Genomic DNA, 56160 nt, shown 5'->3' on the forward strand with positions numbered 1-56160 from the left:
TATCTGTTGTACGGTAATCCGGGCAATCCCGGACGCCGCAAGGCGGATCAGGCCTGGCCGCGCCAGCCCCTGTATGCCGTACGCTGGGCCGATGGGGGCAGCGTGCAAGCCTTGTCCCTGCCGCACGGCGTGGAACGCATCGAGGCGCTGGGCGATGACGCCGTGGTGATCGGCGCGCAGGGCAAGGATCTGCACTTCAGCAGCATCCGCCTGGGTGCGCAGGCGGCGGTTGCCATGCGCTATATCCGCGCCGATGCGGCGCAGGGCGAATCGCGCAGCCACGGCTTTTTCTACAAGCCGCAAGCGGCCAGCGAGGGCATGATCGGCCTGCCCATCCTGGGCGGGGACGAGCGGCCAGGCTTGAACAAGTCATCGGCTTCCGTGCTATACCTGCGCAACAGCGGCTTGCAATTGACGGAACTGGGCGCGCTGGCGGCCCGGCCCGGCCAGCCCCCGGACGACGGTTGCCGCGCATCCTGCGTGGACTGGTACGGCAATGCGCGGCCTCTGTTCCTGCAGGGGCGGGTCTTCGCCCTGCTCGGCTATGAATTGGTGGAAGGAGCGCTCAAGGAAGGACAGATCCGCGAAGTGCGCCGCATCAGCTATGCGCCCATTGCGTCCACTTTACGCTGAAGGAGCAGGGAAATTGCCGCTGCCGCGCAGTTCGGCTACACTGTTTCGCATGCCCGACACCCTCATTACCGCGACGGATGAAGACCTGATGCTGCGCTATAGCGCCGGTGACCTGCCGTCGTTTCGCGAATTGTACCGGCGTCATAGCCAGGGACTGTACCGCTTCGTGGCCTGGCGCGCGCCGCGCCGCGCGTGGGTGGACGAGATCGTGCAGGATGCGTGGGCCAGCCTGCATGCGGCGCGCGCCGGCTACCAGCCGCAGGCCGCGTTTCGCACCTATCTGTACCAGATCGCGCGCAACCGCCTGATCGACCTCCTGCGCCAGCGGGAAGGACAGGAACACGATGACGCGGGCGAACTGGCGGACGAGGGCGCATCGCCGCCGCAATCGCTGGAGCAGAAACAGCAGCACGCGCTGCTGCATGCGGCCATCGCCGCGCTGCCGGCCGAGCAAAAGGAAGCGCTGGTGCTGCAGCAGTTCAGCGGCATGAGCATCCTCGAGATCGCCGTGGTGACGGGGGCGGAAGCGGAAACCGTCAAGAGTCGGCTGCGCTACGCCATGCAGAAATTGCGCGCGGGCTTGGACAGCGCCGCTGGCGCGGGAGGACAGGCATGAATACGTACAATCAAGATAGCGACGAACGGCACGACGAGGAATTGAACGCGCTGCTGGCCAGCCTGCCGCAGCCCGCGCCTTCCAGCGCGCTCGACGCGGCCATTCTGGCGGACGCGGAAAAAGCCTTGCAGCAGCCGGCGGCCGCGAACGACAGCGCCGATGGCGTGCTGCGCACCTTGCCGGCCAAGAAAGCACCGGACTACCTGCAGCGCTGGCGCGTTCCGCTGGGACTGGCCGCGGCCGTGCTGTTGACGGTGAACCTGATCGGCGTGGACTGGTTCGGCTCGAAGCCGGCGCAATTTCCCGTGGTCGGGGAGCCGGTCACGCAGGAGGTGATGTCCGAACCGGCCGCTGCGCCCGCGACGGAGTCTGCGCCACCGCCCCCGGCACCGCGCGCCATGGCCAAGGCGGTACCGAGGCCGCCGGTGCAGGTCGAGCCAGTGCCGGCACCCATGTCGGCGCCGGTTCCTGCGCCAGCGCCACCGGCCCCCCCGCCTCCTGCCACGACAATGCCTCAGGCCATGGAGCAGCAAGCGGCCATGCAGGCCGAGGCCAGCATGCAGCGCCAGGCACCCGTGCAGCGGGCGCTGGCCATGCCCGCGCCCGTCGTGGCCCGCTCTGCGCCGATGCCGCCACCGGCAAAGCTCGACGCTTCCGTCTGGCTGGTGAAGATCGACGCCTTGCTCAAGGCGGGCGAAGGGGCGCTGGCGCACGAGGAGTGGACGGCGTTCCGGCAGGCGTATCCCGATTATCCCGTGGCCGAGGAATTGCAGCGGCGCCTGGAAAAGAAGTAGCGGAAGTTAAACGATCCCCTTCCTGCGTTCCCACACGGCGCTGCCCACGAAAATGGCGGCGCATACCCACATCACGGCCGGCAGGGCATTCACGCCCACCGATTGCATCAGGACGCCCGTCAGCAGCGGTCCGCCGCCGCTGGTCACGCCCCAGGTGGCGTTGACGATGGCGCTGGCGCTGGTCAGCGACAGGCCCGTAAAACGCTCGCCGCACGCCACCAGCGCCAGCATGTAGATGCCGCCCGCCGCCGCTCCCAGCAACAGCAGCAAGGTCCACCACAGCCACGGCGTGCCGACGGCGAACGGCAGCAGCGGCAGCAGCAGGCAGACGGCCACGCCGCAGCCCGCATGGACCCTGGCGCGGCCGAAGCGGTCGGCCATCCATCCGAGTGCGAATTGCAGGCCCGTGTCGCCCACCAGCACCACGGTGGCCGACAGCAGGGCCAGGTCCGTGCCGATGCCGTGCTCCATCGCGTACAGGGGCAGCAAGCTCAATGCCAGCGTGTCGAACAGGGCGAAGAAGGCGGCGCCTAGCACGATCATCGGCATGCGCGGCAGGATCAGGGTCCACTTCACGCCATGTTCTTCCGGTTCGCGTTCCGGGCCGCTGTTCGAGATCAGCATCAGGCCCGGCACGGCCAGCAAAAACAGCAGGCCGCAGGCGGCGAAGCTCCAGCTGATCTTGTCGTTGAACAGTGCTACGAGGGCGGGGCCGATCAGCTGGAAAAAGGTAAAACTGGTGGTGTACATGGCCACCACGCGGCCGCGCGAATTATCGGGCGCCAGGCGGTTCACCCACGCCTCGCCGATGGTAAACAGCACGCCCATGGCGCCGCCGAACAGGAAACGCAGCACGCTCCACGCCAGCAGATGGTCGGTGAACTGCATGGCGATCGTCGCCAGCGACGCCACCCAGACGGCGCCCAGCATGGTGGCGCGCGCGCCGAAGCGTCCCACCCAGCGCGAGACGAACGGCGAGGCGGCCAGGATGCCGAGGGCGCTGACGGCCGTGATCATGCCGATGATGTCCGTGCCCACGCCGCGCTGGTGCAGGGTCAGCGCGGTGAGCGGCATGGTGGCGCCCAGGCCCAGGCCCACCACGCCGATGCTCACCACGAGGGCGAAGAAGTCGCGCCATGGCATGTGCTTCATGGCTGCTCCCGCAGGGTGGAACAGGGACTTGGAAAGGCTGGAAAACGGTGTGGATGCATGGGAAAGTAAGAAGACTTTGCCGGTGGCGCTGGTATTTGGCGCCGGACGGGCATATGATGATTTTAACAAAGGCAATATTGCAAAGCCGTAGTGTAGGCGATGTGTGCCGCCGCTGGCCACGGCCATCGGTGTGGCCGCCCCTGCCGGCTCTGCTGTACAGTGAAGCGAGCGGCAGCGCCGTCATGGGCTGTCATTGGATCGTCACGCCAGCGAGGTAGCACTCTATGCGCCGTCCCATCGTTCTCGTCCCCGCCTGCCAGCGCCAGCTTGGCAGCCACATCTGGCACATGGCGCAGGACAAATACCTGCACGCCGTGCTGCGCGGCGCCGGCTGCATGCCGCTGCTGCTGCCCGCCCTGGGTGCGGATGCGGACCTGGAAGCGGCGCTGCACATCGCCGACGGCGTCATGCTGACCGGTTCCGCGTCGAACGTCGACGCGCGCCTGTATGGCGAAGACATCCTGCATCCCGACCTGCCGCAAGACCCCGCGCGCGACGCCACCACCTTGCCCCTGATCCGCGCCGCGCTGGCGCGCCAGCTACCCTTGCTGGCCATCTGCCGCGGCTTCCAGGAAGTCAATGTGGCCCTTGGCGGCAGCCTGCACCAGGCCGTGCACGCCGTGCCGGGCATGCAGGACCACCGGGAGAACGTGCTCGATCCCCTGGGGCGCCAGTATGCGCCCGCGCACCGCATCAAGCTGATGCCCGACGGCCTGCTGTCGCGCCTTCTGGGCGGCGAGAGCGAGATGATGGTCAATTCCCTGCATGGCCAGGGCGTCGCCCGGCTGGCCGACGGCTTGCTGGTGGAAGCCCTGGCCGATGACGGCCTGGTGGAAGCGTATAGCGTGGCCAGCGCCGCCGGTTTTACCCTGGCCGTGCAATGGCACCCGGAGTGGCAGGTGGAAGACAACCCGCAGTCGATGCGGCTATTCGGCGCCTTTGGCCAGGCGTGCCGCGATTTCCAGGAACAGCAGCACAGGAAGAAAGAATGACAGGCGCGCCGCACCAGCACCATGCGGCGCTTAATCAGGAAAAGCGCAAGACCAACGAGAGGGAAACATGGCAATACGCGAAAATTTCACCTATACGGATATGGATTTGTGGCTCAATGAAAAGCGCGTCACGGAAATCGAATGCCTGGTCCCCGATTTGACGGGCGTGGCGCGGGGGAAGATCCTGCCGCGCGGGAAATTCACCCAGGAGCGCGGCATGCGCATCCCGGAAGCGGTGCTGGGCATGACGGTGACGGGCAATTACCCGGTCGACGATGGCGGCTACGACCGCGCTATTTCCAGCACCGACCGCGACATGATCTTGAAGGCCGATCCCACCACCATCACCATGGTGCCGTGGGCCACGGATCCTACTGCGCAAGTCATCCACGACTGCTATTTCGCCGACGGCATGCTGGTTGATTTCGCCCCTCGCTCCGTGTTGCGGCGCGTGCTGAAACTGTATGCGGACAAGGGCTGGAAACCCGTGGTGGCGCCGGAACTGGAGTTCTACCTGACGGCGAAAAACACGGACCCGGACCTGCCCTTGAAGCCGCCCATCGGCCGCAGCGGCAGGGCCGAGACGAGCCGCCAGGTGTACAGCATCGACGCCGTCAACGAGTTCGATCCCCTGTTCGAGGATATCTACGATTACTGCGAATTGATGAACCTTGACGTCGATACGCTGATCCACGAGATCGGCGCGGGACAAATGGAAATCAACTTTCTGCACGGCGATCCGCTTGGCCTGGCCGACAAGGTGTTTTTCTTCAAGCGCACCCTGCGTGAAGCGGCCCTGAAACACGATATGTACGCCACCTTCATGGCCAAGCCGATGGCGGGTGAACCGGGTTCCGCCATGCACGTGCACCAGAGCGTCGTCGATGCGAAGACGGGCCTGAACATCTTCAGCAACGAGGACGGTTCGGCCGCGCCCATCTTCAAGCATTACATCGCGGGCCTGCAGCGCTACATGCCGTCGGCCATGGCCATCGTCGCGCCCTACGTGAATTCCTACCGCCGCATCGTGCGCCATACGGCCGCGCCGATCAACATCCAGTGGGGCCTGGACAACCGCACGGTGGGCTTCCGCGTGCCCGAGTCGGGCGTGCAGGACCGGCGCGTGGAAAACCGCATCATCGGCGCCGACGCGAATCCCTACCTGGCCCTGGCCGTCACGCTGGCCTGCGGCTATCTCGGCATGACGGAGCAGCTGGAAGCGACGCCGATGATGGTGGGCAGCGCCTATGACATGAAGTTCGAACTGCCGCAAGGCTTGCCCGAAGCCCTGCAGCTGCTGCGCGCGGAAGACAAGCTGCGCACGGTGCTGGGCGAGCGCTTCATCGACGTGTATGCGGCCATCAAGGACCTGGAGCACCAGGAGTTCATGACCGTCATCAGCCCCTGGGAGCGCGAGCATCTTCTGCTCCACGTTTAAGAAAGGATCGCAATGAGTACAACAAACAATCCGCTGGCGCCGAGCTCCGCCCTGGTCGCCTCCGTGGCGCAGAAAAACGCGGCGCCGCAGGTGTATGACACGGCCGCCATCCAGCAGATGGACTCGGCCCACTACCTGCATCCATTCACCGATTTCCAGGACCTGGCAAGCAAGGGCGCCAGGGTGATGGTGCGCGGCGACGGCGTCTACCTGTGGGATAGCCAGGGCAAGAAGATCGTCGACGGCATGTCGGGCCTGTGGTGCGTCAACGTGGGCTACGGCCGCACGTCGATCTCGCAAGCCGTGTACCGGCAGATGGAGACGCTGCCGTTCTATAACAGCTTCTTTGGCACGACCAACGTGCCGGCCGCGCAGCTGGCCGCCAAGCTGGCGCAAATATCGCCGCCGCATTTCCAACACGTGTTCTTCACCAGCTCCGGCTCCGAGGGCAATGACACGAATTTGCGCATGGTGCGCCGCTACTGGGACATTCTTGGCCACAAGGAGCGCCACACCATCATCAGCCGCCATAACGCGTATCACGGCAGCACGGTGGCAGGAGCGTCGCTGGGCGGCATGGATGGCATGCATGCGCAGGGCGGTTTGCCCATCCCTGGTATCGCGCATATCGGCCAGCCGAATTACCTGGAATCGGGTCACGGCTTGAGTCCCGAGGAATTCGGTATCAAGGCGGCCGGCTGGCTGGAGGAAAAAATCCTGGAAATCGGCGCGGACAAGGTGGCCGCCTTCATCGGCGAACCGGTACAGGGCGCCGGCGGCGTCATCATCCCGCCATCGACCTACTGGCCCGAGATCCAGCGCATCTGCGATAAGTACGGCATTTTGCTCATCGCCGATGAAGTCATCTGCGGATTCGGCCGCCTGGGGCGCTGGTTCGGCTCCGAACTGTTCGGCATCAAGCCCGACCTGATCACCTTTGCCAAGGGTGTCACCTCGGGCTATGTGCCGCTGGGCGGCGTGCTGGTGGGGGACAGGGTGGCCAAGGTGCTGATCGAACAGGGCGGCGAATTCACGCACGGTTTCACGTATTCAGGCCACCCCGTGGCCTGCGCGGCCGCGCTGGAAAATATCCGCATCATCGAGGACGAGCAACTGGTGGCCAAGGTAGCTGAGGATACGGGACCGTACCTGAAACAGTGCTTTGCCAGCCTGGGCGAACATCCGCTGGTCGGTTATGCGGACAGCTGCGGCCTGGTCGCGGGCCTGAACCTGGTGCGCAAGAAGGGCGCCAGCGTGCACGAGAATGAACTGTTCGACGAGAACCAGGGCGTGGGCATGATCTGCCGCGGCCACATGTTCGACAACGGCGTCATCATGCGCGCCGTGGGCGAACGCATGATCGTCGCCCCGCCGCTGGTGATGACGCGCGCGCAGATCGATGAAATGGTGGGCTTGATACGCGTGTGCCTGGACAAGACCCATGCGGAGGTGCAGGCGAAGGGCTGGGTGTAGGTTTTTCCCCATTTTGCCGCCATCTGCGCATTTTTTGGACCAGAATCGCGGCAGTTCCGCTAAACTTCCATCCTGGCCGCTCTTTGTAGCGGCCAGTTTTTCATTTTGACACCCTCTTACCCAGAAGCTACCCACAATGACGATAGCAACACCCGCCGCGTCGGCCAGCGACGCCCCAGCGCCTTTCTTGCTGATTGATCAACTGGTCAAGGAATTCGATGGAGTGCGCGCCGTCAATGATATTTCCGTGACGATCAACAAGGGCGAGATATTCGCCCTGCTCGGCAGTTCAGGTTGCGGCAAGTCGACCCTGCTGCGCATGCTGGCCGGTTTCGAGACGCCGACGTCGGGCCGCATCGCTTTGGCGGGCAACAGCATCGTCGATGTGCCGCCGCACCAGCGTCCTATCAACATGATGTTCCAGTCGTACGCGCTGTTCCCCCATTTGTCCGTGTGGGACAACATCGCCTTCGGCCTGCGCCGCGACGGCTTGCCGAAAGCGGAAGTGGCGGCGCGCGTCGAACAGATGCTGGCGCTGGTGCAGCTGGGCCAATATGCGAAGCGTAAGCCGCACCAGCTGTCTGGCGGCCAGCAGCAGCGTGTGGCGCTGGCGCGCAGCCTTGCCAAGCGGCCGCAATTGCTGTTGCTCGACGAGCCGCTGGGCGCGCTGGATAAAAAACTGCGCGAGCGCACGCAGATGGAACTGGTCAACATCATCGAGCAGGTGGGCGTCACCTGCGTGATGGTCACGCATGATCAGGACGAGGCCATGAGCATGGCCACGCGCATCGCCGTCATGAGCGAAGGACGCATCCTGCAGGTGGGCGCGCCAGGTGAAATCTATGAAACGCCGAACTGTCGTTTCGTCGCCGACTTCATCGGCAGCGTGAACCTGTTCGATGGCAGCATCACGCAGGATGAACCCGATCATGTGGTGATCGCCACGCCCGATGGCGAGCACTATGTCTCGCACGGCATTACGGGCACCCTGGGCATGGACGTCTCGGTGGCCGTGCGCCCCGAAAAAATCGGCATCCAGATCGAGCCACCTGCCTTGCACGAGCGCGCGTCGCCGGCGGAACACGGCTACAACTGCGCCCAGGGCGTGATCGTCGCCATGGCGTATTTTGGCAATGAAACCAGCTACCACGTGCGCCTCGACAGCGGCACGGTGGTGAAAGTCTCGCGCACCAACGCGGCCCGCCACGATGTCTCGCGCCTCGAGCGCGAGCAGCGCGTGTGGGTATGGTGGGATGGCGCCGACATCGTCGTGCTGACCAGCTGAGGCCATCATGACGCCTATTCTGCAATTGCTGCGCAATCTCGTCACCCTGCGCTGGATAACGGGGAAAAATGCGGGCCGCAACGCCGTCATCGCCGTGCCATCTCTATTCCTGGCGGCAGCCTTCCTCGTGCCTTTCCTGATCGTGCTGCGTATCAGCCTGTCCGACATGGACACGGCGGGCAGCCCCTTCGGCGGCCTGCTGTCGTATGTCGACGGCATCGTCGTGCTGAAGGTCAAAATCGCCAACTACCTGTTCATCGCCGCCGATGAACTGTATCTGCTCACCTATCTCAGTTCATTGAAATACGCGGCCATCACCACCGCCATCTGCCTCTTCATCGGCTACCCGTTCGCCTACTTCATGGCGCGCGCCAGGCCATCCATCCGCCCCGTGCTGATGATGCTGGTGATGCTGCCGTTCTGGACTTCCTTTTTGCTGCGCGTGTATGCGTGGAAGGGCATCCTGGCCAACCACGGTTTGCTCAACGACTTGCTGATCGCGCTGGGCGTGGTAAGCGAACCGCTGCACATGATGAACACCTCGTTTTCGCTGGTAGTGGGCATGGTGTACGCCTATTTGCCCTTCATGATTTTGCCCCTGTACGCGAACCTGGTGAAAATGGATATGCGCTTCCTGGAAGCGGCGGCCGACCTGGGCGCCACGCCCTTGCAGGCGTTCTGGCGCATCACCGTGCCCCTGTCGAAATCGGGCATCATCGCCGGCGCCATGCTGGTGTTCATCCCGTCCGTGGGCGAATACGTGATTCCCGAGCTGCTGGGCGGTCCGGAAACCCTGATGATCGGCCGCGTGCTGTGGGATGAATATTTCACGAACAACGACTGGGCCATGGCTTCATCGGTGACGGTGCTGGTGGTCCTGCTGATCCTCGTGCCGATGGCGATTTTTAACAAATACAAGACCGACCAGGACGCGGAGGAGCGCACATGAACGGACGTAATTTCCTGCAGCGCTGGTTCGGGCGCGGCTGGCTCTCGCTCGGCTATCTGTTCCTCTACCTGCCCATCATTGTGCTGATCGTCTTTTCGTTCAACAGCTCGCGCCAGGACATGGTGTGGAGCGGCTTTTCGCTGCGCTGGTACAGCGAATTGATGAGCGATACGGAAATCATCTCGGGCTTCGGTTTGTCCCTAAAGATAGCCTTCATGTCGGCCACATCGTCCGTCATCCTCGGCACGTTTGCAGCCTTCGCCTTGACCAGCTACCAGCGTTTCCGTGGCCGCACGGTGTTTTCCGCCATGGTCAGCGCGCCTTTGGTGATGCCGGAAGTGATCATCGGCCTGTCCCTGCTGCTGATGCTGGTGTCCATGCAAAAGGTCTTCGGTTTCCCCGAACGTGGCGTGCTGACCATCTGGCTCGGCCACACCCTGCTGGGCATGGCGTATGCGGCCGTGGTGGTGCAGTCGCGCCTGCAGGAGATGAGTAAATCCCTGGCCGAAGCGGCCATGGACCTGGGCTGCCGCGCGCACCAGGTGTTCTTCCTCGTGACCCTGCCGAACATCACGCAGGCCCTGGCATCGGCCTGGCTGCTGACGTTTACCCTGTCGCTCGATGACGTGGTGCTGTCAGCTTTCCTGTCCGGCCCCGGTTCGACGACGATGCCGCTGGTGATCTTCTCGCGCGCGCGCCTCGGGCTCGATCCGCGCGTGAACGCCATCGCCGCGCTGACCATCCTGGTGGTGACGCTTGCCGTGATCGCGTATGCGGTGATGCTGGCGCGCGCCGACCGCAGACGTCGCAAGCAACTGTCTGCGGCGTATTTGGCGGACTAGGAGTAAGCTGGCGTTTTCATCTTGCAGGAGACGACCATGACGGAAAACACCAGCTGGCACGCACGTGCCGCAGAGATCAAGATCGATGGCCGCGCCGTCATCAATGGCGAGCGGGTTGCGGCCAGGTCCGGCCAGACGTTCGACAATCTGTCGCCCATCGATGGGCGTTTGCTGGGACAGGTGGCGCGCTGCGATGGCGCGGACGTGGATGCGGCCGTGCAGGCCGCTCGTGCTGCTTTTGACGACCGCCGCTGGGCAGGAAAATCGCCTGCGCAGCGCAAGCGTGTGCTGATCAAGTTCGCCGACCTGGTGCAGAAATATGGTCCCGAACTGGCCTTGCTGGAAACCCTGGACATGGGTAAACCGATCAAATACAGCCAGAGCGTGGACGTGGGAGCTACGGCCAACTGCCTGCGTTGGTATGGCGAAGCGATCGACAAGGTCTACGATGAAATCGCCCCCACCCCTGCCAACAGCCTGGCCCTGATCACGCGCGAACCGGTGGGTGTCGTCGCCGCCATCGTGCCGTGGAATTACCCGATGATCATGGCCGCCTGGAAGATCGCGCCCGCGCTCGCCGCCGGCAACAGCGTGATATTGAAACCGTCCGAAAAATCGCCGCTGACGGCCCTGCGCCTGGCCGACATCGCGCTGGAAGCGGGCGTGCCTGTGGGAGTGTTCAACGTGCTGCCCGGCTACGGCCACGAGGCGGGCGCCGCGCTGGCCCTGCACATGGATGTCGATTGCATCGGTTTTACGGGTTCCACGCGCACGGGAAAATTAATCGTGCAGATGGCGGGCCAGTCGAATCTGAAACGGGCGTGGACGGAACTGGGCGGCAAGTCCGCCAACATCGTTTGCGCCGATTGTCCTGACCTGGACAAGGCCGTGGCGGCCGCCGTCGGCTCCATCTTTTTCAACCAGGGCGAAAGCTGCAATGCGCCCTCGCGTTTGTTCGTGGAAGAATCGATCAAGGACGAATTCATGGCCAAGGCATTGGCTATGCTGCCCCGCTTTCAGCCGGGCGACCCGCTCGATGAAGCCACCGTCATGGGGGCCATCGTCGACGCCACGCAGATGAAGACCGTGATGGACTATATCGCTTCCGGCAAGCAGGAAGGCGCGCAGCTGCTGGGCGGCGGCGAGGCCGTGCGCCTTGATACGGGGGGCTACTATGTGCAGCCCACCGTCTTCGGCGTGGACGCCGGCATGACGATCGCGCGCGAAGAGATATTCGGGCCCGTCTTGTCCGTGCTGGGCTTTACGGATATTGCCGAGGCGGTGAAACAGGCCAACGCCACGCCGTACGGCTTGCAGGCGGCCGTGTGGACATCAGACATCACCAAGGCCATTCAGACGGCGCGCGCCCTGCGCGCGGGCACCGTGCACGTCAACCAGTACGATGGCGACGACATCACCGTGCCGTTCGGCGGCTACAAGCAGTCGGGCAATGGGCGCGACAAGTCGCTGCACGCGCTGGACAAGTACACGGAGTTGAAGACGACGTGGATACAGGTGGGGTAAAGCGAAGCGCTGTCGGCTTGGAGCGCAGCGCGCAAGCCGACAGGCGGAATGACATCAGAAGCAGTGTTCCAGCGCCGGGAAGCTGCCATCCTTGACTGCTTTCACGTAACCGATGACGGCGTCGTCGATGCTGGCCGCGCCTTCCATGAAGTTGCGCACGAAGCGTGCCTTGCGGCCTGGGAAGACGCCCAGCATGTCGTGCATGACGAGGACCTGGCCCGAGCAATCGGGACCGGCGCCGATGCCGATCGTGGGGATCGTCAGCATCTCGGTCACTTCCTTGCCCAGTTGCGACGGCATCGCTTCCATCAGCACGATGGCGGCGCCCGCGTTTTGCAGCGTCAGCGCGTCGTTCTTCAGCTCCGTGGCGCTTTCCGTGCTCTTGCCCTGCACTTTATAGCCGCCCAGCTGGTGCACGAATTGCGGCGTCAGGCCGATGTGGGCGCAGATGGGGATGCCGCGCTCGGTGAGGAAACGGACGATCTCGGCCAGCCAGGCGCCGCCCTCGATCTTGATCATGTGCGCGCCAGCCTGCATCAGGATGACGGCGTTGGCATAGGCTGTCTCGGGCGTGCCATAGGCGCCGAACGGCAGGTCGGCGAGGATCATGGCCGACTTGCTGCCGCGCGCCACGGATGCCGTGTGGTAGGCCAGTTCGGCCACGGTGACGGGCAGGGTGGAGCTGTGGCCATTGCAGACCATGCCGAGCGAATCGCCGATCAGCAGGATTTCCACGCCGCAGCGGTCCATCAGGGACGCGAAGCTGGCGTCATAGCAGGTCAGCATGGTGATCTTCTCGCCGGCGGCGCGCAGCGTGGCCAGCGTATGGATGGTCACGGCCTTGTTGGCGACAGGCTTGGATGGCGCCGGTGCCGGTGCGGCGGCCTTGTCTTTGGCTGCCAGATCTGTTCCTTGCAAATAAGCGGACATAGGTATTCTCTAGAGTGAAAGGGGGTGATGCGATTGCGACGCCGCTAGTGTAGTACTTTATGCGGCGCGCTGCAGGAGCGGCATTGTAGAGGATGGGAGCGAGATGGGGCAGAGGCGGGGTCAGAGCTGGCTGATGGCCTGGTCGGCCACGCTTGCCAGGTAGTCCTGCGCCGGCCCCAGGCCGGGCACGGCGATGGCGGGTGCCAGGGCCAGCAGCGGCACCAGCACGAAGGCGCGCTCGGTGAGGCGCGGATGCGGCACCGTCAGGGTGGCGCTGGCGATCTGCTCGTCGCCGTACAGCAGCAAGTCCAGGTCCAGCGTGCGCGGGGCGTTGCGGTAGGGCCGTTCGCGCCCGTGCGCCGCTTCGATGGCGTGCAGGGCCAGCAGCAGTTCCTCTGCCGGCACGGTGGTGCTGATGCGCGCCACGGCGTTGATGTAGTCGTCGCCGCTCGAATCGATGGGCGCCGTGCGGTAGCTGGCCGAGGCGTCCAGCAAGCTGGCGCCGGGCAGGCGCGCCAGGCGCGCAAGCGCATCCTGCACGTTGGCGCGCGCGTCGCCCAGGTTCGCCCCGATGCCGATATAAGCGATAACTGCCGTTGCTGTCTGCATGGCTGCGTTTACTCGCCGCTGGTGCTGCCGCTGGTCGAGCCGCCGGTGCCCGTCTTGCTGCGCGTGCTGCGGCGTGGCGGACGCTTCTTCTTGACGGCGCCCGGCGCGGCATTGGCGCTGACGAGCAGCGCTTCGCGCGTTTCCTCGTCGCCTTCGTAGAAGGCCGTCCACCATTCGCCGATGTCCATGTCGATCTCGCCCGAGGCGCAGCGCAGCAGCAGGAAGTCGTAGCCGGCGCGGAAGCGCAGGTGCTCCAGCAATTTATACGGCGCCTTGCCGACGCGGCGCTCGAAGCGCGGCTGCATCGACCAGATGTCGCGCATGTCGGAGCCGATCTTGCGCTGCAAGGCCAGTTTTTCCGTTTGCGAATCGAGCACGTCGTCGGCCGCGAGGTGCAGCGCGGGGATGGTCGATTCGCCGGCGGCGCGGTAGGCCGTCCATTTTTCCAGCACCTGGTGCCACAGCAGCGAGGCAAACAGGAAACCCGGCGAGACGGTCTTGCCGGCGGCGATGCGGGCATCGGTGGCGTCCAGCGCCAGGGTGACGAATTTCGCGCCCAGCGGCTGCTCCAGCACCACGTCGAGCAGCGGCAGCAAGCCGTGATGCAAGCCTTCCTTGCGCAGTTGCTGCAGGCAGGCCAGCGCGTGGCCGCTCATCAGCAGTTTCAGCATCTCGTCGAACACGCGCGGCGCGGGCACGTTGTTGATCAGCGGTGCCATGATGGGGATCGGCGCGGCCGTGTGCGGCTCGATGGTGAATTTCAGCTTGGCGGCAAAGCGCACCACGCGCAGCATGCGCACGGGGTCTTCGCGGTAGCGCTCTTCCGGCTTGCCGATCATGCGCAAGGTCTTGGCGCGGATGTCTTCCACGCCGCCGTGGTAATCGAGCACTTCCTGCGTGGCCGGGTTGTAGTACATGGCGTTGATGGTGAAGTCGCGGCGCAGCGCGTCCTCGTGCTGCAAGCCGAAGGTATTGTCGCGCAGGACGCGGCCATGTTCATCCTTGGGCGCGGAATCGGCGCCGGCGCCGCGGAAGGTCGTCACTTCCAGTAAATCCTGGCCGAACATCACGTGCACGATCTGGAAGCGCTTGCCGATGATGAAGGCGCGGCGGAACAAGCGCTTGACCTGTTCCGGCGTGGCGTTGGTGGCGATGTCGAAGTCCTTGGGTTTGACGCCCAGCAGCAGGTCGCGCACGGCGCCGCCGACGACAAAGGCCTCAAAACCCGCTTCCTGCAGGCTGCTGGTGACGCGGATGGCATTCGACGACACCAGTTTCGGGTCGATTCCGTGTTGCGCAGGACCGAGCACGATGGGTGCCGTGGTGTCGCGCGCTGCCTCTTTTTTAACGCCGAGGATCTTGCGGATGAATTTTTTAATCATTGAATAAGTGGAGTGATGGCCAGCCGTGGAGGGATGCGTGTGCGCTCAAAGCGGTATTGGGATTGGTCGCGACAGGGTGGGTCACGACCGACAGCAAGGGAATGTCGTTGTGCGAATCGCTGTAAAAATAGCTGCGCTCGAACTGCCCCAGTTCCTTGCCCATTTTTTCCAGCCAGGCATGGGTGTGGGTCAGCTTGCCCGCGCCCAGGGTCGGTGTGCCGACCAGCTTGCCCGTGACATTGCCTTTGTCGTCATACTCGGGCATGGCGGCCAGCAGGTGTTCGACGCCCAGCGCATCGGCGATGGGTTTGGTGATGAAATGGTTGGTGGCCGTGACGATGGCCAGCAGGTCGCCCGCATCCTGGTGCTGTTTCAGCAGGGCCACGACTTCGGGGCGGATGGCCGGCATGACCACTTCTGCCATGAATTGCTTGTGCAGCGCTTCCAGGCGTTCGCGCGGAAACTGCGCCAGGGTGCCCAGGGAAAATTCCAGGTATTCCACCGGATCGAGCGTACCGGCCTGGTATTGCGCGAAAAATTCGTCGTTGCGACGGGTGAATTCGGCGGCGTCCACGGCACCGATGCGTACCAGGAATTCGCCCCACTCGTGATCCGAGTCGATGGGCAGCAGGGTGTGGTCGAGGTCAAACAGGGCCAGATTCATCATTCTTTCGCTTCCGCCTGCAGCAACTCGCGCAACAATGGCAAGGTGATCGGGCGTTGGGTTTCAAGGGAGTAGAGGTCGAGAGAGTCCAGCATCGTCGACAGCGAACGCATGTCGCGCCGGAAATGGGACAGCAGATAGGGTAACACGCCGGGCGACAAGGTCAAGCCGCGGGTGGCCGCGGCCTGGGTCAGGGCGGCGATTTTTTCATCGTCGGTCAAGCCGTGGATTTGATAGATCAGGCCCCAGCCCATGCGTGTGCGCAAGTCTTCGCGCACGGGCAGCACGGCTGGCGGCACGGCGCCGCTGCACACCATGAACGCCTTGTTGGCGCGGATTTCATTGAACAGGGCAAAGGCATCGATCTGCGCCAGCGGCGACAGCTTTTCGCAATCGTCGAGCAGGTACAGGTCGACGTCGGGCGAATACACGAATTCGGACTCGATCGAGAATGGCGAAATGTAGCGCGCGCGCTCGGTGCTGGCCAGGGCCTTGAGCAGGTGGCTCTTGCCGGCGGCCAGTTCGCCCCACAGGTAGGCAAAATGTTCGCGCGAAGTGCGCGCGGCGAACTGGCGCATCAGCTGCGCCACTTCGGCATTCTGTCCCACCTCGAAGGTATCGAGGCTGTGCGCCTGGTCTGTGCCTAAATCGAGCACCAGTTGTTTCATGGCGTACGCCTTGTCCTGTTTTTCATTACTGCTTGTGCATCATTGGTATTGCCAGGTTGATATGATATCCGCTTTTATTATGCATTATAGAAGGTGCTGGACAGGTAGTGGCGTCTTAGATGCTTAAAAGCGACCATCAACACGGCAGAAGCGGGTAAAGCGAGCAGTACGCCGACGAAACCAAACAGTTGCCCGAAAGCCAATAAGGCGAAGATCACGGCCAACGGGTTCAGGCCGATGCGTTCGCCTACCAGGCGCGGCGTGAGGAAAAAGCCCTCGATGACCTGGCCGCAGCCGTAGATGACGGCCACGGCGATCACGCCGCTCCAGTCGGCGAACTGCAGCAGGGCGGCGATCAGCGCCAGCATCAGCCCCAGGCCGAAGCCCAGGTAGGGGATGAACACCAGCAAGCCCGTGATGATGCCCACAGGCAATGCCACTTCGAAACCGGCGATGGCCAGCGCCGCCGAGTAATACGTGGCCAGCACCAGCATGACGAGCAACTGGCCGCGCAGGTACTGCGCCAGCAGGGTGTCGACTTCCTGCGCCATGCCCACCGTGCGGCCCACCCAGCGGCGCGGCACGGCGGCGGCGATGCGCGCCAGCATGGGATGCCAGTCCAGCAACAGGTAGAACAGCACGACGGGAATCAGCACCACGGTGGCCAGCCAGCCCAGCACGGCCGTGCCGCCGATACGGGCCGAGGCCAGCACGGTGCTCCAGATTTCATCGCCGCTGGTGGCCATCTGCTGGCTCAGCATGCGTTTGATGCCCGTGCCATCCAGGCGCACGCGGATGCCCAGGTCGCGCAGTTTCGGCGCCAGGAACTCGTTGGCCTTGCTGAGAAATTGGGGAATCTGCGCCTGCAGCAAGGGAATTTCCTTCTGCAGCACGGGCACGACGATCAGTACCAGCGCCGTAATGGCGAGGAAAAACAACACTACGACGACCAGCACGGCCAGCGGACGGGGCAGGTAAAAGCGCTTGTAATGCAGGCGTTGCAATCGGTCCACGCCGGGATTGAGCACGTAGGCGAGGATGGCGGCGGCCAGGAAGGGCGTCAGGATGGGGCCCAGGCTGACGAGCAGCAGCAGGAATGCCAGCCAGACCGCGATCCAAAATGCTGTTTGCTTCTGTTCGGCGGTGATGGCGAATGGCATGGAGTTTGTGCTGTTGCGTTAAAAAAAGGCAGTTAATTACGAAATGGCGGGGCAGTTTGATAAAATAGCGACTTGATCGACCGAATTCACCCGCTGGCGTCCTGCCGCACGATGTTGAAAAACATGCTTGCGCGCGCGTGCCGGCGGGTATCCGCCTTCTATTTTACCGCCTCCGCTGCCACCACACCATGAACCAGACTTCTAATGTTTCCCTTTCCTACCGTGACGCTGGCGTCGATATCGACGCAGGCGACGCTTTAGTCGAAGCAATCAAGCCGTTTGCCAAGCGCACCCTGCGCGAAGGCGTGATGGGCGGCCTGGGCGGTTTTGGCGCCATGTTTGAAATCAGCAAGAAGTACAAGGAACCGGTGCTGGTCTCGGGCACCGACGGCGTGGGCACGAAATTGCGCCTGGCATTCGAACTGAACCGCCACGACACGGTCGGCATCGACCTGGTCGCCATGAGCGTCAACGACATCCTGGTGCAAGGCGCCGAACCGCTGTTCTTCCTCGATTACTTCGCTTGCGGCAAGCTGGACGTGGCCATCGCCACCGACGTCATCAAGGGCATCGCCCAGGGTTGCGAACAAGCGGGCTGCGCACTGATCGGCGGCGAAACGGCGGAAATGCCGAGCATGTACCCGGCTGGAGAATACGACCTGGCAGGTTTTGCCGTCGGCGCCGTGGAAAAATCGAAAATCATCGACGGCACCAAGATCGCCCCGGGCGACGTGGTGCTGGGTCTGGCTTCGTCGGGCGTGCACTCGAATGGTTACTCGCTGGTGCGCAAGATTATCGAAGTGGCAAAACCGGACCTGGAAGGCGACTTCCATGGCCGCAAGCTGGCCGACGTGCTGATGCAGCCGACGCGCATCTACGTCAAGCCATTGCTGGCGCTGATGGACGCCATGGAAGTCAAGGGCATGGTGCACATCACCGGTGGCGGCCTGGTGGAAAATATCCCGCGCGTGCTGCAGCCTGGCCTGGTGGCCGAGCTGGACTCGAAATCGTGGACCATGCCACCGCTGTTCACGTGGCTGCAACAGCACGGCGGCGTGGCTGACGCCGAGATGCACCGCGTCTTCAACTGCGGCATCGGCATGACCGTCATCGTTTCGCAGGAAAACGCGGACGCCGCCATCGCCCAGCTGCAAGCGGCCGGCGAAACCGTCTCGCGCATCGGCACCATCCGCGCCCGCGTGGGCGACGAGCACCAAACGATTGTCATCTAAGTCTTAGTCGACATAAAAAAGGCAGGCACTCGCGAGAGGCCTGCCTTTTTTTACGTCCCGATGGCGCTTACCTTGCGTGCGCCGGCTTCATGCGCCCATCCGGCTGCGAGCCGCCCCTGCCGATCATGGCCACGCTGACGGCCGAGACGAGGGACGCGAACAGGATGTAGCCGACGATGTGCCACGGTTCGCCATTGCCCGTTTTCAGCAGGTAGGTGGCGATGATGGGCGTCAGGCCGCTGGCGAAGATGCCGGAGAACTGGTAGACGAAGGAAATGCCCGTGTAGCGCACCTTGGCGTCGAACAGGTCGCAGAACAGGGCCGCTTCCGGGCCGTACACGGCCGAATACAGCACGCCCAGCGGGATGATCACGGAACACCACAGCAGCAGCGGATTGTCGGCGTGGTTGAGCATGATCCAGAAGGCGGGGATGGCCGACACGCCCGTGATCAGCGAACCCCAGAAAAACACCTTGGTGCGGCCGATGCGGTCCGACAGGCGGCCGAAGAACGGGATGCAAAAGCACATCACGACGGCGGACGCCATCACGCCCATCAGTGCTTCCGTGCGGGCGATCTTGATGGTATTGGTCAGATAGGTGATGGAAAACACGCCGAAGATATTGAAGAACACGCCATCGATATAGCGCGCGCCCATGCCTTTCAAGACATTGCCCGGATAGCGTTTCAGCAGGTCGAAAAACGGAATCTGCGTCTCCGCGTTCTTTTCCTTGACGGCCTGGAATTCCGGCGTTTCCATCACGTTCAAACGTATCCACATGCCGATGAAGACGAGGGCGGCCGACAGGATGAAGGCCACGCGCCAGCCCCAGGACAGGAATTGCGCATCGCTCAAGCTGTACGACAGGATCGCCACCACGCCGGAAGCGAGGCACAGGCCGATGGCCAGGCCGATCTGCGGCAGGCTGGCGTAAAAGCCGCGCTCCTTGGGTGGCGCATATTCATACGCCATCAGCACGGCGCCGCCCCACTCGCCACCGAGGCCGATGCCCTGCAGCACGCGCAGGAACAGCAGCAAGCCGGGCGCCCAGTAGCCGATGTGGTCATACGTGGGCAGCACGCCGATCAGGAAGGTGGATATGCCCATGATCATCAGGGTCATCACCAGCATGCTCTTGCGGCCAATCTTGTCGCCGAAGTGGCCGAAGATCACGCCGCCGATGGGGCGCGACAGAAAGCCCACGGCGAAGGTGCCGTAGGCCAGCATGGTCGAAACGAGCGGATCGCCGCCCGGGAAATACAGCTTGCTGAACACGATGCCGGCGACGACGCCGTATAAGAAAAAGTCATACCACTCGATGGTGGCGCCGATCACGCTGGCCATCACGACTTTCCGTAGCTCTTTGGCTTTTTTCGGATTGTTGGGATTGTTGTCCATATCTAGTCTCCAATCGATATCGATTATGTATTTTTTGATGCTGGGCTGCTTGCCGAGTCATTGGGGGCGGGCCGGTCTGTCCGCCGTTGGCATCCTCCTTGCTGGGAATGGAGCGGGTGGGTCAGGCCGCCTGCGGCAGCCGCACGGCGTCCGCCAGGATCATGTCGGCCGCTTTTTCCGCGATCATGATGGTGGGCGCGTTGGTGTTGCCCGAGACGATTTCCGGCATGATCGACGCATCGACCACGCGCAGGTTCTGCATGCCGTGCACGCGCAGGCGGTCGTCGACGACCGCCATGGCGTCATGGCCCATCTTGCAGGTGCCGCTAGGGTGGTAGATCGACTGGCTGAAACGGCGCGCCGCATCCAGCAGTTCTTCATCCGTCTCGAACTGCGGGCCGGGCACGAACTCGGCAATGATGTGCGGCGCCAGCGACGGCGCGGCGGCGATTCTGCGCGCCACGCGCAGGGCGGCGATCGCCGTGCGCTGGTCGCGCGGGTCGGACAGGTAGTTCGGGTGGATGCCGGGATAGGCGAGCGGATCGCTGGACTTGATCGACACGTGGCCACGGCTGTGCGGGCGCAGCTGGCACACGGACGAGGTGAAGGCGGAAAACGGATGCGCGCCTTCGCCCGGCTTGTCGGCGCTCAGCGGCTGCATGTGGAACTGGATGTCGGGCCGCTCCACCTCGGGAGAGGACTTGGTAAATACCGTCACCTGGCTGGCCGCCAGGGTCAAAGGACCGGAGCGCGAAAACACATATTGCATGCCCACCCACAGCTTGCCCCACAGGCTGTTGACTTCATCGTTCAGGGTTTTCAAGCGCGTCTTGAAGACGAGGCGGATTTGCAAATGGTCTTGCAGGTTCTGCCCCACGCCGGGCAAGTCGTGCACCAGCGGCACGCCGACTTCCTCGAGCAGGGCGCGCGGACCCACGCCCGAGCATTGCAGGATTTGCGGCGAGCCGATGGCGCCCGCGCATAAAATCACTTCGCCGCTGGCGCGCGCCTGGCGCAGCTGGCCATCCTGCCGAAACTCGATGCCGACGGCGCGCTTGCCCTCGAACAGCACGCGCGTGATCTGCGCGCGCACTTCCACGCGCAGGTTGGCGCGCTTGCGGGCCGGCCGCAAGAAGGCTTTCGCCGTGCTCCAGCGCAAGCCCTTGCTGGCCGTCTGCTGGAAGTAGCCGACGCCTTCCTGCGTGGCGCCGTTGTAATCGGCATTGAAGGGGATGCCGCTTTCCGTGGCGCCCGCAATAAAGTGTTCCGCGATGGGACGGCGCAGGCGCAAGTCCGACACCTTCAATGGGCCACCGACGCCGTGGTAATCGCTGGCGCCACGTTCCTGGTCTTCCGATTTTTTAAAGTAGGGCAGCACCTCGGCATAGCTCCAGCCAGCATTGCCCAGCTCGGCCCAGCGGTCGTAGTCCTCTTTCTGGCCCCGCACGTACAGCAAGCCGTTGAGCGAGCTGGAACCGCCCAAGACCTTGCCGCGAGGCCATTGCAGCTGGCGCCCGGCGATGCCGGCGTCCGCTTCCGTGCGGTAGCACCAGTCCAGATTCGGGTCGTGCATGGTCTTGAAATAGCCGACCGGCACGTGTATCCAAGGATTGTTGTCCTTGCCGCCCGCTTCCAGCAGCAATACCTGATTGTTGCTGTCGTGCGACAGGCGGTTGGCCAGTACGCAGCCGGCCGAACCGGCGCCGACGACGATGTAATCATAGTGTGTTTGCAACATGGTGCTTGTCTCCTGCGTTGCGGTATCGCGCTGCCTCGGCGGGCGTTTTTTGCGATACACTAGTCTTTATTGATTATTTTTGGAACGTCTTGTTCCATTTATAAAAGACGTGCAGCACCGGGACAAGCGGAAACAGCCGCATACGCGAGAGGTGAAACAGAACATGCATGATGCGTTTCAAAAACGGCCGGCCGAGGCCGAAGAAGGTAGCCAGGCGGCGCCCAGCACGGCGGCCAGCCATGGCGACGAGGCGCGGGGCTTGCGCGTGCTGCGTCTGATCGAGCACCTGGCCAGCGCCAGCCAGCCCTTGACCCTGTCGCAACTGGCCGCACGCATGCAGGTGCCCAAGGCCAGCATGATGCGCCTGCTCGATACCTTGGAGCAACATGGTTATGTGCTGCGCACGCCCGTGGGACGCGGTTACGTGCCCGGTGCCGCGTCCACCAACCTGGCGCTGGCGACTCTGCGCAATAATGCCCTGATCCGCGTGAGCCGCAGCATCCTGGGGAGCCTGGTGGCGGCCACGGGCGAGACGTGCAACTTGGCCATTCCCGAGGGCAATGCGATCGTCTACGTGGACCGTGTGGAAACCCAGGAACCGTTGCGCCTGCACCTGGTGCTGGGCACGCGCGCGCCCATGCATTGCACGGCGAGCGGAAAATTATTCCTGGCGCATATGACCTTGCTGGAGCGGCGCGAGTTGCTGGCCATGCTGACCCTGCAGGCGCGCACGCCGAAAAGCATCACGGATCCCGCGCTGCTGGAACGCGAGATCGTGCGCATCGCCCGCCTGGGCATCGGCATCGACGACGAGGAATTCGTGCACGGCATGGTCGCCGTGGCCGTGCCCATCTGCGCGGCCGACGGGCGCATCGTGGCGGCCGTGGCCTGCCACGCGCCCGTGGCGAGAAAGTCCGTGGAGCAACTGCTGCAGCACGTGCCGCAGCTCAAGGAGGCGGCTGTCAAGCTGCGGCCGCTGTTGCTGGCGGAAAACAGCTAGGGCTTGAGCACCTTTGCCACCTTGGCCGCGCGCAGGCGGAACGCATCGGGCATGCCCGAGCCCAGCAGCGGGCGCAGATACAGGCGGAACGCATCCGTCACGTCCGTGCCGCTGGCGCTGATGAATTCGTCTTCCATGGTGCGCGTCTTGCCTGCTACCTCGGTGAGCGGCAGCAACTCGTAATCGACGGAATAAAAGCCCGTGCGCTTGATGGCGACGGAACCATCGCGCTCGCCCCACATGGCGAACTGCACCGCCTTCTCGCCCACTTCGCGGGCTTCGCGTTGATCTACATCAGAGACGCAGCCGATGAAGGAGCGCTGCAGATAGCCGAAGGTATCGCCGCGCACGCGCTTGATGCCCAGTTTCGCCTTGATCGCGTCGCACAGCAGGTCGGCCAGCGCGCCCGTGCCGGACAATTGCACATTGCCGTGCGCATCGTGCTCGACCGCATTGCCCGCCTGTGTGGCCAGCAGGCTGGCGATCGGCTCGCCCGAGGCATCGTGGATGCCTTCCGACACGGCAATGACGCAGCGGCCATGTTTTTCATACATGGCCTTCACGTCGACGAGGAATTGATCCAGCGCAAAGACACGCTCGGGCAGGTAGATCAGGTGCGGGCCATCGTCGGGGAACTTCTTGCCCAACGCCGAGGCGGCCGTCAAAAAGCCTGCGTGGCGGCCCATTACCACGCCCACGTAGACGCCGGGCAAGGCCGCGTTGTCGAGGTTGGCGCCGGCGAACGCTTGCGCGACGAAGCGCGCGGCCGAGGGAAAGCCAGGCGTGTGGTCGCTGCCCACCAGATCGTTGTCGATGGTTTTCGGAATGTGGATGCAGCGCAGCGGATAGCCGGCCTTGTGCGCTTCCTCGCTGACGATGCGCACCGTGTCGGACGAGTCATTGCCGCCGATGTAAAAGAAATGCTCGATTTCATGCGCGCGCAGCACTTCGAATATCTGCTGGCAGTAGGCAATATCGGGCTTGTCGCGCGTGGAGCCGAGCGCCGACGAGGGCGTGGCGGCCACCAGTTCCAGGTTATGGCTGGTCTCCTGCGTCAGATCGACGAATTCTTCATTGATGATGCCGCGCACGCCGTGCAGCGCGCCATACACGCGCGTGACATGTTGGAAGCGCCGTGATTCGAGCACCACGCCCACCAGCGACTGGTTGATGACGGCGGTGGGACCGCCCCCTTGGGCGACAAGAATTTTTCCAGACGGCATGGGATTTCCTCGTAAGTGGAACGGCCCTCCAGCCTACTCCTTTTTTGCCGGGGCGCAGTTTTTTCCGATAGTTCTGTCGCGGAATTTCTCCATTTCATCCCTTGGCCTGGATGCGCTGTCATTCCGGCGCCCGGATATGCTCGACCAGCCCCGTACTGCGGCGCCCTGGCGCCGGCGTCAGCCAGCTGACCAGCACGGCGGCGGCCAGGCCTGCCGGCACGCCGAAGATGCCTGCGGAAATGGGCGCGATATGAAACCATTGACCGCTGGCATTACCGCCCAGCATGGTGCTCGTGTGCAGCATGTAATACAGGCACACGCCAAAGCCCGCCAGCATGCCGGCCAGCGCGCCCTGGTGGTTGGCGCGTTTCCAGAACACGCCCAGCACCAGCGGCGGAAACAGGGTCGAGGCAGCCAGGGAAAAGGCCACGCCCACGAGCGACAAAATGTCCGCCGGCTTTTGCGAGGCCGCATAGGCGGCGATGAAGGCCACGGCCAGCAGCAGCAATTTTGAAATCGTCACGCGCTTTTGCGTCGAGGCGGTGGGATCGACCACCTTGTAATAAATGTCGTGCGACAGGGCGTTCGAAATGGCCAGCAGCAAGCCATCGGCCGTCGACAGGGCGGCAGCCAGGCCGCCGGCCGCCACCAGGCCTGAAATCACGTAGGGCAGGCCGGCGATCTCGGGCGTGGCCAGCACCAGCACGTCGGCGTCGATGGAAATTTCCGCCAGTTGCACGATGCCGTCGCGGTTGACGTCGACGATGCTGATCAGGGGGCTGAGCTTGTCCACGTTGGCCCAGTAAGATACCCAGGTGGGCAGGTTCGTGTATTGCGTGCCCACCAGCGCCGAGTAAATATCGTACTTGACCAGCACGGCCAGTGCGGGAATCGTGAGGTAGATCAACAAGATGAAGAACAGGGTCCAGAAGACGGAGACGCGCGTTTCGTGCACGGACGGCGTGGTGTACGATCGCATCAGGATGTGGGGCAGGGCGGCCGTGCCCAGCATCATGCAGAACACGAGGGCCAGGAAATTGTTGCGCTTGATGTCGGATTGTTCCCGGTCGGCGGCGGGAAACGGCTGCGCGTGCGGAATGATCGGCTCGGCGCGTTTCTGGTTTTGCGCCTGCGCCGCCTGCCACAGCACGCGTGCCTCGTCCGGACTTTTCGGATAGGCGATCAGGTAGCGTTCCGCGTTGCGGATGTCGAACAGCGAAGCATTGCGCTGGCGCAAACTATCGAGCTGGCGCTGGGCCGTCAGATGGCCTTGTTCCCAGGAAGCGGGCAAGCCGTCGATGCGCGCCTGGTAGCTTTGTGCGCGCTGGCGGAAGATGGCGCGCACTTCGTTTTCTTTTGGATCCGTTTCCAGCACGTGTTCGCGCGCGCTCAGTTGCGGCAGCACCTTGCCGTAGGCGATCTGCGGCACGGGATTGTCCGCATGCTTGACCGACAGCCACATGGCGGGAATCAGAAAGGCGACGAGGATGATGATGTACTGCGCCACCTGCGTCCAGGTGATGGCGCGCATGCCGCCCAGAAAGGAGCAGACGAGGATGCTGGCCAGGCCCAGGAAGATGCCGACGGAAAAATCCACGCCCGTGAAGCGCGAGGCGATCAGGCCGACGGCATAGATCTGCGCCACCACATACGTAAACGAGACGATGATGGTGGCGGCCACGGCCACCACGCGCACGCTGGCGCCCCGTTTGTCGGTGCCGCTGCCGTAGCGGGCGGCGAGGAAATCGGGAATCGTGTACTGGCTGAACTTGCGCAGGTAGGGCGCGATCAGCAGGGCCACCAGGCAATAGCCGCCCGTCCAGCCCATGATGAAGGCCAGGCCGTCGAAGCCGTTCAGGTACAGGCCGCCGGCCAGGCTGATGAAACTGGCCGCCGAAATCCAGTCGGCGGCCGTGGCCATGCCGTTGAACATGGCCGGCACCCGGCGCCCCGCCACATAGTATTCGGTGACGTTCGAGGTGCGGCTGATGACGCCGATGGTGGCGTACAGGGTGATGGTGACGAGCATGAACAGGTAGCCGATCCACGCGCGCGGCATGCCTTCCTGTTCCAGTACCGACAGGGCCAGCAGGAAGGCGGCGAAACCGGCGGTAAACAGCAGGTAGTAGCGGCACAGGCGCGCAAAGAAGCTGCGTTGGCCGCTCATGCTTGCTCCTCGGCATGAAACGCCCGGTCGAGGCGCCGCATGCGCCAGGCATACAAGGCGATGATGGCCAGGTACACGAGCGAGGCGCCCTGGGCCGCCATATAAAAGGGCAGCGGCCAGCCGAACAGATTCAAATGTAACAGTTCGCGCGCATAGAACACGGTCAGGAAGCCCGTCAGCAGCCAGACCAGCAGCAGGATGGCCGTCAGGCGCCGCGTCTTGCGCCAGTGCACATCGAGGCGCGCCTGCAGCTCGGGGCTGGGCGTGCGCGCCGGCCGCGCGGGGGGAGCGGGTGGGCTCGGCTTATCCATACGTGATGTCATCCTCTTCTGGCGCGTCCGGCAACAGCAGGGCGATGCTCAGGCGCAGCAGGGTGCCCGGCAGCTTCGGCGACTGCGCGCGCGGATTGTTAAAAATATCGACTTCGGCGCCATGCTGCTGGGCAATTTCGCGCACGATGGCCAGGCCCAGGCCGCTACCGTCGACGTTGCTGCCGAGAATGCGGTAAAAGCGTTCGAACACGTGCGCCCGCTCTGCCTGCGGTATGCCGGGGCCCGTATCTTCCACTTCCAGGATGGCCAGTTCCAGGGTGCTGCGCACGCGCACCGTGACGCTGCCGCCAGCCGGCGTGTAGCGCAGGGCATTGTCGATCAGGTTGCTCAGCAGCTCGCGCAGCATCATGGCATTGCCGGAAATCATGATCGAATACGCGGGCTGCTCGAAGCCCAGGTCGATATGCTGGGCAAACGAGGCTTGCACCCAATCCTGCACCACGCCGCGCGCCAGTTCGCTCAGCTCGATCGGCTCGAACGCCGTGCCCGCCTGCGGCTGGTTTTCCGCGCGCGCCAGGGCCAGCAACTGGTTCACCAGGCGCGTGGCCGCTTCCGAACTTTTCGCCAGTTGCAGCAGCGAGCGGTGGATTTCGTCGTGGTCGGTCTGGCGCAGGGCCAGCTCGGATTGCATGCGCATGCCGGCCAGCGGCGTTTTCATCTGGTGCGCGGCATCGGCGATGAAGCGCTTCTGCATGTCGATCGACAGCGACAGCCGCGCCAGCATCTCGTTGAGCGAACCGACCAGCGGCGTGATTTCCTCGGGTACCTGGCCCGATTCGATGGGCGATAAATCGTCGGGTGGGCGGGCGCGTATGCGTTCCTGCAATTGCGCCAGCGGCGACAGGCCGCGCGCCAGGGCAAACCAGACCAGGGCCAGGATCACGGGCAGGATGATGAACTGCGGCAAAATCACGCCCTTGATGATTTCATTGGCCAGTTGGGCGCGCTTTTCCAGGGTTTCCGCCACTTGCACCAGCGCGCGGCTGGGTTCATCGTCGTTGCCGGAAGGAATGTCGAGATAGCTGAACGCCACACGCACGGGCGTGCCGTGGATGGTGTCGTTGCGAAACAGCACCATGCCGCTGCGGTATTTGTCGGGGTCTTGCGGCGGCGGCAGATCGCGGTCGCCGTTCAGGTATTCGCCGCGCGGGCCCACCACCAGGTAATACAGGGTGTCGACATCGTCGCCGCGCAGGAAGTCGCGGCCCTTGCCGTTTTTGTCCGGCACGTGGCGCAGCATCGCGCCATCGGCTTGCTTGACCTGTTGCGTCAGCACCGTCACGCTGTCTTCCAGCGCATGGTCGAACGGTTGATTGGCGATGCTCTTGGCCACCAGATAGGTGATGGCGATGCTCATCGGCCACAGCAGCAGCAAGGGCGCCAGCATCCAGTCGAGGATTTCGCCGAACAGCGAATGCTCGATGGTGTCATCCTGCTCCGTGGTGGGCGGCTCGAACCAGTCGTCGTCGTCCGCCTCGTCCACTGGCGCCTCGCGCGCCTTCACTTGCTGGCGGGTCCGCTGGCCGGGCTAGCCGATTCGCCCGCTTCGGCGTTCAGGCGCGCCGCTTCCGAGTATTTTTCCAGGCAGTATCCGAGGCCGCGCACGGTGGCGATGCGCACGCCGCCCACTTCGATCTTCTTGCGCAAGCGGTGGACATACACTTCGATGGCGTTGTTCGACACTTCCTCGCCCCATTCGCACAGGTGGTCGACCAGTTGCTCTTTTGAAACGAGGCGGCCCGTGCGGCCCAGCAGGATTTCCAGCAAGCCCAGTTCGCGCGCCGACAGGTCGAGCATCTGGTCGTTGATGTAGGCGCTGCGCCCCACCTGGTCGTAGCTGAGGGGGCCGTGCTTGATGATGGTGGCGCCGCCGCCGGCGCCGCGGCGCGTCAGGGCGCGCACTCTTGCCTCCAGTTCCGACAAGGCGAACGGCTTGGCCATATAATCATCGGCACCGAGGTCGAGGCCATTCACGCGTTGCTCGATGGAATCGGCGGCCGTCAGGATCAGCACGGGCAGCAGCGAGGCGCGCGCGCGCAGGCGGCGCAGCACTTCCAGCCCGGACATCTTGGGCAAGCCCAGGTCGAGGATCAGCAAGTCGAATTCCTGGGTGGACAGGGCCGTATCGGCCTCTTGCCCGGTCTTGACGTAGTCGATCGCATAACCGGACTGGCGCAGCGAGCGGGTCAGGCCATCGGCCAGCACGCTGTCATCTTCGGCAAGTAAAATACGCATGGTGCACTTCCTATGCTTGCGACGGTAGAAGCTTGTATTGTGTTTCATTTTCCGCAAGGTGGCGAATTTTTGTGAAAAACAGGGTTGTATTGATCTGTTTCAAAACAAATCCACGTTCCGCTTGCATTGATCACTGTTTTTTTATACAGTACTGTCTGTGTAAAGAATTTAACCCACTGGCGCTATCGCAGGCCGAGCGATTCACGTGAATCGTCGACTGTAGAACGGCTGAAAGAACATATGGACGATAAAAAAGCTGTAGTACCCGCATCGGAAAAAGCCAAGGCGCTCGCCGCCGCACTGGCGCAGATCGAGAAGCAGTTTGGCAAAGGTTCGGTCATGCGCATGGATGCCAGCGCACCGATCGAAGAAGTGCAAGTCGTGTCGACCGGTTCGCTCGGCCTCGATATCGCGCTGGGCGTGGGCGGCTTGCCGCGCGGCCGCGTGGTAGAGATCTACGGCCCGGAATCGTCGGGTAAAACCACCCTGACCCTGCAAACCATTGCTGAAATGCAAAAACTGGGCGGCACCTGCGCCTTTATCGATGCCGAGCACGCGCTCGACGTCGGTTACGCGCAAAAGCTGGGCGTGAACCTGCATGAACTGCTGATCTCGCAACCGGATACGGGCGAGCAGGCGCTGGAAATCTGCGACGCCCTCGTGCGTTCGGGCAGCGTCGACCTCGTCGTCATCGACTCCGTGGCCGCACTGACGCCACGCGCCGAGATCGAAGGCGACATGGGCGATTCCCTGCCGGGCTTGCAAGCCCGTTTGATGTCGCAAGCCCTGCGCAAGCTGACCGGCTCCATCAACCGCACGAATACCCTGGTCATCTTCATCAACCAGATCCGCATGAAGATCGGCGTGATGTTCGGCAGCCCGGAAACGACCACCGGCGGCAATGCGCTGAAATTCTACGCCTCCGTGCGCCTGGATATCCGCCGCACCGGCTCGATCAAGTCCGGCGATGAAGTGATCGGCAACGAAACCAAGGTCAAGGTCGTCAAGAACAAGATCGCGCCGCCGTTCAAGGAAGCGCACTTCGACATCCTGTACGGCGCCGGCACCTCGCGCGAAGGCGAAATCCTGGACCTGGGTTCGGATGCCAAGATCGTGGAAAAATCCGGTTCGTGGTATAGCTACAACGGCGAACGCATCGGCCAGGGCAAGGACAACGCCCGCGCCTTCCTGCAAGAGCGTCCGGCGCTGGCCCGCGAGATCGAAAACAAGGTCCGCGCTTCGCTGGGCGTGCGCGAACTGCCGCCGCTGGCTGCTGAAAAGCCGGAAAAAGCGGATAAAGCTGCCGACAAGGCTGCCAAGGCTGCGGAAGCCAAGGCCGCCGAGTAAGCGACAGTGGCGGGGCCCGCCTGGCCCGCCGGCGGCAGCTTGCCGCATAAAAAAGTTCTACAATGATTGCCGCCCTGCGCCTGTGCGCCTGGCGGCAATTGTGTTTTCAGTCCGGTGTGGTAAAGATGGGATACGGGTATGGCAGCGGTACAACTGAGCCTGAAGGGCAGGGCGCTACGCTTTCTGTCGATGCGCGAACACAGCCGCATGGAATTGCGGCGCAAGCTGCAGCGCCATGCGCAGGAGAGCGACGATGTGGAAGCCTTGCTCGACAGCCTGGAGCAAGCCAACTGGCTGTCGCAGGAGCGTTTTTCCGAGTCGCTGATCCACCGCCGCTCGGCCCGTTTCGGCAATAGCCGCATCATGGCGGAATTGCAAAGCCATGGCATTGGGGGCGAGGCGTTGCAGGAACTCAAGGCGGGCCTGGCCGAAGGGGAAGTGGCGCGCGCCTGCGAAGTGTGGCGCCGCAAATTTGGTGCAGTGGCGCAGGATGCCGAGCAGCGCAACAAGCAGATGCGCTTCCTGATGCAGCGCGGCTTTTCCCAGCGCGCTGTGCAGGTGGCGTTGAAGGGACTCGAGCCCGACGAGGACTAAGGCCGTCGTGCGCGCACTGGCGCTCCCGTATGCCGCCAGACAAGGTCGCTTTGCCGCTCCTGCCGTCTGCTTTGCGCCCTGGCCATGACGCGGCCGTCGCGCCGCGCGGCCGTGAACTGCGCTTTCAAATGCCCTCTGTTCGCGCTACTGGGCGCCCGCGATATCGGGTATTCTGGCGCTCGAACCCGGTGCGCTGCGTGCACCGCCACTGATCGAGACAGGAAGCGCAATGAGCAACTGGAATGCCGGCTATATGGCCGAGGTCGCCTATACCTATGGCTATTACGAAGAATTGAATCCCCTGCGCCTGCGCCTGCCCCTGCTGGCCGCCGGCCTGGTCCTGCCTGCCAATGGCACGGCTTGCGAACTGGGCTTCGGCCAGGGCGTCAGTGCCAACTTCCATGCTGCGGCGTCCGCCACGCGCTGGTATGGCAATGATTTCAATCCGGCCCAGGCGGCCTATGCCCAGGAACTGGCCAGCGCCGCTGGCGCCGGGGCGCAGTTCACGGACGAATCGTTCGAACAGTTTTGCCGCCGCGATGATTTGCCCGATTTCGATTTCATTTGCCTGCACGGCATCTGGAGCTGGATTTCGGCGGAAAACCGTGTATTGATCGTGGACTTCCTGCAGCGCAAGCTGAAAGTGGGCGGCGTCGCCTACCTCAGCTACAACACCCAGCCTGGCTGGGCCGCCATGATGCCGATGCGCGACTTGCTGACGGAGCATAGCCGTGTCATGGGGGCGCCGGGGCAAGGCGTGCTGGCGCGTATCGACGGCGCCATCGATTTCGTCGACAGGATGATCGCCACGAAGCCGCGCTATCTCGAGGCCAATCCCCTGCTGGCCGACCGCTTCGAGAAGCTGAAATCGTTTGAACGTCATTATGTTGCACACGAGTATTTCAATGCGGACTGGCAGCCGATGGCTTTTTCCCAGGTGGCTGCCATGTTGAGTGAAGCCAAGCTGGAGTTCGCCGCTTCCGCCACCTACACCGAGCATGTCGACATGCTCAATCTGACGGCCGAGCACCAGCAATTCCTGGCCGAGATTCCTGATCCCATCTTCCGCGAAACGACGCGGGCTTTTCTGATCAACCAGCAATTTCGCAGGGATTACTGGATCAAGGGTGCACGCACGCTGACGCCGTTCGCCCAGGCCACGGCCTTGCGGGCCGTGCGCGTGATGCTGGCGGTGCCGCGCGATACGGTGGTGTTGAGCGTGCATGGCGTGCTGGGCGATGCCGATATGGATGAGCGCGTGTATGGGCCCGTGCTCGATGCGCTTGCCGATCACCGTGTGCGCACGATCGGGGAACTGGAGCAGCAATTGGCTGGCACGGAAGCCAGCCTGGCCGCCTTGTTGCAGATCATGCTGATTCTGATCAGCAAGGGCAGTGTCTACGCCGTCCAGGACGATGCCGACATTGCCGTGGCAAGGCCGCAGACGGCGCGCCTGAATGCGTATTTGCTGGAGCAGGCGCTGGCAAGGTCCGACCTGTACAGCCTTGCCAGCCCGATGACGGGCGGCGGCGTGTTTGTACCGCATTTACAACAGCTGTTCCTGTGGGCGAAAATGCAAGGATGGCAAGAGCCGCAGGACTGGGTGCGCGAGACATGGCCCGTGCTGATACGCCTGAAGCAGTTGCTGTCGAAGGATGGGCAGCCCTTGCTGACGGAGGAAGAGAACCTGGCCGAGCTGTGGGAGCATGCCCGCCATTTTGCCGAGCGTACCTTGCCGGTTTTGCGCGCGCTGGGCGTGACCGACTGAGGCACGGTGTTGGCGTGTCCGCGCCATGCCGCAAGTTATGCGAATCGCGAATGATCGTCATTGATCTTGCGATTTGCATCAATAATCGCAGGCAGGCGAGCAGACCGGTGAAAAATTATGTTGCGGCGCAACCAGCGCCCAGTGTGCTACACTTTTAGGGTTTTTGCGGCGCCGCAGGTGCGGTTGCTGTTCGTAGAAGCTGCGAACAGAGTGCTTTAGGCACATGGCTGCTTACTAAATTATGGCCGCGCAAGCGGCATCGGTCTTATGCCCCTGTCAACTCCCGTATCCCGGCGCGCCCTCCGGCACTCCCGCGTTATCGACGTCCAAGCGTATGTGCGCGACGACGGCCTGTGGGATATTGACGCCCGTATCACCGACATCAAAAGCTATGACGCGACCCTGGCCTCCGGCCCCCGTCCCGCCGGCTCCCCCCTGCATGACCTCCACTTACGCATTACCGTCGATCGCGAACTGACCATCGTCGAGGCCGAAGCCGCCTCCGATGCCGTGCCCTATCCCGGTTTTTGCGATACCATCGGCCCCGCTTACAGAGCGCTGATCGGTCTGAATTTATTGAAGAATTTCCGCCGCGACTTGAAACAGCGCCTGGCGGGAATCGCCGGCTGTACCCATTTGACCGAACTGGCGCAAGTCTTGCCGACTGCGACGGTTCAGGCATTTGCCGGCGATGTCTGGTCGACCCGTGACGGTGCGAATGCTGACTTGTCGCATGAAAAGCCGTTTCAACTCGACAAATGCCACGCCCTGCGCACCGATGGCGGGGCGGTTGCACAGTATTACCCGCGCTGGGTAGCCAAAGCGTGACCCCGGCGCTCTGTTTTTCCTGTTTTTTTTGCACCACTAACCGTATTTTTACACATCAGTATCAGAAGGGAAGCCAGCATGAAAATCCATGAGTATCAAGCCAAAGAAATCCTCCGGCAATTCGGAGTGACGGTACCACGCGGTATTCCGTGCATGTCCGTCGAAGAAGCCGTCAAGGCTGCGGAAACCCTGGGCGGCCCGGTGTGGGTTGTCAAGGCGCAGATCCACGCAGGTGGCCGCGGCAAGGGCGGCGGCGTGAAAGTGGCAAAATCGATGGAACAGGTCAAGGAATACGCTGACCAGATCATGGGCATGCAGCTGATCACGCATCAGACCAGCGCCGAAGGCCAGAAAGTCAACCGCCTGCTGGTGGAAGAAGGCGCCGACATCAAGCAAGAACTGTACGTTTCGCTGGTCACCGACCGCGTCACCCAGAAAATCGTCCTGATGGCGTCGTCCGAAGGCGGCATGGACATCGAAGAAGTGGCCGAGAGCCACCCAGAGAAGATCCACCACGTCACCATCGAGCCGAGCGTTGGCCTGACCGATGCCCAGGCAGACGACATCGCGACCAAAATCGGCGTGCCTGCCGGTTCCATCGTCGACGCCCGCGTCAACCTGCAAGGCCTGTACAAAGCATACTGGGAAACCGATTGCTCGCTGGCCGAAATCAACCCGCTGATCGTCACCGGCAGCGGCAAAGTCATCGCCCTGGACGCCAAGTTCAACTTTGACCCGAACGCCCTGTTCCGTCATCCGGAAATCATCGCCCTGCGCGACCTGGACGAAGAAGATCCAGCTGAAATCGAAGCGTCGAAATTCGACCTGGCCTACATCTCGCTCGATGGCAACATCGGTTGCCTGGTGAACGGCGCCGGCCTGGCCATGGCCACCATGGACACGATCAAACTGTTCGGCGGCGAGCCAGCCAACTTCCTGGACGTCGGCGGCGGCGCCACGGCAGAAAAAGTGACCGAAGCGTTCAAGATCATGCTGAAAAACCCAGGCCTGAAAGCCATCCTGGTGAACATTTTCGGCGGCATCATGCGTTGCGACGTGATCGCCGAAGGCGTTATCGCCGCGGTGAAAGCCGTTTCGCTGAACGTACCGCTGGTGGTGCGCATGAAGGGCACCAACGAAGACCTGGGCAAAAAGATGCTGGCCGATTCCGGTCTGCCTATCATCGCAGCCGACACCATGGAAGATGCAGCCAAGAGCGTCGTTGCCGCCGCTGCCGGTCAAGCTTAATTAAGGAATCAACATGTCCATTCTGATCAATAAAGATACCAAAGTTGTTACCCAAGGGATCACCGGCAAGACCGGCCAGTTCCACACCCGCGGTTGCCGCGACTACGCGAACGGCAAAGCTGCCTTCGTGGCAGGCGTGAACCCGAAGAAAGCCGGCGAAGATTTCGAAGGCATTCCTATTTTCGCTAACGTTACCGAAGCGAAAAAAGAAACCGGCGCCAACGTTTCCGTCATCTACGTGCCGCCAGCAGGCGCGGCAGCGGCGATCTGGGAAGCTGTCGAAGCTGAAATGGATCTGGCCATTTGCATCACCGAAGGCATTCCTGTCCGCGACATGATGGCTTTGAAAGACCGCATGGCCAAAGCCAACAGCAAAACCCTGCTGCTGGGCCCTAACTGCCCAGGCTTGATCACGCCAGACGAAATCAAGATCGGCATCATGCCAGGTCACATACACAAGAAGGGCCGTATCGGCGTGGTTTCGCGTTCGGGCACCCTGACCTATGAAGCAGTGGGTCAGCTGACCGCACTGGGCCTGGGCCAATCGTCGGCAGTCGGCATCGGCGGCGACCCGATCAACGGTCTGAAGCACATCGACATCATGAAGATGTTCAATGACGATCCAGATACCGACGCGGTCATCATGATCGGCGAAATCGGTGGTCCGGACGAAGCCAACGCGGCTTATTGGATCAAAGACAACATGAAAAAACCGGTCGTCGGCTTCATCGCTGGCGTAACGGCTCCTCCAGGCAAGCGCATGGGCCACGCCGGCGCGCTGATCTCGGGCGGTGCCGATACGGCACAAGCCAAGCTGGAAATCATGGAAGCTTGCGGCATTACCGTCACCAAAAACCCGTCGGAAATGGCGCGTCTGCTGAAAGCCATGCTGTAATTCCAGCCGGCTTACCGCAGTACAAAAAAGGAGCTTCGGCTCCTTTTTTTTGTCCGCAAGACAGGCCGCATCCCGGCCCGGGACGACGGCGCTGGTCCGAACTGGCCCAAATGTGTCGCTTTTCTTTCCATGTGCACCGCTGCTGCCCGGGCGCGCCGCTGGCATGGCGCTTGCACCATGCACGGCGTGAGCAATGCACAATGGGAGGATACGATGCGCGCGCAAAGCGGATTTACCCTGATAGAACTGATGATCGTGGTGGCCATCGCCGGCATACTGGCGGCCGTGGCCATTCCCCAGTATGGCGACTACACGATGCGGGCCAAGGTCAGCAATGTACTGGCGGCCGCCGCGCCGCTGAAGACAGCCGTGGCCCTGTGCGTGCAGGAAAACGGCGGGCTGGCCACCGCCTGCAGCACGCCCACCCAGGCCGTGCCCAGCGCCATCCCCGTGTTCAGTGCCACGCGCGAAGTGGCCAGCGCCACAGTGGACAAGGGCGATATCGTGCTGACCCTGGCGGCCGACCTGGGCACGGGTATCGGTAGACAAACCGTGACGATGACCATGAAGCCGGGCACAAGCAGCCTGACCTGGTTCAACAGCACCACCGTGACGAATGCGGCAGCGAAGGAAGCGATTACCAAAAACAACATTCCCGACGTGACGCCGACGCTGTAAGTGGCGCCTGCCGCGCCAGTGTCAGACGATTTTTTGCCGGTCCGCGATCAGCGCTTCATAGGTGAGGTTTTGCAGCAAGGTGTAGTGGGTTGGTTCCAGGTCGATGAATTGCACGCCATACGTATAGATTTCCGTCACCTCGGCGGCGTGGCCATTCGACGGCTTGCCCACGCTGACGTTCTGGATGCGCGCGCGCGTGTTGACGCGCATCTGATGCTTGTTCGGCTGCACCAGCAGGGTAAAGCTGAGGGCCACGCCGTCGTCGTCCGGCGTGAGCATGCTGGGCGCCTCGATCAGCGCGCCCGAAACGCTGAGGTTGACGATGAACACGGGTACGGCCGCCACGTCGCGGCAGCTGAGCTGCGCCGGAATATCCACTTTGACGCGCATCGCCGTGCGCAGGCTGGTACCCTGGATGGCGTCGGGAAAGCTCAGGTGGACATAATTGAGCGGACGGCCAAAGATGCGCAGCACGCTGCAGGAAAACGAACACACGGTGACGCCGGAAAACACGCGGATGGTCAGTTTGTCGCCCTCGTTGAGCATGATGGCGGCGCCGTTTTCCATGGGAATCTTGACGATCAGGTACTCATCTTTCACATAGCCGATCAGGGTCGAGAAATGCTGGATGGGTTTGATAGTGCGGTGCGTGATGAACTGGATGCGTCCACCCACCTGCAGATTCATGGCCTCGAATTCGAAGTCCTGGAGCTTGCTTTCCGCGGCGGGCTTGTTGCTAGTCATGCGATGCTCATCTGGATATGGTCGACTCGCAGTATGCATGATTTCTTGATGAAAAAGCATTTATATCAATGAAATTCATATTGACATCGAAAAATGCCATGCGCGCGTGCCGGGGCAGGATTCAGGCTTTACAATTGCGTCAATATTGACGAATGTAAATCTTATGCCGCGAAGTTACTTCTGGACGATGTTGTTCTTGATCCTGCATCAAATCGACGCTGCCTACTGGAAAGAGTGGGAGATGTTTCATGTGCCGGGCGGCGTGCAGGGTTTTCTGGTGTTTAACCTGGCGGCGATTGCCGTCGTACTGGCCGGTTACCGGCATGTGCTGCTGGGCACCCCGCGGGCGACCTTGTATGCGGGCATCTGCGCCGCGCTGGGCGCAGGCACCTTCCTGATCCACGCCGGCTTCGCGCTGGCGGGACTGGCGCAATTCCACTTGCCCCTGTCGATCGCCATCATCGTGCTGTGCCTGGCATGCGCCGTGTGGCTGCTGTGCGATTTGCGCCGCGTCAAGGTGACGCGGCCAGTGCCCGCCTGAAACGGTGGCGTCTTACACCTCGGCGTGCCAGTCGCCCGACTTGCCGCCATGTTTTTCCAGCACGCGCACGTTCGTCATGACCATGCCACGGTCGACGGCCTTGCACATGTCGTAGATCGTCAATAAGCCGACTTGCACGGAAGTGAGCGCTTCCATTTCCACGCCCGTCTTGCCCGTGGTGTCGACTTGGGCGCGGCAGTGCACGCTGTTGGCCGCCTCGTCCACTTCAAAATCGACGGTGACGCGCGTGAGGGCCAGCGGGTGGCACAGGGGAATCAGGTCGCTGGTGCGCTTGGCGCCCATGATGGCGGCGATGCGGGCGATGCCCAGTACGTCGCCCTTCTTGGCGTTGCCCGAAATAATCAATGCCAAGGTGGCGGGCTGCATGCGGATGGTGCCGGCGGCCACGGCGCTGCGGCGCGTGTCTTCCTTGCTGCCCACGTCGACCATATGGGCCTGGCCCGTGGCGTCGAAATGGGTCAGTTCCCCGGCGGGGGCTTGCTTGTCTGCTGTTGTCATGGCGTCAAAATAGGTGAGGAGTGGGGGCGCGGCAGGCCTGACCACGACGCCATGCCACTGGCATGGCGCATGCTTGTTGCGTGGGAATGGGCGCCGCGAACAAGGTATGATAGCACCCGTGAATTCAAAAACTTCCCTTCCGATCGTCCTTGAAAACGCCGCTGCGGCATGGCTGCGCGGCTCACGTCGCGCATCGGTGCTGGCCGCATTGTGGCTGGCGGCACCCTGTGCGCTGGCGCAAACCTATACGTCCGCGCCTGCGGCGCCGGTTGCCAGCGTGGCGACCAAGCCGGCCGGCAGCTGGACGCCGCTGGCCGTGCCGCCGGCGCCGAATCTGCCGAACCTGGGCGATACGTCGCGCGAAGACCTGTCGCCGGCGATGGAGCGCAAGATCGGTGAGGAAATCATGCGCGGCATCCGCGGCGACCGCGACTACCTCGACGATGCGCCCTTGCTGGAATACCTGAATACCTTCGGCAACGCCCTCGTGGCGGCGCGCCCCAGCGTGCGGGGCGAAACGAACTACGACTATTTTTTCTTTGCCGTGCGCGATCCCCAGTTGAACGCGTTTGCCTTGCCGGGCGGCTTCATCGGCGTGCACTCGGCCCTGGTGCTGGCGGCGCAAACGGAGGCGGAACTGGCTTCCGTGCTGTCGCACGAGATCGGCCATGTGGCGCAGCGCCATATCGCGCGCATGCTGGGCCAGCAGCGCCAGGATGCCCTGATGCCGCTGGCCGCCATGTTGCTGGCGGCGCTCGCTTCGCGCGCGGGCGGCGACGTGGCCATGGGCGTGTTTGCCGCCGGCCAGGGCCTGGCCATCCAGCGCCAGCTCAATTTCGGCCGCGACGCCGAACGCGAGGCGGACCGCATCGGTTTCCAGATCATGGGCGAGGCCGGTTTCGATACCACCGGCATGGTGGCCTTCTTCGGCCGCATGCAGGCGGCCAGCCGTTCGTACAGCGACCTGATGCCTGCCTATCTGCAGACCCACCCGCTGACGACCGAACGCATCGCCGACATCCAGGCGCGCATTCGCGAGCAGCCGTACAAGCAGCGTGCCGACAGCCTGAGTTTCCACCTGGCCCGGGCCCGCGCCCGCGTGCTGCAGGATGAAAGCGTGCAAGGCTTGTTGAACGCCAAGGCTCTCTTCAAGACGCAGCTGGAACAGCAAAGCCGTTTCCAGGTGACGGCCGCCCATTACGGCCTGTCTTTCGTCGCCGTCAAGCAGGGCAAGCCTGCGGAAGCGCAAAAGGAACTCGATGCGGCCAATGCGGCCCTGCACCAGCCGGCCGGGCCGAATGTGTTGACCTCGGGCGGCACGCAGGGCCCCAATTCGCTGCTGGCGGCAATGGGGCTGGAAGTGCTGTTGATGCCGGCGCAAAAGAAGGAAGTGGCGCAGCAAGCCCTGAAGGCGGCGGACGCCGCGCGCCAGCAGTTTCCCCTGTCGCGCGGCATTGCCCACCAGTATGCGGAAGCGCTGATGGCTGCCGGCAAGCTGGAGCAATCCACGCTGTATCTGCGTGAGCAGGTGCAGCTCTACAAGGAAGAACCGGAACTGTATGATTTACTGGCGAAAGCCTATGCGGACCAGGGCAAGATGACCTTGCAGCACATGGCGCTGGCCGAATCCTACGTGCTGCAGGGCGCCACCATGGCCGCGCTGGACCAGCTGACGATTGCCCGCAAGTCGACGGACGCGACTTTTTATGACCAGGCCGTGATCGATGCGCGCGAGCGCGAGTTGCAGGAAAAGCGCCGCGAACAGATCAAGGACCAGAAGGGCTAAGCCTTATTCGGCTTGCGGCATCGGCTGGAAGCCGAAGGTCTGCGGCACGGCAGCGTAGCGCAGCGGCTGCACGGCAATCTCCTTGCCGTCATGCAATAACACCAAGGTGCCTTGAGCATCCTCCAGCCAGGCCAGCAGGGCTTCGTCGCCGGCTTGCCGGCCGTCGATGCGCAGCGCGGGCAGCACCTGGGCCATGTCGCGGTCATCCACCTGCGCGACGATGTCGCCGTGGCGCAAGATCAGCGCGCCGTTATCGCACCAATACGCTTGCTCGATCTGTTCCAGCGGGGCACCCGTCTGCAAGACAAAACCGTGCTGCGGGTCGCTGCGGGCGATGTAGGGCGTCGCTTCCAGATTCACATACACGCGCTGCGGGCCATTCTGGAAAAACCAGCAACCGCGTTCGTCCTGGGCGTAATTGCGGTTGATAAAGCTCAACAGGGCGGCGTGGGCGATCTTGTCGCCCGGCAATTTTTGCAGTTGCGCCTGCTGGTCGCGCATGCGCCAGTGGCCGCGCGCGTCCAGGCCCAGCCAGCCGTAGCAGTGGGGCACGTTCGGCCATTTGGCCAGGGCCTGTTTGACGAGTTCATCCATGTGTAGCGTTTTCCGTGTGAGTGCGCGCATCGCCAGCGTGACAGGTTTGCGGCGCCGATGGCGCCGTGTTGCCGCCTTCAAAAAAGTGGATCAGGCGCTGCGGCAACCAGCGTGTGCTTCCCGGCAACTTGCCTGCCGCAAAGCCGACGTGGCCGCCGTGGCGCGGATACTCGAGGGTGACCGTCGGCGCGGCGCTGCGCGGCAGGAAGCGTCCGGGCAGGAAAGGATCATTTTGCGCATTCAGTACCAGGGTCGGCACGGTGATGTCCGGCAAGACGTGCTTGGCGCTGGCGCGGTGCCAGTAATCGTCGGCATCACGGTAGCCGTGCAGGGGCGCCGTGACGACGTCGTCGAAGGCGTGCAAGTCGCGCGCGGCCAGCATGGCGTCGCGCGCAAACAGGCCGGGAAACTGTTCCAGCTTGGCCAGGCATTTCGGTTTCAAGGTGTTCAGGAACATGCGCGTGTAGAGCCGGTTGGCGCCGGAAGACAGGGCCTTGCCCCCTTGCGCAAGATCAAGGGGGGCGGACACGGCCGCCGCCGCATCGACGAAATCGGCCTGGTGCTGCGACTGGCCCAGCCAGCACAGCAGGGCGTTGCCGCCCAGCGAGACGCCGGCCGCGTAAAACTTGCCCGTGGCGCGCGGGCGCAATGTGCGCACGACCCAGTCCACTTCCTGCGCATCGCCCGAATGGTAGAAGCGCGGCGCCAGGTTGGCTTCGCCCGAGCAGCCGCGGAAATGCGGCACGGCGCCCGACCAGCCGCGCGCGGCCACTTCGGCCATCAGGGCGCGCGCGTAATGGCTGTTCGACGAGCCTTCCAGGCCGTGGAACAGCACCACGAAGGGCTGGCCCGGCTGGCCGTCGACCAGGTCGACGTCGACGAAGTCGCCATCGGGCGCTTGCCAGCGTTCGCGGCGGAAGGCCACGGCCGGCTTGGCGAGGCACACGGCAGGATAAATCGTCTGCGCATGGCCGCCAGGCAGCCAGAGCGGGGCAGTATAGGAAAGAGACAAAGACATCAGTGCAGGATCTGCGCCCCCGTGGCGTCTGCCGGCGCGCCGCCCGGCGCGATGGAGGCATGGTGCAGCACGATGCGCCAGCCGCGCGGCGTTTTCACGTACACATTCGTTGCCAGCAGATGCGCCGGACCGCCTTCTTCCTGGGTGACGCCTTCGATCACCGTGTGCACCGAACTCATCAGGTTGTGCGTTTCATGCAGCTGCGCCGGCACGATGTGCAGGCCGCCGCCCGCCAGGATGGTTTCCCACGAGGCGCGGATGGCGGCATGGCCGATCAGGCGCGCGCCGCCCGGATGGATGCAGACGATCTCTTCATCGTCGGCCCAGAGCGCCATCAGCGCTTCGAGGTCGGCGCGGTGCAAGGCATCGTAGAAGGCCGCCTCGATTTCCGCGGCGCTGCCATTGAGTTCTTTCAGACGTTTCATGACGACTCCGGCTTGAGCGGTACAGCTAGCTGTGTAAATGAAAACGGCGCGCTGGAGGCGCGCCGCTGGGCAGTTTAATGATGGCCGGCGCTGGCGCCTTCCTTCAGGGTGTAGGCCGTGCCGCAGTACGGGCACTTGGCGATACCGTCCTTGTTGAATTCCAGGAACACACGCGGATGCGACGACCACAGCGGCATGGCCGGGTTAGGGCAGTGGGCTGGCAGGTCTTTACTGTCGAGTTCGACCGCTGGCTGGGTGGTTTTTGTCATCTTGTCATGCTCCGTGAGGCTGTATGGAAGGAAGTCGGCTGCTGCCAAAACCACGATTTTAACGGATTCAGGCAGACAGCAAAAATCATGGCTAAAATGGCGGCTCGATCATCTTCGGCTGCGGCGCGGATTTTTGCGCAAATTCGGCAGCTGCAGCGCCACACTGACTGGATTTGCCTTGCCGGTATCGCCGTTGTCCCCCTTGTCGCCACGCACCATTGTTGTGCAGTTACCACACTCAGCCTGCCGGGGGCTCGCATGAACACCCGCGTGAACGCCGTTCTGGCCGCCAAGGACGACGCCCTGCTGAAAGATGCCTGGCGCGCCGGCCTGAACCTGGGTGCGCCCACCCTGCTGGGCATCGCCGCCTGGGGCATGGTAGTGGGCGTGGCCATGGTGAAAAGCGGCCTGACGGTGGCGCAGGCGGGGGCCATGACCCTGTTTGTCTTTGCCGGCTCGGCCCAGCTCGCGTCCTTGCCGCTGCTGGCCGCGCAGGCGCCCGTGTGGGTGATCTTCGCCACGGCCCTCGTCGTCAATTTGCGTTTTGTCATCTTTTCCGTGCTGCTGGCCCCCCATTTTTCCCATCTGCCGTGGCGCCAGCGCTTTGGGCTCGGCTATGTGGCGGGCGACATCACGGTGGGCCTGTTCCTGCAGCGCTATCCGCACGAAACGCCGGACCCGGCCAAGCTGCCTTTCCTGAAAGGCTTGATCTATCCCAACTGGCTGGCCTGGCAAATCGGTTCCTTCATCGGTATCGTGCTGGGCGCCGTCGTGCCGGCCGAATGGGGGCTGGGTTTTGCCGGTACCCTGGCGATCCTGTGCGTGACGGTGCCGCTGATCCTCAGCCGCGCCGCCCTGTGCGGCGTGCTGGTGGCGGGTGCGGTGGCCGTGCTGGCCTACGGCCTGCCGTATAAGCTGGGCTTGCTGGTGGCCGTCGTGGTGGGCATGGTCAGCGCCATGGCCGTGGAAGAATTGACAGAAAAATGGACAAAACGCCATGTTTGACGGCATAGACTGGGGCAGGGCCGACGTGTGGATCGCCATCGCCGTGCTGGTGGTGGCGACGGCCGCCACGCGCAGCACCTTTTGGCTGATCGGCCATCACATCACCATTCCGCGCCGCGTGGGCGAGATGTTGCGCTATGCGCCGGCCTGCGCGCTGGCCGCCATCATCGCGCCCGACATGCTGATGGAGGGACAGCAAGTGCACTTCGAATTGTCGAATTTGAAACTCTTGTCCGGTATTGCCGCCACGCTCTTTTTCGTGATCCGCCGCAATATGCTGCAAACCATCGTGTTTGGCATGCTGGTTTTCACGGGCTTGCGACTGTTGCACGTTTTTCAGTAAAGCAGGACAAATCGGGGATTTGCTCTGGTCATTGCGGTAAAATAGCGCACTTCCTTCCACTCGTCATCTGGATCGCCATGTCAGCTGTTCTCAACTTCATCCGTCTGCAAGATTTGATCGCCCAAAATGCACTGCAAGGCAAGCGCGTGTTTATCCGCGCCGACCTGAATGTCCCGCAAGATGACAGTGGCAAGATCACCGAAGATACGCGCATCCGCGCCTCGGTGCCGGCCATCCGCGCCGCGCTGGACGCTGGCGCCGCCGTCATGGTGACGTCGCACCTGGGCCGTCCGACGGAAGGCGAGTTCAAGCCTGCCGACAGCCTGGCGCCCGTGGCCGCCCGCCTGTCCGAGCTGCTGGGCCAGGAAGTTGCATTGAAACAAAACTGGGTCGATGGCGCCGGCCTGGAAAACCTGGCTGCCGGCCAGGTCGTCCTGCTGGAAAACGTGCGCGTCAACAAGGGCGAAAAGAAAAACAGCGATGAGCTGGCGCAAAAAATGGCCAAATTGTGCGATATCTACGTCAATGACGCGTTCGGCACGGCCCACCGCGCCGAAGCGTCCACGCACGGCATCGCCAAGTTCGCGCCCGTCGCCTGCGCCGGCCCGCTGCTGGCCGCCGAGCTCGATGCATTGGGCAAGGCGCTGCACGCGCCAGCCCGTCCGCTGCTGGCCATTGTTGCTGGTTCGAAAGTATCGAGCAAGCTGACCATCCTGAAAGCCCTGTCCGACAAGGTTGATAACCTGATCGTCGGCGGCGGCATCGCCAACACCTTCATGAAAGCTGTCGGCTTGAACGTCGGCAAGTCGCTGGTGGAAGCGGAACTCGTCGAGGAAGCGAAAGCCATCATCGACATCATGGCCAAGCGCGGCGCGCAAGTGCCGATTCCCGTCGATGTCGTGTGCGCCAAGGAATTCTCGCCCACGGCCGTTGCCACCGTCAAGGACGTGGCCGACGTGGCGGACGACGACATGATCCTCGATATCGGCCCGAAGACGGCGGCCCTGCTGGCGCAGCAAATCGGCGCCGCCGGCACCATCGTGTGGAACGGCCCCGTCGGCGTGTTCGAATTCGACCAGTTCGGCAACGGCACCAAGACCCTGGCCCTGGCCATTGCCGATTCGAAAGCATTCTCCATCGCTGGCGGTGGCGACACCCTGGCGGCGATTGCCAAATACGACATTACCGATAAAATCAGCTATATCTCGACGGGCGGCGGCGCTTTCCTGGAGTTCCTGGAAGGCAAGACTTTACCCGCCGTTGAAATCCTGATGCAGCGCGCCGCTTAAGGCGCCGCCGTCAGCAATTCAGTACCAAGCGCAGCCTGACCGCTGCGCTTTTACCTTGCCGGGCGGTTCAGCCGCCAGGTCTTGCTCACCTTCGCTCGCGCACAAGGACTCCTATGCCACGCGGTACAAAAATCGTAGCAACAATCGGCCCCGCTTCCACCGACTTCGATATCCTGGTGAAGATGATACGTGCGGGCGTCGACGTGGTGCGTTTGAATTTTTCCCACGGCAAGGCGCAAGACCATATCGACCGCGCGGCGCTGGTGCGCCTGGCGGCGGCCGAGTGCGGGCGCGAAGTGGCCATCATGGCCGACATGCAAGGGCCGAAGATTCGCGTCGGCAAGTTTGAAAATTCCCGCATCCAGCTCGAAGCGGGCGACAAGTTCATCCTCGACGCCAAGTGGGGCGAAAACGGCGAACTGGGCAACCAGGAGCGTGTCGGTCTCGACTACAAGGCCCTGCCGCGCGACTTGCACAAGGGCGACGTGCTGCTGCTGAACGACGGGCTCATCGTGCTGATCGTCGAGCGCATCCACGGCAGCGAAATCCACACCACCGTCAAGATTGGCGGCGAATTGTCGAACAACAAGGGTATCAACCGCCAGGGCGGCGGCCTGTCCGCGCCCGCGCTGACGGCCAAGGATATGGAAGATATCAAGACGGCCATGAGTTTCCAGGCCGACTACCTGGCTATTTCCTTCCCGAAATGTGCGACCGACATGGAAATGGCGCGCCAGCTGGCCAATATCGCCGGCGAACCGTACCACCACAAGCCGATGATGATCGCCAAGATCGAGCGTGCGGAAGCTATTCCCGCGCTGCAAGAAATTCTCGACGCGTCCGACGGCATCATGGTGGCGCGCGGCGACCTGGCGGTCGAGGTGGGCAACGCGGCCGTGCCGGCCTTGCAGAAACGCATGATCAAGATGGCGCGCGCGTCGAACAAGATTGCCATTACGGCAACACAAATGATGGAATCGATGATCGTCAACGCCGTGCCGACCCGCGCGGAAGTGTCCGACGTGGCCAATGCCGTGCTCGATGGCACGGACGCCGTCATGACGTCGGCCGAAACGGCCTCGGGCAAGTACCCGATCGAGACGGTGGAAATGATGGCCGCCATCTGCGTGGAAGCGGAACAATCCGAATACAACAAGCTCGATGCCGATTTCCTCAACGTCACCTTTACCCGCATCGACCAGTCGATCGCCTACGGCGCGCTGTTCACCGCCCATCACCTGCGCGTCAAAGCCATCGTGGCGCTGACGGAATCCGGTTCCACCGCCTTGTGGATGAGCCGCCACAGTATCGACACGCCAATCTACGCGCTCACGCCCAGTGTCACCACTTTGCGCAAAGCCGCGCTGTACCGCAATGTTCGGGCGTATCATCTGATGCAGAACGCCCCCAGCGCGCAAGTGCTGAAGCAGGCGGAAGAGTTGCTGGTGGCGCAGGGTATCGTCCGCAAGGGCGACATGATCGTCGTCACCTGGGGCGAGCCGATGGGGCAGGTGGGCGGCACGAATGCCTTGAAGATTGTGAAGGTAGGCGAATTCGAGTAAAAACTGCCCAGGGCGTTGTTGCATTGCCTAGTTGTACTAGTTGTACTGCCTTCGGCAACGCGCCTAGCCCTGAGCAGTTTGTTGGACGTTCTAATTTAGTTGAAAGAATTCAGGCGCCGCCGCGGTTATTGACCACCGCGAAGCGCCGCAACGGTTTCTATTGTTATCTGGAGTATTACCATGTCTCTCGTATCCATGCGTCAACTGCTGGACCATGCTGCCGAAAACGGTTATGGCATTCCTGCTTTCAACGTCAATAACCTGGAGCAAGTGCAAGCCATCATGGCTGCCGCTGATGCGCTGAACAGCCCGGTGATCATGCAAGCGTCCGCTGGCGCGCGCAAGTACGCCGGTGAAGCGTTCCTGCGCCATCTGATCGACGCGGCTGTCGAAGCGTATCCGCACATTCCTGTCGTCATGCACCAGGATCACGGCCAGTCGCCGGCCGTCTGCATGGCCGCCATCCGCTCGGGTTTTACTTCCGTGATGATGGACGGCTCGCTGGAAGCGGACGGCAAGTCGGTCGCTTCCTACGAATACAACGTGGAAGTGTCGCGTGAAGTGGTGAAATTCTCGCACGCCATCGGCGTGACGGTGGAAGCGGAACTGGGCGTGCTCGGTTCGCTGGAAACCATGAAGGGCGACAAGGAAGACGGCCACGGCGCCGACGGCACCATGACCCGCGAGCAACTGCTGACGGACGTGGCGCAAGCGGCCGACTTCGTACAGCGCACCCAGTGCGACGCCCTGGCGATCGCCATCGGCACCTCGCACGGCGCGTATAAGTTTACCCGCAAGCCGACGGGCGACATCCTGGCCATCGACCGCATCAAGGAAATCCACGCGCGCATCCCGAACACCCACCTGGTGATGCACGGTTCGTCGTCGGTGCCGCAGGAATTGCTGGCCATCATCCGCGAATTCGGCGGCGACATGAAGGAAACCTACGGCGTGCCAGTCGAGGAAATCCAGGAAGGCATCCGTCACGGCGTGCGCAAGATCAACATCGATACCGACATCCGCCTGGCGATGACGGCCGCGATCCGCAAGTACCTGTTCGAGAACCCGTCGAAATTCGACCCGCGCGACTTCCTGAAGCCAGCCCGCACCGCCGCCGAGCAAATCGTGCGCGCGCGCATGCAGGCGTTCGGCTGCGAAGGCCAGGCGTCGAAAATCAAGGTCATCACGATGGAAAAAATGGCCGAGCGCTACAAGGCCGGCGAGCTGTCGCAAATTGTGAAGTAAAATTCTGTCTGGAACGGGCCGGAAGCAATGCTCCGTGCCCGATTTTCTCGACCGGCGGGCACCCCCTGCCTGCCGGTTTCGTTTCATCCAACTATTCCCCCGCTATGAACAGCCTCTATCAGACTTCCATCCACTCCCTGCCATTGCTGGGCCACGGCAAGGTCCGCGACAACTACGCCGTTGGCGACGACAAGATCCTGATCGTCACCACGGACCGCCTGTCGGCCTTCGATGTCGTCATGAACGAGCCTATCCCCGGCAAGGGCAAGGTCCTCAACCAGATGAGCGATTTCTGGTTCGAGAAACTGGGCCACATCGTGCCGAACCACCTGACCGGCGTGGCGCCGGAATCCGTGGTGGCGCCAGAGGAAGTGGAGCAAGTGCAAGGCCGCGCCGTGGTGGCCAAGCGTTTGAAACCGATCATGGTCGAGGCAGTCGTGCGCGGCTACATCATCGGTTCGGGCTGGAAAGACTATCAGGACACGGGCAGCATCTGCGGCATCGCGCTGCCAGCGGGCTTGCAACAGGCGGAAAAACTGCCGGAGCCGATCTTCACCCCGGCAGCCAAGGCCGAACTGGGCGAGCATGACGAAAACATCAGCTTTGCTGAAATGGAAGAGCGCATCGGTGCCGAGCTGGCCGCCAAGATGCGCGACGTCGCCATTGCCCTCTACAAGACGGCCGCCGAATATGCGGCCACGCGCGGCATCATCATCGCCGACACCAAGTTCGAATTCGGCCTGGACGACAATGGCGTCATGCATCTGATGGATGAAGTGCTGACGGCCGACTCGTCGCGCTTCTGGCCTGCCGATTCCTACCAGCCAGGCATCTCGCCGCCGTCGTTCGACAAGCAATTCGTGCGCGACTACCTGGAAACGTTGACCTGGGGCAAGACCGCGCCGGCGCCGGCGCTGCCGGCCGACGTCATCGAAAAAACCCAGGCCAAGTACTTCGAAGCCATCGAACGCCTGACGGGCGAGAAGCTGAAGGCCTGAGATGAGCGAGCAGAATAAGCCGCTGGTCGGCGTCATCATGGGGTCGTCCTCTGACTGGGACGTGATGCAGAATGCGGTTGCCATCCTGAAACAGTTTGGCGTGCCGTACGAAGCGCAAGTCATTTCCGCGCACCGCATGCCCGACGAGATGTATGCGTACGCGAAAAGCGCGCGCGCGCGCGGCTTGCGCGCCATCATCGCCGGCGCCGGCGGCGCGGCCCACCTGCCTGGCATGGTGGCGGCGATGACCATCGTGCCCGTGCTGGGCGTACCCGTGCCATCGAAATACTTGCGTGGCGAAGACTCCATGTTGTCCATCCTGCAAATGCCCAAGGGCGTGCCGGTCGCCACTTTCGCCATCGGCGAAGCGGGCGCGGCGAATGCGGCGCTGACGGCCGTGGCGATGCTGGCCGCCAACGACGATGTCCTGGCCGAAAAGCTGGAAGCGTTCCGTACCACGCAAACGGCCGCCGCCAAGGCCATGGTCTTGCCTGATTAATATGTTTGAAAAATAATGAATAGTAAATCGACTTCCCCATTGCTGCCTGCCGCCCATCCACCGGCGTGGCTGGGCGTGATGGGCGGCGGCCAGCTCGGCCGCATGTTTGCCCAGGCCGCCCAGAGCATGGGCTACCAGGTTGCAGTTCTTGAACCTGTGCTGGAGCCAGCCGCTACTTGCCCTGCGGGGCAGGTGGCGCAGCGCCTGGTCCATGCCGCATATGATGATGTCGCCGGCCTCGACGCCCTGGCGGCGCAATGCCTGGCCGTCACCACCGAGTTCGAGAACGTGCCGGCTGACAGCCTGTCGCGCCTGGCCGAACGGGTATTCGTGGCGCCGGATGCGCACGGCGTGTCGGTGGCGCAAGATCGCATCGCGGAAAAACGTTTCTTTGTCGACTGCGCCGCCAAGTCCGGCGTGCTGCCGGCGCCGCATAGGGTCATCGCCACGCAGGACGATATCGACGCCATCGGCGACGACTTGCTGCCGGGCATCTTGAAAACCGTGCGCATGGGCTATGACGGCAAGGGCCAGTTCCGCGTGCGCACGCGCGACGACGTGCGCGCCGCCTTTGCGGAAATGGGCGAGGTAACTTGCCTGTTGGAAAAAATGTTGCCGCTGGCGTATGAAGTGTCCGTGCTGACGGCGCGCGGCGTGGATGGCGAATCGGTCGTGTATCCGATCGCTGAAAACGTGCACCGCGACGGCGTCCTGTTTACCACTACCGTGCCGGGCCCGAACGTGTCGGACGACTGCGCCGCCAGGGCGCAGCGGGCGGCGCAAGCCATGGTCGCTGAACTCGGTTATGTCGGCGTGCTGTGCATCGAATTTTTCGTGCTGGACGACGGCAGTCTGGTGGTCAATGAAATGGCGCCCCGTCCCCACAACAGCGGCCACTACACGATGGACGCCTGCGTCACCAGCCAGTTCGCGCAGCAGGTGCGGGCCATGGCGCGTCTGCCTCTGGGCGACGTGCGCCAGCATTCGCCGGCCGTGATGCTCAACATCCTGGGCGACGCCTGGTTTGCCGGCGACAGCGATGTTGCCAGCGAACCGGCGTGGGACCAGGTGCTGGCGCTGCCGGGCGCGTGCCTGCACCTGTATGGCAAGGACGCCCCGCGCCGTGGCCGCAAGATGGGCCACCTGACTTTCATCGCTGCCACCTTGCAAGAGGCGCAGCAGCGCCTGCGCGACGCTTGCCTGATTCTGGGAATCGCGCCGTGAGCGTACTTGCACACGATCTGGCGGCGGCCGCTGCCGTGCTGGAAGGGGGCGGCCTCGTCGCTTTCCCGACGGAAACGGTGTATGGCCTGGGCGCCGATGCGGAAAACCCGGCCGCCGTGGCGCGCATCTACGAAGCCAAGGGCCGGCCTTCGGACCATCCCGTGATCGTGCACGTGGCGCCTGGCGCCGACTTGGCGCACTGGTCCGACGATATTCCGCCCGAAGCGCAGCAACTGGTGGCTGCCTTCTGGCCCGGTCCGCTGACCCTGATCGTCAGGCGCGCCGCGCATATTCCCGACGCCGTGTCCGGCGGCCAGGATACGGTGGGCTTGCGCTGCCCGTCGCATCCGGTGGCTATCGCATTGCTACGCACCTTCAAAGGCGGCAAGGGCGGCCTGGCGGCGCCGTCGGCGAACAAATTCGGCAATGTCAGCCCCACCACGGCGCAGCATGTGCGCGATGAATTCGCGGCGGAACTCGCCAGCGGCTTGCTGGGCCAGGTTCTCGACGGCGGACAGAGCGATGTCGGCATCGAATCGACCATCGTCGACCTGTCGCGCCTGGCCACGCACGGTCCCGTGCTGTTGCGTCCCGGCCATATCAGCAGCGAGCAGATCGCCGCCGTCATTGGCCGCGCACCGGCCGTGGCGGATGCGGCCGCGCCGCGCGCCTCGGGCACCCTGGAATCGCATTACGCACCGCACACGCCTGTTGCGATGCAGCACAGCGACGACGTGCGCGCCACCTTGAACCGCCTGCTCAATGACGGGCGCCGCGTGGCCCTGATCCACTACTCGGATCTGCCGCCGGCCAGCGCCAGCGTGCGCCTGGCAGCGACCCCGGAAAATTACGCACATGCGCTGTATGCCTCGCTGCGCACGATGGACCAGGTCGGCGCCGAGTTGATACTCGTCGAAGCACCGCCCACCGGCCCCGCGTGGCTGGGCGTGAATGACCGTCTGCGGCGTGCCGCCTTCGGCTCAAGTGGTATCTTGCAGCAATTTCTGTCCGCATAATAAAAGCCCCGCAAGGGGCTTTTTCTTGATGCAGCGCAATAGAGATGCTTGCCACGAAACATCTTATATCCTCCATAATTCAGCGGATCGCCCGGTCGTGACGGGGCGCTGGCGGTGTTGTTATTTCGTTGATTTTTAAAACATATTTTCTATACAAGCCTGAGGAACGATGGCATATTAGTTGGGTAGCGAATAGCACGCCCGTTCGTTTAGAAACCAGAAAAAAGACCGAGGAGACAAAATGCATCAAACAAAATTCGCGCTGGCCGTGCTGGCTGCGGCTGTCCTGGCAGGTTGCGGCGGCGCCAGTGGCGGTGATCAAGCCTTGAAAGTCAAATACACGGCGCAGGTGTCGTTCGGCGACAGCCTGTCCGATGTCGGTTCGTATGCCGTCGCCGGCGTGGCGGTGAGCGGTGGCGGCAAATTCACCATCAATGGCGACAATACCAAGATCAATCCTGAACTGACGGGCAAGAACTGGACCGAGCACCTGGCCGCGCAATTCGGCTTGCCGGTGCCATGCGCCGCCGAAACGGGCCTGGAAGGCAGCATTCCCTCCCTGCAGGCTCCGCGCGTCAAGCATGCGGGCTGCTTCGGCTACGCCATGGGCGGTTCGCGCGTCACCAACCCGGTCGGCCCGAACAACAAGTTGGCGGGCGGTGCGCTGGGCGCCCTGACCGTGCCCGTGGTGACGCAGATTGCGAACCACCTGGCCGTTTCCGGCGGCAAGTTCAGCGGTACGGAAGCCGTCTTCGTGATGGCGGGCGGTAACGACGTGCTGTTCCTGCTGGGCGACTTGCAAGCGAAGGCCACTGCTGCTGGCCAGACGGCTGGCGCGGCTGCCGGTGCCGCTGCTGGCGCGAAAGCCTTTGCCTCCAATCTGGTTGCTGCCCTGGCAGCGCGCGCCGCCAACCCTGACACGGCAGCGCAAGCCATCGGCGCGGCCGTGGCGGCCGCCGCTGCGGCGCCTGGCGCCACGTCAGCATCGATCGTGGGCGCTGCCGTGACCGCTGCCGCCACCGCCGGCGATACGGCGGTCGCTTCGCCAGCCGTGTATAGCCCGCTGGTGACCAAGGCGCAAGCCGATGCGACGGTCACCGGCAACGCCGCCGGTGCCGCTGCCGGCGCCAAGGCTGGTGCCGATTACGCCGCGGCGAATGGTCCTGCACTGGTTGGTGCCATGAAACAGGCTGGCACCGAGCTGGTGGCGCTGGTCAAGGATCAGATCATTGCCAAGGGCGCCAACTATGTCATCGTCAACAACCTGCCGGACGTGGCCGGCACGCCATCGGGCCTGAGCAAGGATGCCAATACCAAGGCGCTCATCAATGCCATGGTCAGCGCCTTCAACGGAGAGCTGAGCGGGGGCTTGAACGGCAACGCGAAAGTCTTGCTGGTCGACGTGTTTGCCGTCAGCCATGACCAGGGCGTCAATCCTGGCCCGTATGGCTTGACCAATGTCAGCGAGACGGCGTGCGACCTGACGCCAGCGAAGAATTTCCTGGGCAGCTCGCTCGTGTGCAATGGCACGAACCTGAAAGCGGGCGACGTCAGCCACTACTCGTATGCCGACGATGTGCACCCTACGCCGTTCAACAACCTGTTGCTGGCCCGTTATGTGGCCAAGGACATGGTCGTGCGGGGCTGGCTGTAAGGGAGGGCCGCGCCAGCTGCATCCCCGCGATGTGGCTGGCGCTGGCAGCGACAAGACTGGATAGCGGGGCTATCCGCACATAATGAATCAGGAGACAAGATGAAGAATCGTTTGAATACCGCTGTACGCGTGCTGGCCGCGGCCGCCGCGATGGCCATGGCGACGGGCGCTTCGGCGCAAAGCGCAGGCACCTGGATGGCCAAGGCTGGCCTCAACAAGATCACGCCGCACGTGGAAAGTGGCGACATTTCCGCGCCAGCATTGCCGGGCACGAAAGCCGACGTCAAGTCGGATACCAAGCCCATCCTGACCTTTGCCTACATGATCACGGACAATGTTTCCGCTGAAATGATTTTGGGCGTGCCGTACAAGCATGACCTGATCGGCGCCGGTTCCATCAAGGGCACGGGCAAGCTGGGGACGGCGGAAGCCTTGCCGCCGACGGCCTTCATCCAGTACCGTTTCTTCCAGCCCAATGCGATGATCCGCCCATACGTGGGCGCGGGCTTGACGTATGCCTATTTCCAGAAGGAAAAAGGCTCGGGCCAGATGACGGCCTTGCTGGATCCGGGTGGAAAACCCGTGACTTACCGCATGGACAACAAGCTGACAGGCAGCCTGGTGGTCGGCAGCACCCTGGCCTTCAACGAGCGCTGGTTTGCCGATGTGGCCGTGGTCAAGACTTACCTGAAAACCAAGGCGAAATTCTCCACGGGGCAGACGCAGGACATCAAGCTCGACCCGGTCGCCGTGAGTATCAGCATCGGGTATAACTTTACCCTGTAAAACAAAAAATCCGCCTCGGCGGATTTTTTTTTGTCCCGCTCAGGCTGGCGGTGTATTGAACTTACCATTGTGGAAGATCAAGGGCGGCTGCGCGGCAAACGCGCATTGTTCCACTTCGCCCACGAAAATGACGTGGTCGCCTTCCGGATAGCGGCTGCGGTTGTGGCATTCGAACCAGGCCGATGCGCCTTTCAGGATGGGCTGTCCCGTGCGCGACAGTTCGTACTCCACGTCGTCGAAGGGATTCGGCGTGCGGCGTGAAAAGCGCGTGGCCAGTTCCGCCTGGTCGGCGCCCAGCACATTGATGACGTAATGCGAGTTGCCGCTGAAAATGGGCATGCTGTTCGCCACGGAACCGAGGCTCCACAGCACCAGGGGCGGCGACAGCGAGACGGAATTGAAGGAACTGGCCGTCAAGCCGCGGAAACTGCCGTCGGCCAGGCGCGTCGTGATGACCGTCACGCCGGTGGCAAACTGCGACAGTGCCTGGCGGAAATGTGTCGTATCGAATTCTTGCGCGGGCGCGCGGGGAGAGCGTGTGTTCATGGGTGACCTGTCTATTTGCTGACATTATGCCAAAAATCGGCCATGCCAGCGCAATCGTGGCCGGCATGCCCGTATGTGCGGTGTCCCACGCGCCGTTTCAAGCGGCGCTGCAAGCCATGGCACTTTGCGTTACAGTGGTGAAATGATAAGTCGCAGCAGCGTTGCGGGAGGACATCATGAATCAACAGACGGAAGTGGCGGTATTCGGCGGTGGCTGTTTCTGGTGCCTCGCCGCCGTGTATGGGGAAGTGCGCGGCGTGACGCGCGTCGAGTGCGGCTACACGGGCGGCAGCGTGCCCCATCCCAGCTACGAACAGGTTTGCAAGGGCGACACGGGCCACGCGGAAGTGGTGCGCCTGGAATTCGACCCTGCCATCATCGCTTACCACGACTTGCTGGAAATCTTTTTCACGCTGCACGACCCCACCACCTTGAATCGCCAGGGAAATGATGTCGGTACGCAATTTCGCTCCGTCATCTGTTACCAGTCAGCCGCGCAGGAAAGCGTGGCGCGCAAGGTGCTCGCCGAAATGGCCGGCGTGTGGGATGCGCCCATCGTCACGCAGCTGGCGCCGGCCGCCACCTTTTATCCGGCCGAGGATTACCACCAGAATTATGTCGAGCAGCATCCCTTGCAGGGCTATTGCGCCCTCGTCGTCGCGCCCAAGGTGGAGAAATTCCGCGCCATGTACGCGGGCCGCCTGAAGTAAGACGGCCCCGCACGCCTGTCAGGGCGCGAGCACGGGCGCCGGCCTTGTTTCCTGCGTATTCTCTTGCGCATACATGTAGTTGCGCGACCAGGGCAGGGTGGACGAGCGCCGGCCTGCCTTCACGCAGACGATCTGGTACAAGCTGATCAGGTCTTGCTCGAAGGCATAGGCGCAGCCGGCCAGGTAGACGTGCCAGATGCGGAAGCGCCGCTCGCCCGCCAGCGGACGGATCTGCTCGGCATGGGCTTCGAAATTCTCCGTCCACAGGGCGCAGGTGCGCGCATAGTGGCGGCGCAGGTTTTCCACGTCCAGCACTTCCAGCCCCCCCTGCTGCATGGTTTTCAAGACATTGCCGATGTGCGCCAGCTCGCCGTGCGGAAACACATACTTTTCGATGAATTCCCCGCCGCCATACGGCGTTTCGCCATTGTCCGGGTCGGTCGAGGTGATGCCGTGGTTCATCGCCATGCCATCGGGCGCCAGCAGCTTGTGGATGATGGAAAAGTAGTCGGGCAAGTGTTTCAGGCCCACGTGTTCGAACATGCCCACGCTGGTGATGCGGTCGAACTGGCCCGTGACGTCGCGGTAGTCTTGCAGGCGGATATCGATCAAATGGGCCAGGCCGGCCGCCGCCACGCGCTCGCGCGCCAGCGCGTACTGGTTTTCCGACAGGGTCACGCCCACGCAGCGGGCGCCATATTGCTGCGCGGCACGAATCACGAGCGCGCCCCAGCCGCAGCCGATGTCGAGCAGGGTCTGGCCCGGCTGCAGCTGGATTTTCTTCAGGATATGGTCGATCTTCTTGACTTGCGCCTGCGCCAGGGTTTCATCGCCGTGTTCGAAATACGCGCAGGAATACACGAGGGCGGGGTCGAGAAATTGTTCATAGAACGCATTCGACACGTCGTAGTGGTAGCGGATGGCTTCGGCATCCTTGCTCTTGTCGTGCGTAAAGCTGCGCACGATGCGGGCCAGCTTGCCTTCCGGCTTCAAGGTCGTGCGCGCCAGGGCATTGCAGATGGAAATCATGTCCATCGCCGTGCCCTTGACCTCGATATTGCCTTCCACATAGGCCGAGCCCAGGTTGGCCAGCGACGGGTTCAGCAGGTAGCGGGCCGAGGCGACGGTCGGCAGGCGGATGGTGACTCTGGGCGCTTCGCTGGACAGGTCGACATGCTGGCCATTCCACAATTCTATGCGCAGCGGCAAGGCGGTCTTGCTGCGGATGCTGGCGATCCAGGACTTGAGTTGGTTTTGTACAAACAAAATGGCCTCCAATGAAGCGGCCACCATGGCAGCCGCAAATTGAGAAACAATGTCATTTAGTAACTTCTACCCTCATAGCCTACACCTATATTGACCAGCTTGCTTTGCGCCGCCTTGCTTATCCTGCTCAGGGTTGCAGGCGCTGCATGCTCCATTGCCCGTCAGCATCGCGGGTAAACACGATGCGGTCGTGGAAGCGCGAGCGGCGTCCCTGCCAGAATTCGATGCGTTCCGGCTGCAAACGGTAGCCGCCCCAGTGGGCGGGG

The 56160-nt window shown here is 62.9% G+C and carries 57 protein-coding genes (2 of these 57 only partly in view); 34 read left to right on the top strand and 23 right to left on the bottom strand.

The features are described from left to right. The 3 genes in view from CLU94_RS16055 to CLU94_RS16065 are tightly spaced (at most 49 nt apart) and all read left to right on the top strand, a layout consistent with a single transcriptional unit that may run on beyond the window. Positions 1 to 633, top strand: partial view of a beta-propeller domain-containing protein gene (locus CLU94_RS16055; RefSeq protein ID WP_099666337.1) — the 3' portion only. 1248 nt of this gene lie to the left of the window's left edge; the window shows 633 of its 1881 coding nt (coding positions 1249–1881); its start codon lies off the left edge, out of view; it ends in the stop codon at positions 631 to 633. Positions 634 to 682: 49 nt separating this feature from the next. Beyond that, positions 683 to 1249 carry a sigma-70 family RNA polymerase sigma factor gene (locus CLU94_RS16060; RefSeq protein WP_257218839.1) on the top strand — a complete coding sequence of 189 codons (567 nt, stop codon included), beginning with the start codon at positions 683 to 685 and terminating at the stop codon, positions 1247 to 1249. Continuing rightward, entirely contained in the window at positions 1246 to 2043 is a 798-nt protein-coding gene (locus CLU94_RS16065) for a hypothetical protein (protein ID WP_099666338.1), read from the top strand. Before CLU94_RS16060 ends, CLU94_RS16065 begins: the two co-directional genes overlap by 4 nt. 6 nt (positions 2044 to 2049) lie before the next feature. Here the strand turns inward: CLU94_RS16065 and CLU94_RS16070 are convergent, their stop codons facing one another. Then, on the bottom strand, positions 2050 to 3195 hold the full coding sequence (locus CLU94_RS16070) for an MFS transporter (RefSeq protein WP_099666339.1): 1146 nt from the start codon (positions 3193 to 3195) through the stop codon (positions 2050 to 2052). Between CLU94_RS16070 and CLU94_RS28410 the strand changes: the two genes are divergently transcribed. The 8 genes from CLU94_RS28410 (at position 3194) to CLU94_RS16105 (ending at position 11758) form a co-directional block, all read left to right on the top strand. Continuing rightward, positions 3194 to 3346, top strand: a complete 153-nt coding sequence (locus tag CLU94_RS28410; protein WP_180278675.1) for a hypothetical protein — start codon at positions 3194 to 3196, stop codon at positions 3344 to 3346. The genes CLU94_RS16070 and CLU94_RS28410 overlap by 2 nt on opposite strands. 133 nt (positions 3347 to 3479) lie before the next feature. Continuing rightward, positions 3480 to 4247 (top strand): gamma-glutamyl-gamma-aminobutyrate hydrolase family protein, encoded by a 768-nt coding sequence (locus CLU94_RS16075; protein WP_099666340.1) that lies wholly within the window; start codon positions 3480 to 3482, stop codon positions 4245 to 4247. A gap of 67 nt (positions 4248 to 4314) precedes the next feature. Further along, on the top strand, positions 4315 to 5685 hold the full coding sequence (locus CLU94_RS16080; protein ID WP_034788700.1) for a glutamine synthetase family protein: 1371 nt from the start codon (positions 4315 to 4317) through the stop codon (positions 5683 to 5685). Positions 5686 to 5697: 12 nt separating this feature from the next. After that, the gene (locus tag CLU94_RS16085; protein ID WP_099666341.1) at positions 5698 to 7158 is read left to right on the top strand and encodes an aspartate aminotransferase family protein; all 1461 of its coding nucleotides are present in this window, start codon (positions 5698 to 5700) and stop codon (positions 7156 to 7158) included. 136 nt (positions 7159 to 7294) lie between these two features. Then, positions 7295 to 8443, top strand: a complete 1149-nt coding sequence (locus tag CLU94_RS16090) for an ABC transporter ATP-binding protein (protein WP_099666342.1) — start codon at positions 7295 to 7297, stop codon at positions 8441 to 8443. 7 nt (positions 8444 to 8450) lie between these two features. Then, a complete protein-coding gene (locus CLU94_RS16095; protein ID WP_099666343.1) occupies positions 8451 to 9392 on the top strand; it encodes an ABC transporter permease subunit in 942 nt (313 codons plus the stop codon). Further along, positions 9389 to 10234 (top strand): ABC transporter permease, encoded by an 846-nt coding sequence (locus CLU94_RS16100; RefSeq protein WP_099666344.1) that lies wholly within the window; start codon positions 9389 to 9391, stop codon positions 10232 to 10234. The genes CLU94_RS16095 and CLU94_RS16100 overlap by 4 nt, the downstream gene beginning before the upstream one ends. A gap of 36 nt (positions 10235 to 10270) precedes the next feature. Further along, complete coding sequence (locus CLU94_RS16105; protein WP_099666345.1) at positions 10271 to 11758, top strand: aldehyde dehydrogenase; 1488 nt, start codon at positions 10271 to 10273, stop codon at positions 11756 to 11758. 54 nt (positions 11759 to 11812) lie between these two features. Here the strand turns inward: CLU94_RS16105 and panB are convergent, their stop codons facing one another. The 6 genes from panB to CLU94_RS16135 all read right to left on the bottom strand — a co-directional run bounded on the left by panB (position 11813) and on the right by CLU94_RS16135 (position 17171). Beyond that, entirely contained in the window at positions 11813 to 12688 is an 876-nt protein-coding gene (panB, locus tag CLU94_RS16110; protein WP_180278676.1) for a 3-methyl-2-oxobutanoate hydroxymethyltransferase, read from the bottom strand. A 120-nt stretch (positions 12689 to 12808) separates the two neighbouring features. Next, positions 12809 to 13297 (bottom strand): 2-amino-4-hydroxy-6-hydroxymethyldihydropteridine diphosphokinase, encoded by a 489-nt coding sequence (folK, locus tag CLU94_RS16115; protein ID WP_099666346.1) that lies wholly within the window; start codon positions 13295 to 13297, stop codon positions 12809 to 12811. A gap of 8 nt (positions 13298 to 13305) precedes the next feature. Further along, positions 13306 to 14679 (bottom strand): polynucleotide adenylyltransferase PcnB, encoded by a 1374-nt coding sequence (gene pcnB, locus CLU94_RS16120; RefSeq protein WP_099666347.1) that lies wholly within the window; start codon positions 14677 to 14679, stop codon positions 13306 to 13308. Then, positions 14672 to 15343 carry an HAD family hydrolase gene (locus CLU94_RS16125; RefSeq protein ID WP_099668341.1) on the bottom strand — a complete coding sequence of 224 codons (672 nt, stop codon included), beginning with the start codon at positions 15341 to 15343 and terminating at the stop codon, positions 14672 to 14674. Before CLU94_RS16125 ends, pcnB begins: the two co-directional genes overlap by 8 nt. Then, the gene (hda, locus tag CLU94_RS16130) at positions 15343 to 16011 is read right to left on the bottom strand and encodes a DnaA regulatory inactivator Hda (RefSeq protein WP_034746045.1); all 669 of its coding nucleotides are present in this window, start codon (positions 16009 to 16011) and stop codon (positions 15343 to 15345) included. The genes CLU94_RS16125 and hda overlap by 1 nt, the downstream gene beginning before the upstream one ends. 77 nt (positions 16012 to 16088) lie before the next feature. Beyond that, positions 16089 to 17171 (bottom strand): AI-2E family transporter, encoded by a 1083-nt coding sequence (locus tag CLU94_RS16135; protein WP_099666348.1) that lies wholly within the window; start codon positions 17169 to 17171, stop codon positions 16089 to 16091. Between the two features lie 188 nt (positions 17172 to 17359). Between CLU94_RS16135 and purM the strand changes: the two genes are divergently transcribed. Further along, the gene (gene purM / locus CLU94_RS16140) at positions 17360 to 18403 is read left to right on the top strand and encodes a phosphoribosylformylglycinamidine cyclo-ligase (RefSeq protein ID WP_077408694.1); all 1044 of its coding nucleotides are present in this window, start codon (positions 17360 to 17362) and stop codon (positions 18401 to 18403) included. A gap of 67 nt (positions 18404 to 18470) precedes the next feature. Here purM and CLU94_RS16145 read toward each other — a convergent pair whose 3' ends face one another. Beyond that, a complete protein-coding gene (locus CLU94_RS16145) occupies positions 18471 to 19802 on the bottom strand; it encodes an MFS transporter (protein ID WP_099666349.1) in 1332 nt (443 codons plus the stop codon). Between the two features lie 121 nt (positions 19803 to 19923). Further along, complete coding sequence (locus CLU94_RS16150) at positions 19924 to 21540, bottom strand: GMC family oxidoreductase (protein ID WP_099666350.1); 1617 nt, start codon at positions 21538 to 21540, stop codon at positions 19924 to 19926. Positions 21541 to 21703: 163 nt separating this feature from the next. On the opposite strand from CLU94_RS16150, the gene CLU94_RS16155 reads away from it, so the two are divergent. Further along, positions 21704 to 22540, top strand: a complete 837-nt coding sequence (locus CLU94_RS16155; protein ID WP_099666351.1) for an IclR family transcriptional regulator — start codon at positions 21704 to 21706, stop codon at positions 22538 to 22540. Here CLU94_RS16155 and CLU94_RS16160 read toward each other — a convergent pair. From CLU94_RS16160 to CLU94_RS16180, 5 genes are all read right to left on the bottom strand, one after another. Continuing rightward, positions 22537 to 23763 carry a 6-phosphofructokinase gene (locus tag CLU94_RS16160; protein WP_099666352.1) on the bottom strand — a complete coding sequence of 409 codons (1227 nt, stop codon included), beginning with the start codon at positions 23761 to 23763 and terminating at the stop codon, positions 22537 to 22539. The genes CLU94_RS16155 and CLU94_RS16160 overlap by 4 nt on opposite strands. Before the next feature lie 118 nt (positions 23764 to 23881). Next, on the bottom strand, positions 23882 to 25930 hold the full coding sequence (locus tag CLU94_RS16165) for a sodium:solute symporter family protein (protein ID WP_099666353.1): 2049 nt from the start codon (positions 25928 to 25930) through the stop codon (positions 23882 to 23884). Then, a complete protein-coding gene (locus CLU94_RS16170; protein WP_099666354.1) occupies positions 25927 to 26241 on the bottom strand; it encodes a DUF4212 domain-containing protein in 315 nt (104 codons plus the stop codon). The genes CLU94_RS16165 and CLU94_RS16170 overlap by 4 nt, the downstream gene beginning before the upstream one ends. Then, complete coding sequence (locus CLU94_RS16175) at positions 26234 to 27766, bottom strand: sensor histidine kinase (protein WP_257218840.1); 1533 nt, start codon at positions 27764 to 27766, stop codon at positions 26234 to 26236. The genes CLU94_RS16170 and CLU94_RS16175 overlap by 8 nt, the downstream gene beginning before the upstream one ends. Next, positions 27763 to 28497: a response regulator gene (locus CLU94_RS16180; protein ID WP_034746066.1), complete on the bottom strand. Its 735-nt coding sequence runs from the start codon at positions 28495 to 28497 to the stop codon at positions 27763 to 27765. Before CLU94_RS16180 ends, CLU94_RS16175 begins: the two co-directional genes overlap by 4 nt. A 240-nt stretch (positions 28498 to 28737) precedes the next feature. Here CLU94_RS16180 and recA point away from each other — a divergent pair, with 240 nt between their 5' ends. From recA to CLU94_RS16215, 7 genes are all read left to right on the top strand, one after another. After that, positions 28738 to 29844 (top strand): recombinase RecA, encoded by a 1107-nt coding sequence (gene recA, locus CLU94_RS16185; RefSeq protein ID WP_071321836.1) that lies wholly within the window; start codon positions 28738 to 28740, stop codon positions 29842 to 29844. 138 nt (positions 29845 to 29982) lie between these two features. Continuing rightward, positions 29983 to 30438, top strand: a complete 456-nt coding sequence (gene recX, locus CLU94_RS16190; RefSeq protein ID WP_099666355.1) for a recombination regulator RecX — start codon at positions 29983 to 29985, stop codon at positions 30436 to 30438. A 229-nt stretch (positions 30439 to 30667) separates the two neighbouring features. Beyond that, on the top strand, positions 30668 to 32206 hold the full coding sequence (locus CLU94_RS16195; RefSeq protein WP_099666356.1) for a class I SAM-dependent methyltransferase: 1539 nt from the start codon (positions 30668 to 30670) through the stop codon (positions 32204 to 32206). 267 nt (positions 32207 to 32473) lie between these two features. Then, entirely contained in the window at positions 32474 to 33034 is a 561-nt protein-coding gene (locus tag CLU94_RS16200; RefSeq protein WP_077408684.1) for a DUF2889 domain-containing protein, read from the top strand. Between the two features lie 78 nt (positions 33035 to 33112). Beyond that, positions 33113 to 34282, top strand: a complete 1170-nt coding sequence (sucC, locus tag CLU94_RS16205; RefSeq protein ID WP_034788653.1) for an ADP-forming succinate--CoA ligase subunit beta — start codon at positions 33113 to 33115, stop codon at positions 34280 to 34282. A gap of 13 nt (positions 34283 to 34295) precedes the next feature. Continuing rightward, on the top strand, positions 34296 to 35177 hold the full coding sequence (gene sucD / locus CLU94_RS16210; RefSeq protein ID WP_034746085.1) for a succinate--CoA ligase subunit alpha: 882 nt from the start codon (positions 34296 to 34298) through the stop codon (positions 35175 to 35177). A gap of 213 nt (positions 35178 to 35390) precedes the next feature. Beyond that, on the top strand, positions 35391 to 35855 hold the full coding sequence (locus CLU94_RS16215; RefSeq protein WP_099668343.1) for a pilin: 465 nt from the start codon (positions 35391 to 35393) through the stop codon (positions 35853 to 35855). Positions 35856 to 35876: 21 nt separating this feature from the next. On the opposite strand, the gene CLU94_RS16220 is transcribed toward CLU94_RS16215, so the two are convergent. Beyond that, complete coding sequence (locus CLU94_RS16220) at positions 35877 to 36599, bottom strand: flagellar brake protein (protein WP_099666357.1); 723 nt, start codon at positions 36597 to 36599, stop codon at positions 35877 to 35879. Positions 36600 to 36762: 163 nt separating this feature from the next. Here CLU94_RS16220 and CLU94_RS16225 point away from each other — a divergent pair, with 163 nt between their 5' ends. After that, positions 36763 to 37140, top strand: coding sequence for a DUF6713 family protein (locus tag CLU94_RS16225; RefSeq protein ID WP_099666358.1), 378 nt, complete (start codon positions 36763 to 36765; stop codon positions 37138 to 37140). Positions 37141 to 37152: 12 nt separating this feature from the next. Here the strand turns inward: CLU94_RS16225 and moaC are convergent, their stop codons facing one another. Further along, positions 37153 to 37659, bottom strand: coding sequence for a cyclic pyranopterin monophosphate synthase MoaC (gene moaC, locus CLU94_RS16230; protein WP_099666359.1), 507 nt, complete (start codon positions 37657 to 37659; stop codon positions 37153 to 37155). Positions 37660 to 37855: 196 nt separating this feature from the next. On the opposite strand from moaC, the gene CLU94_RS16235 reads away from it, so the two are divergent. Further along, positions 37856 to 39445, top strand: coding sequence for a beta-barrel assembly-enhancing protease (locus CLU94_RS16235; RefSeq protein WP_099666360.1), 1590 nt, complete (start codon positions 37856 to 37858; stop codon positions 39443 to 39445). Between the two features lie 3 nt (positions 39446 to 39448). On the opposite strand, the gene CLU94_RS16240 is transcribed toward CLU94_RS16235, so the two are convergent. From CLU94_RS16240 to CLU94_RS16255, 4 genes are all read right to left on the bottom strand, one after another. Beyond that, the gene (locus tag CLU94_RS16240) at positions 39449 to 40039 is read right to left on the bottom strand and encodes a DUF2946 family protein (RefSeq protein ID WP_099666361.1); all 591 of its coding nucleotides are present in this window, start codon (positions 40037 to 40039) and stop codon (positions 39449 to 39451) included. After that, positions 40032 to 41057 (bottom strand): YheT family hydrolase, encoded by a 1026-nt coding sequence (locus CLU94_RS16245; RefSeq protein WP_099666362.1) that lies wholly within the window; start codon positions 41055 to 41057, stop codon positions 40032 to 40034. Before CLU94_RS16245 ends, CLU94_RS16240 begins: the two co-directional genes overlap by 8 nt. Then, on the bottom strand, positions 41057 to 41482 hold the full coding sequence (locus CLU94_RS16250) for a YybH family protein (RefSeq protein ID WP_099666363.1): 426 nt from the start codon (positions 41480 to 41482) through the stop codon (positions 41057 to 41059). Before CLU94_RS16250 ends, CLU94_RS16245 begins: the two co-directional genes overlap by 1 nt. 74 nt (positions 41483 to 41556) lie before the next feature. After that, on the bottom strand, positions 41557 to 41751 hold the full coding sequence (locus tag CLU94_RS16255) for a zinc-finger domain-containing protein (protein WP_034780619.1): 195 nt from the start codon (positions 41749 to 41751) through the stop codon (positions 41557 to 41559). Between the two features lie 258 nt (positions 41752 to 42009). Here CLU94_RS16255 and CLU94_RS16260 point away from each other — a divergent pair, with 258 nt between their 5' ends. From CLU94_RS16260 to CLU94_RS16310, 11 genes are all read left to right on the top strand, one after another. Continuing rightward, positions 42010 to 42756 (top strand): AzlC family ABC transporter permease, encoded by a 747-nt coding sequence (locus CLU94_RS16260; RefSeq protein WP_180278677.1) that lies wholly within the window; start codon positions 42010 to 42012, stop codon positions 42754 to 42756. Beyond that, complete coding sequence (locus CLU94_RS16265) at positions 42749 to 43099, top strand: AzlD domain-containing protein (protein ID WP_099666364.1); 351 nt, start codon at positions 42749 to 42751, stop codon at positions 43097 to 43099. Before CLU94_RS16260 ends, CLU94_RS16265 begins: the two co-directional genes overlap by 8 nt. 77 nt (positions 43100 to 43176) lie before the next feature. Further along, the gene (locus tag CLU94_RS16270; protein WP_099666365.1) at positions 43177 to 44388 is read left to right on the top strand and encodes a phosphoglycerate kinase; all 1212 of its coding nucleotides are present in this window, start codon (positions 43177 to 43179) and stop codon (positions 44386 to 44388) included. 113 nt (positions 44389 to 44501) lie between these two features. Continuing rightward, complete coding sequence (gene pyk / locus CLU94_RS16275) at positions 44502 to 45950, top strand: pyruvate kinase (RefSeq protein WP_099666366.1); 1449 nt, start codon at positions 44502 to 44504, stop codon at positions 45948 to 45950. Positions 45951 to 46130: 180 nt separating this feature from the next. After that, the gene (gene fba / locus CLU94_RS16280) at positions 46131 to 47195 is read left to right on the top strand and encodes a class II fructose-bisphosphate aldolase (RefSeq protein WP_010401625.1); all 1065 of its coding nucleotides are present in this window, start codon (positions 46131 to 46133) and stop codon (positions 47193 to 47195) included. A 104-nt stretch (positions 47196 to 47299) separates the two neighbouring features. Beyond that, positions 47300 to 48193, top strand: coding sequence for a phosphoribosylaminoimidazolesuccinocarboxamide synthase (locus tag CLU94_RS16285; RefSeq protein ID WP_099666367.1), 894 nt, complete (start codon positions 47300 to 47302; stop codon positions 48191 to 48193). Position 48194: 1 nt separating this feature from the next. Continuing rightward, positions 48195 to 48692, top strand: coding sequence for a 5-(carboxyamino)imidazole ribonucleotide mutase (purE, locus tag CLU94_RS16290; RefSeq protein WP_077408673.1), 498 nt, complete (start codon positions 48195 to 48197; stop codon positions 48690 to 48692). A gap of 15 nt (positions 48693 to 48707) precedes the next feature. After that, positions 48708 to 49916: a 5-(carboxyamino)imidazole ribonucleotide synthase gene (locus CLU94_RS16295; protein WP_099666368.1), complete on the top strand. Its 1209-nt coding sequence runs from the start codon at positions 48708 to 48710 to the stop codon at positions 49914 to 49916. Next, positions 49913 to 50932, top strand: coding sequence for an L-threonylcarbamoyladenylate synthase (locus tag CLU94_RS16300; RefSeq protein WP_099666369.1), 1020 nt, complete (start codon positions 49913 to 49915; stop codon positions 50930 to 50932). Before CLU94_RS16295 ends, CLU94_RS16300 begins: the two co-directional genes overlap by 4 nt. Before the next feature lie 241 nt (positions 50933 to 51173). Then, positions 51174 to 52586, top strand: a complete 1413-nt coding sequence (locus CLU94_RS16305) for an SGNH/GDSL hydrolase family protein (RefSeq protein WP_099666370.1) — start codon at positions 51174 to 51176, stop codon at positions 52584 to 52586. A gap of 99 nt (positions 52587 to 52685) precedes the next feature. Further along, entirely contained in the window at positions 52686 to 53372 is a 687-nt protein-coding gene (locus CLU94_RS16310; protein WP_180278678.1) for an OmpW/AlkL family protein, read from the top strand. Between the two features lie 39 nt (positions 53373 to 53411). Here CLU94_RS16310 and CLU94_RS16315 read toward each other — a convergent pair whose 3' ends face one another. Then, positions 53412 to 53918 carry a flavin reductase family protein gene (locus CLU94_RS16315; RefSeq protein ID WP_077408668.1) on the bottom strand — a complete coding sequence of 169 codons (507 nt, stop codon included), beginning with the start codon at positions 53916 to 53918 and terminating at the stop codon, positions 53412 to 53414. A gap of 176 nt (positions 53919 to 54094) precedes the next feature. Here CLU94_RS16315 and msrA point away from each other — a divergent pair, with 176 nt between their 5' ends. After that, positions 54095 to 54628 (top strand): peptide-methionine (S)-S-oxide reductase MsrA, encoded by a 534-nt coding sequence (gene msrA / locus CLU94_RS16320; protein ID WP_099666371.1) that lies wholly within the window; start codon positions 54095 to 54097, stop codon positions 54626 to 54628. Positions 54629 to 54646: 18 nt separating this feature from the next. On the opposite strand, the gene CLU94_RS16325 is transcribed toward msrA, so the two are convergent. Then, entirely contained in the window at positions 54647 to 55894 is a 1248-nt protein-coding gene (locus CLU94_RS16325) for an SAM-dependent methyltransferase (RefSeq protein ID WP_099668346.1), read from the bottom strand. 127 nt (positions 55895 to 56021) lie between these two features. After that, positions 56022 to 56160, bottom strand: the 3' end of a protein-coding gene (pdxH, locus tag CLU94_RS16330) for a pyridoxamine 5'-phosphate oxidase (RefSeq protein ID WP_099666372.1). Its footprint extends 1082 nt past the window's final position; 139 of the gene's 1221 nt are visible here — the last part of the coding sequence; its start codon lies beyond the right edge, outside the window — the gene reads right to left on this strand; it ends in the stop codon at positions 56022 to 56024.

It is taken from the genome of Janthinobacterium sp. 13, assembly GCF_002749695.1.
GTDB classification, from domain to species: Bacteria; Pseudomonadota; Gammaproteobacteria; order Burkholderiales; family Burkholderiaceae_D; genus Janthinobacterium; species Janthinobacterium kumbetense.

Bases quoted from the DNA above. Each gene is read 5' to 3' on its own strand.
- CLU94_RS16060 (WP_257218839.1), top strand. From the start codon at position 683: ATGCCCGACACCCTCATTACCGCGACGGATGAAGACCTGATGCTGCGC.
- CLU94_RS16065 (WP_099666338.1), top strand. From the start codon at position 1,246: ATGAATACGTACAATCAAGATAGCGACGAACGGCACGACGAGGAATTG.
- CLU94_RS28410 (WP_180278675.1), top strand. From the start codon at position 3,194: ATGGCTGCTCCCGCAGGGTGGAACAGGGACTTGGAAAGGCTGGAAAAC.
- CLU94_RS16070 (WP_099666339.1), bottom strand. From the start codon at position 3,195: ATGAAGCACATGCCATGGCGCGACTTCTTCGCCCTCGTGGTGAGCATC.
- CLU94_RS16075 (WP_099666340.1), top strand. From the start codon at position 3,480: ATGCGCCGTCCCATCGTTCTCGTCCCCGCCTGCCAGCGCCAGCTTGGC.
- CLU94_RS16080 (WP_034788700.1), top strand. From the start codon at position 4,315: ATGGCAATACGCGAAAATTTCACCTATACGGATATGGATTTGTGGCTC.
- CLU94_RS16085 (WP_099666341.1), top strand. From the start codon at position 5,698: ATGAGTACAACAAACAATCCGCTGGCGCCGAGCTCCGCCCTGGTCGCC.
- CLU94_RS16090 (WP_099666342.1), top strand. From the start codon at position 7,295: ATGACGATAGCAACACCCGCCGCGTCGGCCAGCGACGCCCCAGCGCCT.
- CLU94_RS16095 (WP_099666343.1), top strand. From the start codon at position 8,451: ATGACGCCTATTCTGCAATTGCTGCGCAATCTCGTCACCCTGCGCTGG.
- CLU94_RS16100 (WP_099666344.1), top strand. From the start codon at position 9,389: ATGAACGGACGTAATTTCCTGCAGCGCTGGTTCGGGCGCGGCTGGCTC.
- CLU94_RS16105 (WP_099666345.1), top strand. From the start codon at position 10,271: ATGACGGAAAACACCAGCTGGCACGCACGTGCCGCAGAGATCAAGATC.
- panB (WP_180278676.1), bottom strand. From the start codon at position 12,688: ATGTCCGCTTATTTGCAAGGAACAGATCTGGCAGCCAAAGACAAGGCC.
- folK (WP_099666346.1), bottom strand. From the start codon at position 13,297: ATGCAGACAGCAACGGCAGTTATCGCTTATATCGGCATCGGGGCGAAC.
- pcnB (WP_099666347.1), bottom strand. From the start codon at position 14,679: ATGATTAAAAAATTCATCCGCAAGATCCTCGGCGTTAAAAAAGAGGCA.
- CLU94_RS16125 (WP_099668341.1), bottom strand. From the start codon at position 15,343: ATGAATCTGGCCCTGTTTGACCTCGACCACACCCTGCTGCCCATCGAC.
- hda (WP_034746045.1), bottom strand. From the start codon at position 16,011: ATGAAACAACTGGTGCTCGATTTAGGCACAGACCAGGCGCACAGCCTC.
- CLU94_RS16135 (WP_099666348.1), bottom strand. From the start codon at position 17,171: ATGCCATTCGCCATCACCGCCGAACAGAAGCAAACAGCATTTTGGATC.
- purM (WP_077408694.1), top strand. From the start codon at position 17,360: ATGAACCAGACTTCTAATGTTTCCCTTTCCTACCGTGACGCTGGCGTC.
- CLU94_RS16145 (WP_099666349.1), bottom strand. From the start codon at position 19,802: ATGGACAACAATCCCAACAATCCGAAAAAAGCCAAAGAGCTACGGAAA.
- CLU94_RS16150 (WP_099666350.1), bottom strand. From the start codon at position 21,540: ATGTTGCAAACACACTATGATTACATCGTCGTCGGCGCCGGTTCGGCC.
- CLU94_RS16155 (WP_099666351.1), top strand. From the start codon at position 21,704: ATGCATGATGCGTTTCAAAAACGGCCGGCCGAGGCCGAAGAAGGTAGC.
- CLU94_RS16160 (WP_099666352.1), bottom strand. From the start codon at position 23,763: ATGCCGTCTGGAAAAATTCTTGTCGCCCAAGGGGGCGGTCCCACCGCC.
- CLU94_RS16165 (WP_099666353.1), bottom strand. From the start codon at position 25,930: ATGAGCGGCCAACGCAGCTTCTTTGCGCGCCTGTGCCGCTACTACCTG.
- CLU94_RS16170 (WP_099666354.1), bottom strand. From the start codon at position 26,241: ATGGATAAGCCGAGCCCACCCGCTCCCCCCGCGCGGCCGGCGCGCACG.
- CLU94_RS16180 (WP_034746066.1), bottom strand. From the start codon at position 28,497: ATGCGTATTTTACTTGCCGAAGATGACAGCGTGCTGGCCGATGGCCTG.
- recA (WP_071321836.1), top strand. From the start codon at position 28,738: ATGGACGATAAAAAAGCTGTAGTACCCGCATCGGAAAAAGCCAAGGCG.
- recX (WP_099666355.1), top strand. From the start codon at position 29,983: ATGGCAGCGGTACAACTGAGCCTGAAGGGCAGGGCGCTACGCTTTCTG.
- CLU94_RS16195 (WP_099666356.1), top strand. From the start codon at position 30,668: ATGAGCAACTGGAATGCCGGCTATATGGCCGAGGTCGCCTATACCTAT.
- CLU94_RS16200 (WP_077408684.1), top strand. From the start codon at position 32,474: ATGCCCCTGTCAACTCCCGTATCCCGGCGCGCCCTCCGGCACTCCCGC.
- sucC (WP_034788653.1), top strand. From the start codon at position 33,113: ATGAAAATCCATGAGTATCAAGCCAAAGAAATCCTCCGGCAATTCGGA.
- sucD (WP_034746085.1), top strand. From the start codon at position 34,296: ATGTCCATTCTGATCAATAAAGATACCAAAGTTGTTACCCAAGGGATC.
- CLU94_RS16215 (WP_099668343.1), top strand. From the start codon at position 35,391: ATGCGCGCGCAAAGCGGATTTACCCTGATAGAACTGATGATCGTGGTG.
- CLU94_RS16220 (WP_099666357.1), bottom strand. From the start codon at position 36,599: ATGACTAGCAACAAGCCCGCCGCGGAAAGCAAGCTCCAGGACTTCGAA.
- CLU94_RS16225 (WP_099666358.1), top strand. From the start codon at position 36,763: ATGCCGCGAAGTTACTTCTGGACGATGTTGTTCTTGATCCTGCATCAA.
- moaC (WP_099666359.1), bottom strand. From the start codon at position 37,659: ATGACAACAGCAGACAAGCAAGCCCCCGCCGGGGAACTGACCCATTTC.
- CLU94_RS16240 (WP_099666361.1), bottom strand. From the start codon at position 40,039: ATGGATGAACTCGTCAAACAGGCCCTGGCCAAATGGCCGAACGTGCCC.
- CLU94_RS16245 (WP_099666362.1), bottom strand. From the start codon at position 41,057: ATGTCTTTGTCTCTTTCCTATACTGCCCCGCTCTGGCTGCCTGGCGGC.
- CLU94_RS16250 (WP_099666363.1), bottom strand. From the start codon at position 41,482: ATGAAACGTCTGAAAGAACTCAATGGCAGCGCCGCGGAAATCGAGGCG.
- CLU94_RS16255 (WP_034780619.1), bottom strand. From the start codon at position 41,751: ATGACAAAAACCACCCAGCCAGCGGTCGAACTCGACAGTAAAGACCTG.
- CLU94_RS16260 (WP_180278677.1), top strand. From the start codon at position 42,010: ATGAACACCCGCGTGAACGCCGTTCTGGCCGCCAAGGACGACGCCCTG.
- CLU94_RS16265 (WP_099666364.1), top strand. From the start codon at position 42,749: ATGTTTGACGGCATAGACTGGGGCAGGGCCGACGTGTGGATCGCCATC.
- CLU94_RS16270 (WP_099666365.1), top strand. From the start codon at position 43,177: ATGTCAGCTGTTCTCAACTTCATCCGTCTGCAAGATTTGATCGCCCAA.
- pyk (WP_099666366.1), top strand. From the start codon at position 44,502: ATGCCACGCGGTACAAAAATCGTAGCAACAATCGGCCCCGCTTCCACC.
- fba (WP_010401625.1), top strand. From the start codon at position 46,131: ATGTCTCTCGTATCCATGCGTCAACTGCTGGACCATGCTGCCGAAAAC.
- CLU94_RS16285 (WP_099666367.1), top strand. From the start codon at position 47,300: ATGAACAGCCTCTATCAGACTTCCATCCACTCCCTGCCATTGCTGGGC.
- purE (WP_077408673.1), top strand. From the start codon at position 48,195: ATGAGCGAGCAGAATAAGCCGCTGGTCGGCGTCATCATGGGGTCGTCC.
- CLU94_RS16295 (WP_099666368.1), top strand. From the start codon at position 48,708: ATGAATAGTAAATCGACTTCCCCATTGCTGCCTGCCGCCCATCCACCG.
- CLU94_RS16305 (WP_099666370.1), top strand. From the start codon at position 51,174: ATGCATCAAACAAAATTCGCGCTGGCCGTGCTGGCTGCGGCTGTCCTG.
- CLU94_RS16310 (WP_180278678.1), top strand. From the start codon at position 52,686: ATGAAGAATCGTTTGAATACCGCTGTACGCGTGCTGGCCGCGGCCGCC.
- CLU94_RS16315 (WP_077408668.1), bottom strand. From the start codon at position 53,918: ATGAACACACGCTCTCCCCGCGCGCCCGCGCAAGAATTCGATACGACA.
- msrA (WP_099666371.1), top strand. From the start codon at position 54,095: ATGAATCAACAGACGGAAGTGGCGGTATTCGGCGGTGGCTGTTTCTGG.